The following is a 57671-nucleotide window of genomic DNA, read 5'->3' as shown; positions in this document are numbered from 1 at the left end:
TAAAAGCGATACAGAACATCCCAACAGATTCATTGTCAAAAACGCTTAATTTGAATACTAAGAACAAATTGGCCGGCTTAAGCCGTACCCAACAAAGCAATAAGCTTAAAAACTATGTTTTTATGGTTAAAGTATATAACCAGTAATCATTAGCCCACTCAATAAAAATTAATATATTAAAATGAGAAGAGACGCCGTGAGGGGTCTCTTTTTTTGTGTGTCTGAACTCGAATTTATGAAATTAAATAATGGACAGAATGTAGGAAAAATTCAATAAATTCCTTTAGTTCAATAAATTCGAGTTCAGACAGCTTACCTGTCAACCTCGCCTAAAACAAAGTCGATTGAGCCTACAATGGCTATCATATCAGCAATCAATACACCTTTGGATAATTCGGGCAATACTGAAAGGTTATTAAAGCTTGGTCCGCGGGATTTTACGCGGGTTGGGATCTCTGATTTGCCGTCTGTCATAAAATAAAAGCCCAGTTCACCTTTGGCGCCTTCGCAGCGTACATAATAATCCTGCGCCTTAGGAATGGTTTTGCGCGGCATTTTAGCACGGGGATCAAAATCGGGCGTGCGCTTCAGCTCTTTTTGCAAACGGTCAAGGCATTGCTCAACAATCTTTAATGATTGTTCAATTTCATCAACACGTACTTTATACCTGTCCCAGCAATCGCCAACTTTACCCATCAGGCCCCGGCCAATTGGGATTTCAAAATCAATCTCAGGATAGGCCGAATAGTTATCAATTCGGCGTAAATCCCATTTCAAACCCGAGGCGCGTAACATGGGGCCCGAGCAGCCGTAGTTTATAGCTACGTCAAGTGGTAAAACACCAACATTGGCTGTACGGGATATAAACACCTGGTTATCGGTAAGCAATTGGTTAAGCTCAACCATTTTGGGCTTAAAATATTCTACAAATTCGCGGCAGCGTTCTTCAAAGCCAACCGGCAGATCGTAAAATAAACCTCCTACCCAAATATAGTTATATAACATGCGCGAGCCCGATGCCCACTCCAGCATGCCCATAATATGTTCCCTATCCCTGAAACACCATAGGAAGGGGGTAAAGGCGCCTATATCAATACCATAAGTACCGATGGCTATCAGGTGCGACGCTATACGGTTTAGTTCACAAACCAGCACGCGGATATATTCTACACGTTTAGGGATATCCTTATCAATACCCATCATACGTTCAACCCCCATTACAAAGGCATGGCTGTTATTCATGGAAGCCAGGTAGTCCAGCCTGTCAGTAAAAGGAATGGTTTGCTGATAGGTTAACGACTCGGCATGTTTTTCGAAACAGCGGTGCAGGTAACCAATATGGGGAATAACCTCTTTTACTATTTCACCATCGGTAATGAGTTCAAGACGCAAAACACCATGAGTTGAGGGGTGCTGCGGACCTACATTCAGGATCATATCCTCAACGCTGGCGTCGGCTATCTTTTTATTGTACCTGAGTAGGGCTTCTTCGTATTTAGGGTTTGTAATGACCAATTTTATATGCTGTTAAATTAGTAGCCGTATATAGTATAGTTATACTATAATATAGATATCAAAAATCAGCTTTTTTTTTCAATTATAGGGCTGTTGTAGTAGGGAAATTGCTTTTAAAAAATAGAGGTGAGCGAATAAGAAATTTTTACACTAATTTTCTCAAGTTAATCGAATTACACGAATTTTTAATTTATGCAATTGAAAATTCGTGTAATTCGATTAATTGTGGTAAGTCTGACAAATAATTAGTGCGAGAATTTCTTTTGGCGATTTTTTCAGACGCATCAAATTATTTTAAAGAGCAATCCCCTGTTTGTAGTAGCGGCTAAAGTTGGATAAATTGCTTAAACCTTAAAATAGCAAAATATAGGTTTGTAATAAGCTACTAATCTATCCTGATGCCTTTATAAAACTCTGCGTTCTGATAATCCTTTCTTAAAGGAAAGCCTTCCCAATCGTCGGGCAGCAAAATCCTGCGAAGATCGGGATGACCTTCAAAGTAAATACCCAGCAAGTCGTAGGCTTCACGCTCGTGCCAGTCGGCAGTACGATAAACGGATGTTATGCTTTTAAATTCGGGCAGTTCAGAACTTTCTTTTTCGTGGGGTTTACTTATTTTTAAAGTAAGCTGTGTTTTGTATGGGATAGAAGCCAGGTGATAAACCACACCAAAGCGATTTGATTCGTCGTTATAATGCACTCCGCTCAAGCTCGACAGGAAATCGAAATAAGTTTTTGGATTATTACGTAACTCCATGCATACGGCTGTAATATCATCAGGGTTAATGAGCAGGGCTGGCTGTAAGCCCGATGTTTCTTCGCCGGCAATTACAGTATCACCAAATTTTTCGGTGAGCAGTTGTTTAATATCATCAAAATTCATGGTGCAAGGCGTACTTTTTTCCAGGTTTTTTTATCAGTTTTTTTATACAGGATACGGTCATGCATACGGCTTGGCCTTCCCTGCCAAAACTCAACCAATTGTGGGTTTAAGACATATCCGCCCCAATAGGATGGTTTGGGCACTTCCTTATCGGCATATTCAGCTTCGAGTTCATTCCATTTTTGTTCAAGCAGTTCACGGCTTTCAATTTCCTGGCTTTGTGGCGATACTACCGCACCAACCTGGCTGCCTTTAGGGCGTGAGTGAAAATATTTTTCAGATTCTTCCTTGCTTACTTTTTCGATAGTGCCTTCAATACGCACCTGGCGCTCAAGGCCTCCCCAAAAAAATGTAAGTGCACCCTGCGGGTTTTTGGCTATTTCTTTCCCTTTACGGCTTAAGTAGTTGGTGAAAAATATAAAACCACCTGTATGAAAGCCTTTTAAAAGTACAATACGTGCCGAGGGCTTGCCATTTATGGTAGCTGTTGAAAGCGTCATAGCATTGGGTTCGTGCAATTTTGCTTCCAAAGCTTCGTTAAACCATTGTTCAAACTGTTTAATAGGATCGGCTTTGGTGCTATTTTCCGACAGCGTAGATGCGCTATAGTCCTGCCTTAAATTTTGTATTTCCTGCTGATTCATTTCAATGCAAACTTACAAATTAATTAAACCGTATATAATGATGTAAATCATTATTCATAATTGAACATATTTTTACTATGCTTGTTATGTATTTAAACGCTAAACTTTATGCTTAGTCCTATAGCGGCCGCGGCAGGCCATTTACTTATTTCGGAACCATTTATGATGGATCCGAATTTCAAGAGATCCGTAATAATTTTGACAGAATACTCTGAGGAGGGAGCTATGGGTTTTATCCTGAACCATCAAAGTGAATATTTACTGGGTGATGTGCTACCTGATGTTTCCTATTCGGAGATGCCTGTTTACGAGGGCGGCCCCGTAGCCAAAAATACATTGCATTTTATCCATTGCGCACCTGATAAAATAGAAGGGGGCATTGAAATAGCCGACGGCCTTTACTGGGGCGGCGATTTTGAACAGGTGAAATATTTGGTATCCAATTATCAGTTAAGCACCGAAGAAATTAAGTTTTTTGCCGGATACTCGGGTTGGACACCTCAGCAGCTTGATGAAGAAATAAAAGAAGACAGCTGGATTGTGACCAACAAGTTTGATATAGAAACATTGTTTACCCTCGATGAACAAAATCTATGGCGACAGGTAGTGATCAGCCTTGGTCAGCGCTACGCCCACATTGCCAATTTTCCTGAAAATCCGGCTTTGAATTAGTGTGAGAGATTAGAGGTTGGAGATTAGTGATTAGACTATAATATTTAGAAATGAGAAAAGGCCGTAGTAAACTATGGCCTTTTCTCATTCAATTTGTATAAGCTTGAGCTAACTAATCTCTAACCTCCAATCTCTAATCACTATCCTCCATTTCCCTTGCCGATTCTTCAACTTTCTTTTTAAGGTTCTCTTTAAAGTCGATGAGGTTCTTTACCAGGTATTCATCTCCGGTTGAAAGGATTTGGGCTGCAAGGATCCCTGCGTTTTTGGCTGCATTTAAAGCTACTGTTGCTACAGGGATACCATTTGGCATTTGTAATATGGATAGGATAGAATCCCAGCCATCGATAGAATTGCTTGATTTTACGGGCACACCGATAACCGGCAGGTGTGTTAATGATGCCACCATACCCGGTAGGTGAGCTGCACCGCCGGCACCGGCGATGATTACTTTTATGCCACGATCAGCAGCGGCACGGGCATAGCTGAACATACGATCAGGCGTACGATGGGCCGATACCACGGTTATTTCATATTCAACGCCTAATTCGGCTAAAACATCAGCAGCATCCTGCATTACATTCAGATCCGATTTGCTGCCCATTATAATGGCGACTTTTGTAGTGTTGTTGTTCATAGTTAATAGTTCATAGATCATGGTTCATGGAAGATCGGCTTAGATGGAATTTTTCAATGCCGTGATCATTTTTACCAGTACTTCATAATCAGCATATAAATCTTTAAAGTTTTCTTCAGCGATATAGTTTCTTCTTTTTGCAATAAAAAGACAGCTTACCACTTCAATGGCAGATCTTAGAGAATAACCTAAAAGACCTTAAAAACTGCTTTACTTTGCCCGGTTGATCCTTCTGCTAGAACAACAGAATCAGCTGCGCGTTTTATCTGTGATGTTAAAATATAAATTTCTTCTTTGGGAAATGTTTTTGTTAGCTGATTTATTTGTTCATCCAAATCCATGGCTTTCTGCCAAACTTGAAGATCCTCAAATCTAAATGCCATTATAAAATATAATTATCAGTAAAAGGAGCTACCATGAACCATGATCTATAAACCATGAACTGAACTAACTAATTACTTTCAGTATCTTTTGTACAAAACGAGCCTTTTCTATCGCCTTTTCCCTGTCTGCGTCAACAATAGTAACATGCCCCATTTTTCGGAATGGCTTGGTTAGCGCTTTGCCGTAAAGATGGATATATACTCCCGGTACCTTCAATACTTTTTCAATGCCCTGATAAATTGCGGGACCTTCGTAACCGGCTTCGCCTAATACGTTCACCATAATGGCATTGTTAAGGCAGGCGGTATCGCCCAAAGGCTGGTTAAATATCGCCCTTAAATGCTGCTCAAATTGTGATACCACGTTGCCTTCAATGGTTTGGTGACCGCTGTTATGCGGACGCGGGGCCAATTCATTTACCAGGATGCGGCCATGCTTATCTAAAAACATTTCAACTGCCAGCAAGCCTACAATTTTAAGGCTGTCGGCAATTTTTTTGGCAATCTGTTCTGCTTTTTGCTGTATTGCGAATGGAAGGGTAGAAGGAGCGATCAAAAACTCCACCAAATTGGCTTTAGGGTTAAACTCCATTTCAACCATCGGGAAGGTGCTGATCTCGCCGTTTTCATTGCGGGCTACAATTACCGCGATCTCTTTTTCAAAATCTATCCATTGCTCAATAAGACTTGGCTCTTTAAAAGCGCCGGCAAGGTAACTTTCGTCAATTACTTTATATACGCCTTTGCCATCGTAGCCATCCTTACGCAATTTTTGGATATAAGGGAAAGGGATTAAACTTTGCTGAAGCTGCTGTGGCGACGATATGATCTGGAAGTCGGCAGTTGGGATATCATTTTCCTTGAAAAACTGCTTTTGCAGGCCTTTATCCTGGATCAATCGGATAATACGTGACTGCGGATAAACCGCTACACCTTCTTTTTCCAATTGTTCGAGGGCATCAACATTAACCTTCTCTATTTCGATGGTAAGCAGGTCGACAGTTTTGCCGAAGTTATATACCGTTTCATAATCGCCCAGTGAACCTACCGTAAACTCATCACAAAGTTTGCGGCAAGGTGCTTCACGGTCGGGATCAAGTATTTTAACAGTAACGTTATAGTTTATGGCTTGCTGTATCAGCATGCGGCCCAGTTGCCCGCCGCCTAAAATACCCAGTTTTAAATCTCCGTAAAATGCTTTCATATTTTGCAACTGCAAGTTTAGCCTAAATCTTTCAAAAAGCCTACAAATGCTTTAAACTACAATGGTTCAACGACGTTTTTTGGTCATCAGATAATAAAAAACGCTATGCACTATAACAAATGTAATTGCGGTGATAAAGTAAACCGCTTTGTTTTCGGGGCTTAGCTGCAGCCTGAAAGCGGTAATTGTGAACACAATTGATCCTGCATAGTAAAGCACCAGTCGTATCGAGAGATTATTGTAATAAGCCGGGTTTGCTAAAAACAGCATAGGTAATGTCATCACAAAAATGATGATGTTCAAAAAGGCCACACCTTCAGATATAGAAGGCAATATTGCTTTCAGATCTTCACCTACACCTTTGTGCTGAAGTGCGTAATATATACAGCTTGCTACTATAGATATGATTACCGAAAAAAGAAAAGTTTTAAAAAGTTGCCTGGCGAGTGCCTTCATAGTGATATTTATTGATATGGATTACTGCTAATTGTACAGTATGTTATTATGTGCAAAGTAACGCATCGGCGGGCAAAATGCGTTAATCCCAATGTCACAAATTGATAGTATCCACCGGGCGATGTCCTGAATCTTGCATCTGCTAGTCTTGATTCTGTCTTCAAATTTTGATTCTCTTGCCTATCTTTACACCGCTTATGAAAGTATCCGGTTTTACCTTTATCAGAAACGCTGTACGTAACGATTATCCTATTGTTGAGGCTATTACTTCAATATTACCGCTTTGCGATGAGTTTATTGTAGTAGTGGGTAATTCAGATGATGGTACCCGGCAATTGATTGAGGGCATTAACTCGTCGATCATTAAAATTATTGACTCTGTTTGGGACGAGTCATTACGGGAAGGTGGAAGGGTATTTGCCGTGGAGACTGATAAAGCTTTCGCCGCCATATCGCCCGATGCCGATTGGTGTTTTTATATCCAGGGAGATGAAGCTGTGCATGAAAAGTATCATCCACTCATCAAAAGGGAAATGCAGGAAGCTTTAAATAAACCCAATATTGAAGGTTTACTGTTTAAGTATTTACACTTTTATGGCTCCTATGATTATTACGGGCATTCAAGACGCTGGTACCGCCGCGAGATCCGTTTGCTGAAGAATATCAAAGGGATTCACTCGTATCGCGATGCGCAGGGATTTAGGCTTGACAACCGCAAAATAAATGTAAAGCTTATTGGTGCTTATATATATCATTACGGCTGGGCCAAGCCACCGCAAGGGTTAACCCATAAGGTGCGAAATTTTAATAAATTTTATCACGACGAAACCTGGTTTGCCGAGCATTTGCCCGAAACTTACGAATTTGATTATGGCAACGCGGATCGTTTAATTCGCTTTACCGGTACTCATCCGGCACCTATACAAAAACGCATAGCAGCTACCAACTGGAATATTGATTTCGACTCTAAAAAGCTGAGGGCTGGTATGGATTTCCGCCGCAAGGCACTGCAAAAAATTGAGGACCTTACCGGCTGGCGCGTTGGCGAGTATAGAAATTATAAGATAGTGGAGCGGTAGGTAATTAAACGCTATTCAAAATACAATTATCCTTGCCGCCGCTCGGCTCCTGCCGAGTGGCTAACTATCCCACGGCCTCTGGCCGACGACGTCAGCCTATTGAGGGCATATAGGCCAGAGGCCTGGAAATAACTGACACTCGGCAGGAGCCGAGCGACGGCAAATGGGCAATAACATCAATGAATCAGCGTAATCAAAAAAATCAACGGTCATATGTTTTGCGCAATAACAAAGCCGCTTGCCCAGGCCCATTGAAAATTATAGCCCCCAAGCCATCCGGTAACATCCACGCATTCACCGCCAAAAAATAATCCGGGTACTTTCTTAGCTTCCAGTGTTTTGGATGATAACTCATCGGTAGCCACTCCGCCGCGCATAACTTCGGCCTTGTCATAACCTTTATCGCCTGCAGGTTTTACTTTAAAATCGTGAATGAGTGCGCTGATACTTTCGATTTCAGCTTTAGTCAATGATGCCATGTTTTTCTCGGCCGGGAGTTTATCACTTAAAGCTTCGGCAAACTTGCGGGTATATAAGGATGCTATGTAAGCCAGCAGCATTTTTTTGCCATTGGTTTCTTTTTCCTGTTGAATGAGGTCGGCAATGTTTTGATTGGGGAGAAGATCGATATTAATGGTTTCACCGGGTTTCCAGTAGGAGGAGATCTGTAATATAGCCGGTCCGCTGAGGCCCCAGTGGGTGAAAAGGATGTTTTCTTCAAAACTGGCCTTGTCGTTCCAAACTCTACAGAAAATACTGTTACCTGAAAGTTGCTCATACCAGGGCTGGTCTTTACCGGTAATGGTTAGCGGCACCAGGGCAGGGGCGGTATCGGTAACTTTTAAACCGAAGTTTCGCGCAGTACGCAAACCAAAATCGGTAGCGCCCATTTTGGGGATGGGTAAACCGCCTGCAGCCATTACTACGCCGGTGGCGCTTATATATTCCTGCTTGCCATTTACTTCGGCGCGTACTGTAAACCCATCGTCAGTTTTTTCAACTGCTTTAACCTCGGCATTAACCCAGATTTCCTGTCCAAGATCATCGCAGAGGTTAGTAAAAACTTCAACTACATCCTTTGCTTTATCGCTTACCGGGAAAAGCTGGCCTAATGTTTTTTCCTTGCCGGTAATGCCATAAGTTTCAAAAAAGCTGATGGTGTCATCAACTGTCCACTGCGAAAAGGCTGATTTACAGAAATGTGGGTTTTGAGAAATAAACTGTTGATCGGTAGCATAAAGATTGGTATAGTTACAACGCCCTCCACCGCTGATGAGGATCTTGGCGCCAACGCGGTCGTTTTTTTCAAGCACCAGTACCCGCTTGCCTAAAAAGCCTGCTTGTACGGCACACATGAGGCCGCATGCGCCTCCACCAATTATTATAGCGTCAAAATCTGTTTGTTTTACTAAATTTGTACTCATGACGGATGTTTCGCAAATATCAGAATTTGGAAAGATACTCATCTTTATTATTACGGGGATAATAATGGTGTGCGTGATATTTTTTATCAACAGACTTTTAGCGCCCAATAATCCCAATGCCGAAAAATTAAGTTCGTATGAATGCGGTGAAGAACCTACCGGTAATGCGTGGTTGCCCTTTAATCCGCGTTTTTATGTTATAGCACTGGTTTTCTTGCTGTTTGATGTAGAGATGGTTTTTATTTTTCCATGGGCAACAGTGTTTGGCAGTCATGAAATTGCAGCGCAGGATACGCGCTGGGGTTGGCTTTCGCTTGCCGAAATGTTTGTGTTTTTAGGCATCCTGATAGTAGGTTTAATATACGTTTGGCGCAAAGGCGACCTGGACTGGATAAAACCGAAACCTGTTGTACCACACACCGATGTGCATATCCCGCCATCATTGTATGAGCAGCTAAACCAGGAGCAGAGCAGGTTTACAGTAAAAGATTTTAATATTGATACGGTAATAACAACTACTGCCGCAAGTGCCGCTGCTACTGTCACTCCGTCAACAGAGCCTGCACGTAAGCCTATGTTTAAACCCGCCTTTAAAAAGCCTGCAAATGAATAACGATATAACAAGTGAGAACGGTGGTGTAGTGGTAACCAAAATGAACGACCTGCTTAACTGGGCGCGTTTATCATCATTATGGCCGCTTAGCTTTGGTATAGCCTGCTGCGCCATTGAAATGATGGGCTCTATGGCTTCTACCTATGACCTTGACCGTTTTGGTGTTTTTCCCCGCCCGTCTGCCCGCCAGGCCGATGTGATCATTATTGCAGGTACTGTTACTTTTAAAATGGCCGAACGCATTAAACGCCTGTACGAGCAAATGCCCGAGCCTAAATATGTGATCTCGATGGGGTCATGCTCCAACTGCGGCGGCCCGTACTGGCAGCATGGTTACCACGTTGTAAAAGGCGTTGACCGGGTGATCCCGGTTGACGTATACGTACAGGGCTGCCCGCCACGCCCCGAAGCACTTATTGGTGCTATTTTGGAACTGCAAAAGAAGATTGAAGGGGAGCAGTTGATCAAGGCGTAAATAAGATCAATGATATGTTGGCTGGTTTAAAAACAAAGGTATCAAAGGCCGCATATTAGTGCTGATAGATTTAGCCGGGCAATTGGGCTTAAGTGGAAAAGATTTGGCAATAGCTAAAGACTATCTTGAATATAACGAATTAGGGCTAAGTTTTGATCATGTGATAACCCAGATATATGAATATAATGTTGAGATAAACAAAGCACTCTACTCAATGGTAGTCGATATTGCAAGTGAGTTGAAATTACCCGCTAATGAATACGATTTTTTGATTCTTTTAATAAAACAGGAAGTCTCTTAACCTTAACATCTAACCTTACTTTAATCCTTATGAAAGTCCTGCTCGTTCTCATTATAAGTTTTATCCTTACGGCCGTTATTTCGCGGCTTTTTATTGACGATTGGAATATTATCCTGAGTGGTAACGTTGCCATGATGCTGATGCTTTGGTTTGCATCGTTGGGGCACTTTATGTTTACCAAAGGCATGGTCATGATGATGCCGGGTTTTATTCCATTTAAAGGTGCGTTAGTTCATTTAACCGGTGTAATGGAGATAGTCCTTGGGCCTTTGCTAATTGTTAATGCCACAAGGCACATAGCAGGCATTATTTTACTCATCATGTTTGTAGTGATGCTTCCTGCAAATATCAATGCCACTATCAAGCATGTAAATTTTGAAAAGGCCACTTATGATGGCAGCGGCACCGGCTACCTATGGTTTCGCATTCCTTTGCAATTGTTATTTATAGCCTGGGTATTGTATTTTTCGGTGGGGATTTAATTGCTGATTTTTAAGGATATGCGTTATCTTTAAGCAATTAACCAATTATGAAAAAGATAGCCCAAACCCTGCTGATCGTTCTGATCTGCATTTTATCTGCATTAACGCATGCCCAAACTTCAAGCCCCAAACAACCATTTTTTCCAAAGGGTACTATATTGTACGGAGATATAAACTATGCCGGTGATACTTTAAAAAAGCATCTGCTGGATATTTATCTGCCACCAACGGCAAAAGGTAGCTACCCTGTTATTATCTGGATTCATGGCGGTGCCTGGATGCTGAACGATAAATATGCCGACATGGGCTATATGCAGAAAACCGTTCAGGGCTTTATTGATAATGGGTATGCTGTGGCCTCTATCGATTATCGCTGGAGTACCACTGCGCCATTTCCAGCACAGATCCAGGATTGTAACCAGGCCATTGAGTTTCTGTATCAAAACGCTTCAAAATATAAGCTTAACAGGGATAAGTTTGGGGTGATTGGCTTTTCGGCCGGAGGGCATTTGGCATCGTTACTGACTTTATCCAATAACAATAATGTTAAGGAGTTTTATCCCAACGGAAACAAGCCTCATTTTAAAATCAAGCTCGCGCTTGATTTTTATGGCCCGTCAAATTTCCTGTCGCTAAAAGGCAGCGATGTGAATGATCCTAAAAGCCCGGTTAACCTGCTGCTCGGCGCTTGCCCTATCGACCGGCCCGATCTGGCTAATATAGCAAGTCCGGTCACCTACGTTGATAAAAACGATCCTCCATTTCTCATCGTTCAGGGCGAAAAGGACGAATCGGTCAATTATACGCAATCGGTTTTGCTAAGTTCATACCTTAAACTTGCAGGAGTAAAAAATGAACTTATCATTGTGCCTAATGCGCCTCACTACGGGGTAATGTTTGATGCTGAAGATATCAGAAAAAGGGTGTTTTATTTTATGGATAAATATCTGAAGTGATAATCTGATTGCTGGAAGCCAATTGGTTAAAAATGTATTTCATATATAATTTATAGCATCTTAAAAGCTATTTAAATTTGATTGTTTTTAATGTAGAGACGCATAATTGCGTCTCCCGCATGCAATTTCCGACAGGATTAGGAGCCTTTAAATCGGCTTGTCCTTCGGGAGACGCAATTATGCATCTCTACAAAAAACTTTCTGTTCTTTTTTAAACAGCGTTCTAAAAGCATAAATTTAGCCCCTATAATTTCTACCCATGTTAAAAAAAGTAAACCCGAAGAAGAAAAGTAAACTTGTCAATATTCTGTTCGCCGGGTTTATAACGGGTACGCTCGATGGTCTTGCAGCCATGATCCTGAATTATAAAGTAAATCCTGGCGTTATTTTTAAATTTATTGCCAGCGGCGCCTTCGGTCCGGCGGCTTTTGCGGGAGGTGCCGAAATTATCGTAGCTGGCGTAATATTTCATTACGTTATTGCTTTTTCATTTAGTGCGGTATTTTTCCTGCTTTATCCTTTCTTTTATAACGGGTTGCGCAATAAATACTTCGTAGCGGTTATTTACGGTATTGCGGCGTGGCTTATTATGAATTTAGGTGTAGTGCCTTTAAGCAAAATAACCACGAAGCCGGGATATCATATCCCTGTAAGCACCATCCTATCGGGGATGTTAACACTGGTAATTTGTGTAGGCTTACCCGTTGTATTTATTGCCGACAGGGAAAATAAGAAAATCAAATAGCTATTCATATGTCTGAAATGCCTTTGCTAACTACCGATCGTTTGCACTTGCGCGGATTGCTTGATTCCGACACTCCGCAGATTATGGCAATCCGCTCCAATGCCGAAGTGAATAAATATCTTGGGCGTTCCAACGATATTACTATTGATGGAGCACGCTCATTTATTAAAAAGATAGAAGGCATAATAAGCAGGGGCGAGGGTTTTTACTGGGCTATAACGCTAAAAGACGATAACGATCTCATTGGAACCATTTGCTACTGGAACCTTGAGCTGACCGATAAAAAGGCAGAAATTGGGTATGAGCTTTACCCGGACCAACAAGGAAAGGGTTTAATGCAGGAGGCTTTATCAGCGGTGCTTAAGTATGGTTTTGAAACGGCAGGCTTTGAGGTGATAGCTGCCTGTCCGGTCGGGGGAAATGAAAGCTCAGTTAAGCTACTTATAAAAAATGGTTTTTATCTCGCTGGTCATTTCCCTTCCGATAATGGCGAGCATATTTTTCTTGACTATCAGCTAACCAAAGATTCCTGGGTTGCGCGCAGCCATAAATGAAAAACCCGGCTTCATAGGCCGGGTTTTTCATGGATTTAAAATTTAAACAAAGTGTTTTGTGACTAAGGCATCATAACGCCATTAATACCATGTATTACACCATTGCTTGCTTCTGTATCAAATGCGGTAACCAATACGGCGTTACCCTTCGCATCGGTGATCTGCAGGTTGCTTTTATCATTTACTGACAAATGCAATGTTTGCCCGTCGATAGTTTTCAGGTCGGCTTTACCTTTACCTGCGCCTAAGGCTTTAATGATATCCGTTTTGGTGTATTTACCTGCAACTACGTGATATTTCAATATAGGTGCAAATTTGGCCGGATCTTTCATCAGTGCGTCAAACTGTGGTTTTGGCAATTTGCTAAAAGCTACGTCGTTTGGCGCAAATATGGTGAACGGGCCAGGTGCCTGCAAAGTTGGCTCAAGCTGTGCTGATTTTATTGCAAGTGCCATTGGCGCGTAATTAGTTGAAGTTGCCATCACGCCAACCACATCACCCGATGCGGTAGCTGTTGATGTAGCTGCAGGAGCAGCAGTTGTTTTAGCAGTGTCCTGAGTCTGAGCCATCGCCTGGGTTGAGAAAAATCCGATAGCTAACGAAGCAACGGCTATTAAAACTGACTTTTTCATGTTCATCTTTCTTTCTGTTTTTGTTAGTGAATTAAAATGTAATGAGTAGCCGTTTGTATCGATATTTTTTAATTAAAAGTTATTTATTTGGTTAATTACTATAGTTTAATAACTTTTAATTACGATAAATAGTTTTTGGTTTGTTAATATTTGTGGTTAAACACGTGACGGTCAGGGAAGAAAAAAGAAATTGAGATAGTAGATTTGAGACGTGAGATTTGAGACAAACTGTATCGAGTAAAGTAAATTACACATGTTTATAAACAGAAATGACTACCTGAAAGTATCAGATAGTCATCTATTGGTTTGTCGGTTGATAAAGAGATCTATTGTCTTGCTTTTTGCAGCTCATCAAATTTAGCGATGAGCTTATCAATGCTTTTAAGGTTAAATTTATGCTCGTGGATCTGATCAACCAGGTCCGGTTCATCGCCCATGATGTCACTCATGATATCTTCAAAGTTTTCGTCAGTAAGGCGTTTCATGCCGGCGGTGGTTTCGCCATAATAGTATGTTGTTTTTGAGCTGCCACCCCGGCCGCCACCGCCGCCAAGGTTAATGCCAATGCCGCCGCCAATTCCACCGCCGTAGCCTCCGGTACCGTATCCTGCAGCTATTCCAGGTGTAATGCCGAAGCCGCTGCCACCGCCGCCTTTGCCTCCTTTTGCCATAAATAGTTTCACAGGCTCGTCAATTACTACTTTCACAAAGTCAGTTTCTTCTTTGGTCCATGATTCGTTTGCCGGAGCGTGTGCCACAACAAAACTATCCTGTCCAACAACAAATGATCTTAAATCGCTGGCGCTTAATTTATAGGGATTAGTTTTTTCGTTGTCCTTAAATTCAATAAAACCTTCACCTTTTATCGGCCCTTTTCCTGAAGGATTGGTGCGGATCAGCCCGGTTTCGCGGTTGCCCTTTATATCGGTAAAGCTACCTTGTTGCCATTTTTGCGATTTTGCTGATACAAAACACAGCATGAAAAATAAAATGATTAAAATTGAGCGCATAACATGTTCAGAATACTGATACAAAGAACGCAAATTTTATAAATTTAATATGACGACTGTTGATTTACGAAGCGATACAGTAACCAAGCCAACGCCCGGCATGCTCGAAGCCATGTGGAGCGCCAAAGTAGGGGATGATGTTTTTGGCGAGGACGAAACCATAAACGCCCTTGAAGCTAAAGCCGCCGCCATGTTTGGTATGGAAGCGGCTATATTTTGCCCTTCGGGCACCATGACCAACCAGATAGCTATCAAATGTTTTACACAACCGCTTGATGAACTCATTGCCGATCAAACAGCGCACGTTTATCGGTATGAGGGTGGGGGGATAGCCTTTAACTCCGGGGTTTCAACCCGGCTATTAGAGGGTTACCGCGGGATCCTTACGTCCGAAATGATAGAGCCCGAGATCAATGCCGAAAATATCCATTATCCGCATACCAGCTTGGTAGTTTTGGAAAATACCGTTAACAAAGGTGGTGGTAGTTGTTATACGCTCGAAAATATCAACCCTATAGCCAGTCTGTGCCGGGAGAAAGGTTTAAAACTTCACCTCGATGGTGCACGCATCTTTAATGCGCTCACCCACACCGGTGATGCTGCGGTTGAATATGGAAAGTATTTTAATGGTATCTCGGTCTGCCTGTCAAAAGGATTAGGCGCACCCGTAGGCTCGGTTTTATTAGCTGATAAAGAAACCATCAGATATGCACGCCGCATTCGCAAAGTATTAGGTGGTGGTATGCGCCAGGCCGGCTTTTTGGCTGCCGCGGGGATTTACGCGCTTGATCATCATGTTGAACGACTGAAGATAGACCACGCCCATGCCCGTATTTTAGGTGAGGAGTTGGGCCGTTTGCCATGGGTAGGTAATGTGGTCCCGGTTGAAACTAATATCGTGTTGTTTGATACGGTTGAACCGGCTGCCGCTGTACTTGCTAAACTTGCTGAAAAGGGTATTAAAGCAAGTGATACAGGTAAAAACCGAATCCGCTTTGTAACACATCTTGATGTACACGCCGAGCAGGTGGAGTATACGATAGAGACATTGAAGGGATTATAACGTTGAGCCTGGACCAAAATATTCAGAGATGATTTTGGCCCAGGCTATTTATTTTTCGTGATGCTAAAACGATTATGCTTATATTTGAGTATCGTTAATTAAAACCTTTTATTATGGGTAAGTTTTTTAATGAGATACTTGACCATCACAAGGATTTCATCGCCCATCAAAAAATATTTTTTGTGGCAACAGCTCCGTTGAGTTCCGGTGGGCATGTAAACCTTTCGCCAAAAGATAATGCCAGTTTCAGGATTATTTCCAATAACCGGGTAGCTTATATGGATATTATTGGCAGTGGTAATGAAACTGCCGCCCACCTGCTCGAAAACCAACGCATAACTTTTATGTTTTGCGCTTTTGACGGACCTCCAAACATTCTGCGCTTATATGGTAAAGGTTACAGTATTTTACCCGATAGTAGTAATGATGAGTGGAATGAGTTGTCGTCACATTTTAAGATCCATATGGCAACCCGGCAAATAATAGTGGGAGATATTGACATGGTGCAAACTTCATGTGGTTTCAGCGTACCACTTTATGAGTATTTAGGCGAGCGTGATTATGCTATGAAATGGGCCGAAAAGAAAGGCGAGCAGGGGCTGGCCGATTATAAGCAAGAAAAAAACAGGGTTAGTTTGGATGGTTTGCCAACGCCATTGTATTGATTCTCTTTTATTTAATACATACTTAATAGTTAAATAATTATTGGGAATAGGAGCCCGTTGTATTTTTATTAAAACATTCCGATTTCTTTATAGTTATATGTTGATTTCATCGATATAATTATTAATGCTGCAAATACTGCGATTTTTATAATATTTGCAGCAACCATACATTAGCCTATGTTTGAATTTACTCAATCAAATGAGAAAGAACTGCTTTTGCAAGTAGCTCAGGGTAATGAGTTTGCTTTCCGGCAGTTGTTTTCAGCTTACCATCAGCGTTTAGGCGTTCATATTTTGCGTATAACCCATTCTGTTGAATTGGCCGAGGAGATTGTGCAGGACGTTTTCATGAAGATTTGGATGACCCGCGAAACACTAACCGGGGTTGATAATTTCAAGGCTTACCTGTTTGTAATTTCAAAAAACCACGCTCTAAACTGTTTGCGAAAGGTCGCCCGTGAGCAAATACAGCTAAAAAAGTTAGAAGAAACCCGCATTGTACCTTTTAACGCCGAAGTGCAGGTAACAGACCAGTATTATAATTTGATTGACGAGGCCATCGATCAGCTGCCTCCCCAGCAGCAAAAGGTTTACCTCATGAGCAGGCATAACCGTTTAAAGTATCACGAAATTGCCGACGAGTTGGAGCTATCCCGCGAAACTGTTAAAAAATACCTGCAAATTGCTACTACTTCAATCAAAGACTATGTGCATGAGCATATGGAGGTTATAGCATTGGTAATGGCATTAATTCACTTTTTTTATTTTTTTTAAAAAGTAATACCCCCTTTTTTAATCTATCAGGTGTCATGTATATGAGATCTGCCCCAACTCACTGTAGCCAATTATACAGTTATACCGAAAAACATTTACTATGAGCGAACTTTACGCCCGGCTTGATTATTTGTTTAATACTTATTATAACGGCACCGCAACGCAGGCCGAGCGTGATGAACTATTTGAAATCATCAACTCATCGGCAACTGATGCGGAGCTTGCTTCGGTTATACAACAAGCCTGGGATAAACTTGATGATCAGGGGCCTCTTTTTGACAGGGCGAAAAGTGAGGATATGCTCAACCAGATCTTACGGGAGAATATCGAACAAGCCGATCCTCTGCCTGTGAAGAAGAATAATTTGCACTGGAGAAGGTTGGGTGTTGCCGCTTCGCTTTTATTTATTGTTGGCTTTGGCGCCTACATGTACAGCAATCAAAAAAAACAGGTTGTCACAAAAAAGACCATTGCCAAAACTCATCTTAAAAATGATGCTTTACCGGGTAGCAACAAAGCTGTTTTAACGTTGGCCAATGGTAAAAGCATTACGCTTGATAGTGCCCAGAATGGTTTGCTGGCACAACAGGGGGCTACAAGGATCAATAAAACCCGCAACGGCCAGTTGGTTTATGAGGCTGGTACTAATGCTGATGCCCCGGTTATAAATACTATTTCAACTCCGCGTGGTGGCCAGTATCAGCTGGTTTTGCCTGATGGGAGCAAGGTTTGTCTGAATTCGGCCTCATCATTAAGTTTTCCAACCAGGTTTACGGGCAAAACGCGTGAGGTCACCATCACCGGCGAGGCTTACTTTGAAGTTACTAAAAACGCGCAGATGCCTTTCAGGGTTAAATCTGATAACACAACAGTGGAGGTTTTAGGTACGCACTTCAATATAATGGCTTATAATGACGAAGCCGAAATGAAAACTACCTTATTAGAAGGTTCGGTGAAAATAACTAACGGTACTGCAAGCGGCATTTTAAAGCCGGGACAGCAGGCTTTACTCAATAAAGCGGGCAGACTGAAAGTACTTAACGATGTTGATGTAGATGATGAAATAGCCTGGAAAGACGGAATATTTCAATTCAGGGATGCGGGGATAGATGCCATTATGAGGCAGGCTGCCCGTTGGTATGATGTTGAGGTGGCCTATGAAGGCAAAATACCGCAGCGCGAATTTACAGGAAGGATCTCCCGAAATGTAAAAGCATCCGAATTAATGAACATGCTTGGTTATGCCGGGGTGAAATTTAAAATTGAAGATAAGCGCATTACCATACAACAATAGCATAATTATTATACCTACTATATTAAGCAACCAATTGTTAACAATTTAAACAACCCTATGATGGAAGAAATACCTAAGATCATTTAGCCCGACCCCCCTTGGGCCCAAGATGGTAAAACGGTTTATCATGTGTTTGAACATGTGTATTGAACCCCAAAATCAGCATATAAAAAAAACCGGGAAGTATTCGCAGTACTTTCCCGGCCTAAATATCTGGGTCCCAAAAATCTACAATCGACGAATTGAAAGTTAATGTTTAACCCAAACTCTACAAACTTATGAATTTTAATTCTAAGGCCACGCCTTTGGCATGGCCTCAATTACGCAAATTTATATTGGCCATGAAGCTAACTGCCTTTATTATAATTGCGGCCCTTACCAATGTGAGTGCCAAAAGTTATAGCCAGATAGTTACTTTGCACCAAAAAAACACTACCGTTGAAAAAGTACTCCGTTCAATTGAAAAGCAAACAGGCTATCATTTCATGTATGATAAACAGGATGTATCAAAAGCCGGAGCTATCAACATTGAAGTTGCAAATGTATCTATAGAAAATGCACTTGATCAGTGCTTTAAAGATCAGCCTCTTACCTACAAAATCTTTGACCAAACCATTGTTGTAAAAAAGAAGGATGAGCCTGTTGTATCGCAGGTAGCTGTTGCCCCAATTAAAGTAACAGGTACGGTAAGCGACGCCAAAGGTCCGCTTCCGGGTGTTACTGTTAGGGTAAAGGGTTCCAATGTTGGTTTGCAAACCGATATTAACGGTAAATACACCATTAATGCACCCGATGGTAACGGTACACTGATTTTTACATTTATTGGTTATACAACCAAAGAAGTACCTATCGGCAGCAGAAGCCAGATCGACGTTGTTTTGACAGAAGAGCCAAAAGCGCTGAGCGAAGTGGTTGTAGTTGGTTACGGTACCGCTAAAAAGGTTGACCTTACCGGTTCGGTGGGCAGCGTAGGTGCAAAGCAACTGCAGGAGCGCCCGCAAACCAATCTGGAGCAGGAATTGTCAGGTAAAATTGCCGGTGTAAACGTATCAAGCAACTCTGGTGCACCGGGTGGCGCAACCAAAATCAGGATCCGTGGTTACAGCTCTATCAATACCAATACCGATCCATTGTATGTTGTGGATGGTGTAGTTTGGACTGAAGGCGGTAACGCTATTAATCCTAATGACATCGAAACTATCGACGTACTGAAAGATGCATCATCAACCGCTATTTATGGTACACGCGGTGCAAACGGTGTAATTTTGGTTACTACTAAAAGAGGTAAAAAAGGCGGTACTATTTCGTATGATGCCTATATGGCAGTAAACCATATGTTTAAGGAAATACCTGTGCTTAACTCAAAAGAGTTTATGCAGATTGAGGATGTTTCTTACGCTAATATCAAAAAATACGACCCTACCGGCTGGGCTGCAGGCGACTATACCGACCGCAATCCTGTAACACAAAGAACAGCCCTCATCGGTAAACTGTTCGACCAAAATCTGAACCCGTTGTATGATGTTGACTGGCAAAAAGCTACAACCCGTACTTCAGTAAGCCAAAACCATAACGTTTCGTTTACCGGTGGTGCCGAAAATGTCAACTATGGTTTATTCCTGAACTACGCCGATGATGAAGGTATTATCCTTAACAGCTACCTGAAACGTTACAATGTGCGTTTAACAGTTGATAACCAGATTAAGCCATGGGTTAAAGTTGGCGCTACGTTAAACTATAACTACCAGGATGGCCGCAACCAGGATCAGGGTACAGGCGGTAACAATATCCCGCGTATGTTGATTGAGATGGTGCCTTTTATTCCTGTAAGATATCCTGACGGAACCTATGGCAAACGTACCGATTATCCAAACCTTGAAGGCGGTGATAACCCGGTAGCCCAGGCCAATGAAATTCAGTCGCTTACCCGTAACCGTATATTCAGTGGTAATGGTTATTTGAACTTAAACCTGTTGCCAGGTCTTGAATTCCGCAGCGTTTTAGGTGTAACTACGTCTGCCAATTATAATCCTGCTTCCCAAAGCGGGCTTGTTGGTGGCCCTGTTGCCGGTCAAAGCTACAGCTCGGCTTCAATAGAAGAATTTAACAGAACGTTTTGGCAATGGCAAAACTACTTTACCTATAACAAAACCTTTAATAAGGTACATAATGTAAACTTTGTTGTAGGTGCCGAGCGTCAAAACTATCAGCAGCTGCGGTTAAAAGGATCAACCGGTACATTATCTGACAATTTTTATCAGTATTACAACTTATCTGCCGGTATTGTACCTAACAAGCCGGAGTCTGACTACGATGCATGGCAAATGCAGTCATTTTTCGGCAGGTTGAATTATAACTATAACGAAAAATACCTGTTAACGTTAACCGGTCGTGAAGACGGTTCATCACGTTTTGGTACTAATAAAAAATATGGTTTCTTCCCATCTGCGGCGTTTGCATGGCGAGCATCGCAGGAGGATTTCTTAAAAGATAATAAAACTATATCGGATCTGAAATTCAGGTTGAGCTATGGTTTAACCGGTAACTCCGAAATTGGCGAATACCGTTCACTGGCAAACATCAATACTGTTGGCTATGCTTTCGGCGGTAACAGCGCAGTAGGTACTACCCAAACTTCTATCGGTAACGAGGATTTGCAATGGGAAAAAACTGCTGAGTATGATTTAGGCTTTTCATTAGGCTTGTTCAACAACCGCTTAAACATTGAAGCTGATGCTTACCTGAAAAAAACCAAAGCGTTATTATTAAATGCACCGCTACCGGAAACAAGTGGTTTTCAAACGGTATATAAGAATATAGGCCGTTTACAAAACAAAGGTCTGGAGTTTACGATCAATGCTACTCCGATAAAAACTCAGGACTTTACCTGGAACTCAACATTTAATATTTCTTTCTTAAAAAACAAGATCCTTCAGTTAGGTGCATCTAATGATGATATTTTCCTTGCCCCAACCTTCCTGTCGCAATTTAACCTGATGCGTGTTGGCTTGCCGGCCGGTAGCTTCTATGGTTACAAAGTGCTTGGAACCTGGGGTACCGCTGAAGCCGCTGAAGCTGCTAAATATGGCTTGTTACCAGGCGACCTGAAAATACAGGATACTAATGGCGACGGCAAAGTTAGCGCTGCCGATAAAGTGGTTTTGGGTAAATCAATACCTGATGGCTACGGTACTTTCAGCAACAACTTCCGTTACAAAAACATCGACTTAGGTGTTGACCTGCAGTTTAACTACGGTAACCAGATCATGAACCTTACCCGTCACTCTGGTCAGGACCGTACAGGTCAGGCTAACAGCTACGCAACTGTACTTAACGCCTGGACACCAACTAACCAAAACACCAGCATCGCCGAAAGCAGACCTGCGTACGTGCGTTATCAAACCGAGATCTATTCAACCAAAGTTGAGAGCGGTAATTTTATCCGTGGCAGGGCAGTAACACTTGGCTATACCTTTAATGACAATATTCTTAAAAAGTTAAAGTTGAGCCGCTTAAGGGTTTATGCACAGGCGCAAAACTTGTTCCTGATAACCAAATACACCGGTTACGATCCAGAGGTATCAACCTACAACGGCTCAAGCAACTTTACACAGGGTATCCAGTTTTACGATTATCCAAAACCACGTACTTTCCTGTTAGGTGTTAATGTTAGTCTTTAATTTAAAAAATGTTAAAATATCATATTATGAAATTTAACTTAAAAAAATACCGGGTAGGTGGTCTTTTACTTATCCTTGCTGCTACTACCGGCAGTGGCTGCAAAAAATATCTTGATGAAAAAGATAAGAGTAACTTTGTTAAGAGTAATTATTTTGCCAGCTCAAATCAGGCTCAAACCTTTGTAAATGGTTTATATAACGTAATGTATTTTTTCCAGAACGGAGATGCTTATGGTGAAAGCCCTTTTATTACGTTGGAGCTATTTGCCGGCCACGCTACTTCGTTAGGACAAAGCGTGAACAACGGTAACGTGATCCACCAGCGTACAGACGCGGTTAACCCAGGTTTTGAAACTGTATGGTACAACTGCTATAAAGGCATTGCCAACTCTAATCTTGCTATTGAAAATATCCCCGGCATATCACCTATGGATGACGGGTTAAAAAAGAAGCTGATAGGTGAGGCTTACTTTTTTAGGGCATTTTATTACTATCACCTGGTTAGGCTGTATGGCGATGTTCCTTTGATAACTAAAAGCCAAAGTGTAAGCAGCCCTGATTTGTATCCTTCACGCACACCTGTAGCCGATGTTTATAAACAAATCATTGCCGATTTGCAGGCAGCTGAAGCATCCGGTATGCCAAATACCGATGCAACCGGCCGTGTTTCATTGGGTGCGGTGAAAACTTTACTGGCCAGCGTTTACTTAACAACTGCAGGTTTCCCGCTTAAGCAAACTGAAAACTATGCTAAAGCAGCATCTGAAATTCAACCTGTTTTGGGTTGGTATTCATTGTTTACCGATTATGCTTACCTGCATGATAATGCTCATAAAAATCAACAGGAATTAATATTCCAGATCAATTACCTGGTAGGTACTCAAACCAATGCTATACCTCAGTTAACTATTCCTTTCAACCTGTTGGTTGGTGCATATGGTGACCACCTGGGTGCTATGATCCCAACCAACCAATTTGTAGCAAGCTATGAATCGGGTGATCTTCGTACACAGGAGCGTCAGTTTTATTTCTCAAGCTATCCGCAGTACGGTAACCCGAGCAACATCATCCAATTTGGTGAGCATGCACTTTACAAATATTTCCATGTTGAAAGTGCTGCACAAAGCGGTAACAGTGATGAGAACTGGACTTTATTGCGTTTACCGGAAGCTCAGTTAATTTATGCTGAAGCTTCAAATGAAGTAAATGGTCCAACTGCCGATGCTTATGCGGCGGTTAACGCTATCCGTGCACGTGCCAAACTGGCCCCGTTAAGCAATTTAACTAAAGATACCTTTCGCGAGGCCATCTGGAGGGAGCGTTATCATGAGCTTGCTTATGAAAACAAAGCGTACTTTGATATGCAGCGTACCCACATGGCTTACCTGCCTCAGTCAAATACCTTTGCCGATCCTACAGCTTCACAAACTGAACAGGGGGTAACCTTTAAAACACAATACTACCTGTGGCCTATACCGCAGCGTGAAATCAGCACTAACAGTAAATTGACCCAAAATCCGGGTTGGTAATTGTATATTGCAAATAATACACATAAAAGACTGGCCATATCAAGCCAGTCTTTTATATTTACGGCTGGTAAAACGTTTCACCAAAAAACAAAACATTAGACAATGAAAAAAGCCCTGGTACTTATCACATCCGTGTTGCTGGCCTCGGGTACTTTTGCTCAGCAGGTTAATAAAGTTACCGACCCTGTTGAATACATCAATCCGTTGATGGGTACCGATTCACACTACGACCTTTCAAATGGTAACACTTATCCCGCCATCGCCCTGCCATGGGGCATGAACTTCTGGACACCGCAAACAGGTGTTATGGGAGATGGATGGGCATACACCTACGATGCGCACAAGATCCGCGGATTTAAACAAACCCACCAGCCATCACCATGGATGAACGACTATGGGCAGTTTGCCATTATGCCGGTTACCAAACACGCTGTGGTAGGCCAAAATAAAAGGGGCAGCTGGTTCTCGCACAAGGCCGAAACCGCTAAACCTTACTATTACAGCGTTTACCTGGCCGATCACGACGTAACTACCGAAATTACGCCTACCGAGCGTTCGGCTCAATTCAGGTTTACTTATCCTCAAACTGATAGCTCGTTTATTGTGATCGATGCGCTGAATAAAGGCTCATATGTAAAAATCATGCCCGATCAAAAGAAGATCGTAGGCTACTCTACTAAATACGCGCGTGGACCGCTTAAAAACTTTAAAAACTACTTTGTTATTTATGTAGATAAACCGATCACTTATGCACATACTTTCAGCGATACCACACAGGCTGATGGCCTTGAGCTGAAAGCTGAGCATGCGAGCGCTTTAGTTGGTTTTAAAACTACGCAAGGCGAAAAAGTTCATCTGCGTGTGGCATCGTCATTCATCAGCATTGAACAGGCTGAGCTTAACCTGGAGCGCGAGCAGGGTAAGGATAGTTTTGATGTAACCTGCCAAAAAGCAAAAGCCGTTTGGAACAAAACCCTGAACCATTTGCAGGTTGAAGGAGGCTCGGTTGATCAGATGCGTACTTTTTACTCATGCTTTTACCGCATGGTGTTCTTCCCGAACAAATTGTACGAAATAGACAAAGACAATAAGATTGTACATTACAGCGCATCTACTGGTAAAGTGTTCCCGGGTTATAAATTTGCCGGCACCGGTTTCTGGGATACCTTCAGGGCTTTATATCCTTTCCTGAACCTCGTTTATCCGTCTATCAATAAAGAAATGCAGGAAGGGCTCATCAATGACTATAAAGAGGGTGGCTGGTTGCCTGAATGGTCAAGCCCGGGTTATTCGGCGGTGATGATCGGTAATAACTCAGCTTCTGTTGTTTCTGAAGCTTATTTAAAAGGTTTGCGTGGATACGATATCAATACTTTATGGGACGCACTGGTACATGGTGCCAACAATGCTGGTCCGCAGGCTACAGGCAGGCAGGGTGTAGAGTACTATAACAAATTAGGGTATGTGCCTTATGATGTTAAGATCAACGAGAATGCGGCCCGTACATTGGAGTATGCTTACGACGATTTTGCTATCTATAAATTAGGTAAAGCGCTTGGCAAGCCAGAGTCAGAGATAGGCATTTACAAAACAAGGGCCATGAACTATAAAAACCTGTTTGACCCGGAAACCAAATTGATGCGTGGTAAAAACCAGGATGGTACGTTTGAAAAACCATTCAGTCCGTTTAAATGGGGTGATGCCTTTACCGAAGGTAATAGCTGGCATTACAGCTGGAGCGTATTTCAGGATATGCAGGGTTTGATCGATTTGATGGGCGGTCGTCAGAAGTTTATTACCAAACTTGATTCGGTGTTCAGCATGCCGCCAGTATTTGATGATAGCTACTACGGCGAAACCATTCACGAGATCCGCGAAATGCAGATCATGAACATGGGGCAGTATGCGCATGGCAACCAGCCTATCCAGCATATGATATATTTGTACAACTATGCAGGCGAGCCATGGAAAACCCAATTCCACGTGCGTGATGCTATGGAAAAACTTTACAAAGCTACCCCTGATGGTTACTGCGGAGATGAGGATAATGGCCAGACATCTGCCTGGTACGTGTTCTCGGCTATGGGCTTTTACCCGGTAACTCCGGCCAGCGACCAATACGTGTTAGGTACACCGCTGTTTAAGAAAATTACGCTAAATCTCGAGAATGGTAAAAAAGTTGTGATCAACGCAGTCAATAACAGCCTTGGTAATAAATATATCAACACATTAAATGTTAACGGCAAACCATATGATTTAACCTGGTTAAGCCACTCAGAGCTAAAAAAGGGCGCTGTGCTTAACTTTAATATGGCACCTCAGCCCAATAAAGCAAGAGGTGTTAAGGTTAGCGATGTTCCGTATTCGTTGAGTACGGAGTAACCCCCTAACCCCCTGAAGGGGGAACAATGGTGGATATTTTTACAGCAAGGCGAGGTGAAAACCTCGCCTTGCTGTTTTATACACAACTGCCGCGGGCTTTCAGCCCGTGGTGAACCAACGTGTCAGCTTTCAGCTGACGTAAAGCAAAATCCGAAATCGAAAATCCCAATTCCGAAATCAAGAATCAATGCCATTCTTCCCGGTACACAAACTTGGGCATTTGCCAGTTGTATTTGATCGACAGCAAACGCAGCGTTAGACCAATAACGCAGGCTATTACTATAGATATCCCAGCGGGCGCACCTAAATGTTCAATCCCTAAATAAAATGCCCCGGTAACAATGGATGCACTTGCATAAACTTCTTTACGAAACAACAACGGTACCTCATTACATAATACATCGCGCAGTACGCCGCCGGCACAGCCGGTTATCATGCCGCTTAGCAAAATAATAAGTGCGGGAAGATCAATCTGTTCCGCTATTTGGCAGCCAATAATGGTAAATACCACTAAACCGAGGGCATCCAGGTAAAGGAACAACGTTTTCATTTTGGTCATGATGCGGGCGATGACAGCGGCTAATATGGCTGCCCCGGCTGTAATCACCAAATACTCGGGATGTTCAACCCAGCTCATGGGGTAGTGATTAAATAATATGTTGCGAACAGTGCCGCCACCTAATGCTGTTACCCAGGCTATAATACAAACGCCAACCCAATCCATATCTCTTCGTCCTGCAGAAAGGGCAGCCGTCATGGCTTCGGCAATGATAGCTATAATATAAAGGATGTGAAGCATATCGGTAATATTAAGTGAATAATCTATCAGGATTCCCCCTTTAGGGGGCAGGGGGTAACCAGTCTCTTCCTTCCGTAAACCGGGCTACTAACATTGCTGCAACAGTATCTCCGGTGGCGTTTAATAAGGTTGCCATTGGGTCAACCAGGGTGCCAATGATAATAGCCGGAGGAAGCGCTTCAGGCGGGAAACCATAGGCGGAAATAAAAAGTAACTCGCCTATGTAACCGCCGTTGGGTATGCCGCCTTCAACAAGGCTCACCAAAACGGTCATGGCAAGTGCTATGATTATAGTTTCGGCATTATTAAAACTTTTACCGAATAGCGCGAACACCACCGCCATTTTTACTATAGATGAGATGCTTGAACCATCTTTATGCAAAGTCCCCCCAAGCGGAATAGTGATATTGGCAATAGCATCGGAAATCCCCATTTTTTTAGCGGCATCTAAATTTGCCGGTATAGTGGCTATACTGCTGCAGGTGCCCACAGCCGTTGCTGATGGTACGATATTATTTTTCCAATAGCGCTTAACTGCGCTAACTCCGCCTGCAATAAATGCATAAAGACTAAACAAAGCCAGGTAATAAAAAGCGCCGACACCATAATACAAAGCCATAGAGCGCGCATAACCTCCAAATAATTGCGGGCCAAACACGCCAACCTGGTATGCAAAATAAGCGCCCAATCCAATTGGCCCTATTTTCATGATGAGGCTAAAAATATTCTTGAAAACCTCGTTACCGCTATGCAAAAAGCCGGCAAAAGCTTTGCCTTTTTCACCTGCATGCAGTGTGGCAAAACCGGTAATCACTGCAAAAATGATCATGGCGAGCATGCTTTTACGGGATAATAGCTGGTAAAACTCGCCGGTGGTGAACAAAGCTGTGAGTTGATCGCCGAAGGGCTTTTTGGTGATAGCCTCGGTGATAGGACTGGCTACCAGGTGCTGATGAATTGGGAAGATCCAGATGGCTATAATGGTAACTACAGCAGCAATCACAACAGTTGACACAAATACCAGCGAGGTAACGCCAAGTAATTTCCCCAGTTTTTGCGAGCCATCCAGCGCGGCAATGGCCGAAGCTATGGCAAAGAAAACCAGCGGCACAACAGCCGTGAACAGCAGGTTTAGGAAAATATCACCGATGGGCTTAATTATTTCCACCTTACTACCTAAAACAGCTCCGGCAATGCTGCCAATGATGATACCTGTTATTAATAGGATGATGCCTTTGTAGTTTTTAAACCAGCTGTTCATTGTGCTAAGATAATTGTTTAGGTTTTGTTTTTAATGTAGAGGTACATGATTGTGCCAGTTGAATCCATATCTATTTTGAATTTGACATGTTTGTGGAAATGTAATCTCTTTGTTCTTGATAAAAAAAGGGCAATCATCATTATCGATATAGGAGACTCCGATGGAGTCGTAAAATAGACAGAATCTAAATGGCTCCATAGGAGCCTCCTATCTTAAATAAGATTTTTCCCGATCATCGCATCCCTCCTAAATTTATATATTAGCGCCTATTATAAATACTGAATGCAAGTAGAACAAGCCGGGGACTTTATCCTCGACAAAATAAAAAACGAACTCCCCGAACATTTTCATTACCATAATGCCGATCATGCCCTTGATGTTTATACCGCGGCAAAACAAATTGCGGCGGGTGAGGAGGTAAGCGGGCACGAATTACAGCTATTGCTCACTGCAGCTTATTATCATGATTCGGGTTTTTTATTTGGGCAAGCCAATCATGAGGAAAGCTCATGCAAAAACGCACGAGAATATCTACCTCAATTTGGTTATACTACTGATGAAATTGAGCAGGTTTGCGATATTATTATGGCAACCAAAATGCCGCAAAGCCCTCATAATCATTTAGGGCAGATAATTTGTGATGCCGATTTAGATTATTTGGGCCGAAATGATTTTTTTATCCTCAGTAAAAGGTTATTTTCGGAACTTGTAATTACAGATCACCTTGAATCGGAATTGGAGTGGGACAGGCAGCAGGTGAAATTCCTGCAGAGCCATCACTACTTCACCCAAACTGCGCTCAGGCTCAGGGCTGAATGTAAGAACGAACACTTAACAGCTATCACACAACGACTATAAAATACTGCTATTAATGACACAGCCGGGTTTAAAAATTGAAGAAGTTATCAAAGATGTAGTAACAGTTATCATTGGTATTTTATTCTGCGGTTTCGCTTTAAAAGGTTTTTTGGTACCCAATAGTTTCTTTGACGGCGGGGTAACCGGCATCTCATTGTTAATTCATGAGCTTTATCATTTCAATATAGCCTATGTAATTATCATAGCCAATATCCCTTTTATTATCATGGGCATGTTCCAGGTTAATAAATCATTTGCATTAAAAACGTTTGCATGTGTAATTGGACTTGGCCTGTGTTTGCAATTTATAGAATACCCGGTTATAACCCAGGATAAACTATTGGTGTCTATTTTTGGTGGCGTGTTTATGGGCCTGGGTGTAGGGCTGTCCATTCGTGGCGGTTGCGCACTGGATGGTATAGAGATATTGGCTTTATATACGCTGAAACGCAGCAGTTTCACCATTAGCGAGATCATTTTAGGTATCAACATTATCATCTTCCTGATAGCAGCTGTTGAATTGGGTTTGCCTACAGCATTGTACTCCATTTTAACCTATTACACAGCATCGCGCACCATCACTTTTGTTATTGACGGTTTGGAAGAATACACGGCGGTAAATATCATCTCTGGTCAAAGTGAGATCATTAAAGAACGACTTGTGATGGAACTTGGTCGTGGGATCACGATTTACAAAGGTGAGCGTGGCTTTATGAAGGAGAGTTTTGATGTTCACCAACCGGTAGATATCATCTTCACTGTGGTAACCCGTTTAGAAGTACGCAGGTTAAAAAACCTGGTTCATAGCATCGATCCTAAAGCTTTCGTATTTACTAATAGTATTAAAGAAGCTGCCGGCGGGGTGTTGAAGAAAAAGGTAAGGGATCATTAATTGAAAGTTCTAAGTCTTTAGTTTTAAGTCATAAGTCGTTTACAGCGAAAAACAGTAATGCCATCCCAAAAGGATGGCATTACTGTTAAATAACAAGACTACTTCGGGTTTAGCGGAGCGTAACCCGGAGTGGGCATTGCTTAAGCTTCCAGCTTCAATGAAAAAATTATAACCGTAGCCATTGTTGGTGTTGCCACCACAGGTGTTCGGAAGAAATAAAAAAAGCTGGGGATTGTGCGATTCCCTCCCCTGGGAGGGTGTAGGGAGGGGTTTCACCGATAGGATTACCCGTTTGAAATGGCGCATAAACCCCTCCCTGCCACTACACAACTCTGCCGCACCCCTCCCCAAGGAGGGAATTAAAAATCTTCCGAACACCTGTGGTGGCAACACCAACAACGGCAGAAGTGCTTAATAAAGGCTTGCGTTTATAACGCCCATGCGATGAAATCGCCAACCCATTTTAAGCGCCCGTTGAAGACGAGTGCAATTGTTGAAGCTTTGATTCTTGACGACTTTGTACTCCTTACTCCCGACTTAAGACTTAATCCACCACCTCGTAAATCTCCACAGGATTAGCCTTATTTTTCAAACTTACCTCTCCAATTTTATTAAGTGCAAACGAACCTTTTGCCTGTTCATAAACATCGGCACTTACAATGATTTGGTTGGCTTGTGCCACGGTTTGCAGGCGCTGGGCCAGGTTAACGGCATCGCCTATTACAGTATAATCCAGCCGTTTTAATGTGGCCGAACCGATATTGCCAGAGATCATTTCGCCCGAATTGATGCCTATAGAAACAGAGGGTTTAAAAGTTTTGTCGCCCGCCTGGATCTCATCGGCCTCATGCATTTTATCCCGCACAGCCAAAGCTGCATCAATGGCACGGTCAAGGTGGTAATCGCCACGGAAAACGGCCATCACGGCATCGCCCATAAACTTATCTATATGGCCATTTTGTGCTATGATTTCCTGTACCATTACATCAAAGTACTTATTGATCATGCCAACAACGGTATTTGCAGCAACGTGCTCGGTAATGGCGGTAAAACCGCATATATCGATAAAGAGCACTGTCGCTTCAATGGTTTCATTACTTAGCAGGCTGTTCTCAAACTCCTTGTGGGTCATGAAGTTGAGCACGTTCTCATCCACATACATACGCAGGATATTGTTTTCCTTAATGGCCTGCATGGTTTTTTTGAGCTCGATAACGTGTTGCAGCGTTTTTTCGATGGTGATATCAAGATCTTCAAAATTTACCGGCTTGCAAACAAAATCAAACGCGCCCCGGTTCATGGCCGTGCGAATATTATCCATATCGCTATAGGCAGAAACCATTACCGCTTTTAATATAGGATTGGCATCGGGCAATTTGGTAAGCAGGGTTAGCCCATCCATTTCGGGCATATTGATATCGCTTAAAACCACGTCAATATCGGGGTGGGAGGCCAGTTGAGTTAACGCTTCAAAACCGTTTTGGGCAAATACAAATTCATACACGCCTTCCCGTATCTTTTTCCTGAATTTTTGCCTGATCAGTAATTCCAGGTCCTGCTCGTCATCTACTACCAGTATCTTGGCCATTATTGTTCTAAGTGTTTAAGTTTGTCTTTTAAGTTGTTAAAATCAAGCGGCTTGGTTAAAAAGTCGTTGGCGCCAAGCTCCATTGATTGTTTATAGTTTTCGTCATCGCCATAGGCGGTGATCATCATTACTACCGGTGGTGGTTGTTCATAGTTATGCCTTATATTACGTAATAGCTCCAAACCACTCATCCCCGGCATATTAATGTCAGATAAGATCAGGACCACCTGCGAATGATGTTCTTCCAAAAAATGGAGCGCTTCCTCTCCGGATAGCGCAAAATTGAACTCTACTTCGCCGCTTTTGATCTCTTTTCTGAAACGTTGTAAAAACAAGGGTTGAACATCGGCCTCGTCATCAACAACAAGTATTTTCATAGTACTTCAAAGTTAAATTTTTGTGTGGTTTTATTGGGCTTAAACGTAAAAATTACCGGCGTTTAACTCTGGGCAACGTTGCCAACGGGTATGCAAATTATAAAACGTGCAAATTCGCCCTCGGCAGTTTCAACCTTCAATTCGCCGCCATGCCCTTTTGTAATAATATCATAGCTCATAGAAAGCCCGAGACCCGTGCCCTGCCCGGTAGGTTTGGTAGTAAAAAAGGGCTGGTAAATTTTATCCAGCACCTTTTGCGGGATGCCTGTACCATTATCCTCCACCGTAATTTGCACCATATTGACCCCTGCCGGCGATTTTACCCTTTTAGTATTAACCGTTACTGTCGGTTCATACCCCTCGCCAAGACCTCGTTTTTTTTCGGAAACCGAGTAAAATGAATTGTTAAAGAGATTAAGCAACACACGGCCTAAATCCTGCGGGATAGCTTCTATTTTACCCAGATCGGGGTCAAAGCTGGTTTTCATGCCGGCGTTAAATGATTTATCCTTAGCGCGTAAGCCATGATAGCTTAGGCGGAGGTATTCATCAGCAAGTGCATTGATATCGGTTGGCTCTTTTTTGCCGGTTGTAGCGCGCGAGTGTTGCAGCATGCCCTTGACAATGGCGTCGGCGCGTTTGCCGTGCTGATTTATTTTACTCAGGTTTTGGGTAATGTCGTTAATGATATCGCCCGCATCTTCTTTCACATCATCGGGTAATTTGTCAAGTACCTCTTCTTTTAGTTCCTCGAGCAGTTCGATGCTCACTTCGCTAAAGTTGTTCACAAAGTTCAGTGGGTTCTGAATTTCATGGGCAATACCGGCTGTAAGCTCACCTAAGGAGGCCATTTTTTCCGATTGGATCAACTGTGCCTGGGTGCTTTTAAGTTCAGAAAGGGCTTGTTGTAATTCTTCTGTTTGCTTTGTCAACTCGGCTGTGCGTTCTCGTACTTCGCTTTCAAGGTTTACTTTCATAGCGGCCATCATACGGTTTTGCTCCTGCTCGGCAAAGCGTTGTTTTCTTTCATTTTCCAGCGCTTTGGTTTGCTTACGGCTGATAAGCCAAAGTGAAAACGCCCAGATGAGTGCGAATCCAATGAAGCTTTGAAAAGTGCCTTCATGGTTGTCATAAAAGTTGGGAAACCACTTTTCAAATACATCTTTTATCAATCCTAAAATTGCATAGGGGATCAACGCAAAGGCCAGTTGTTTGCCTGATTTCAGGTCGTCGATATAGTAAGGACATATTACTACGCCTAAAAAAAACAGGTGCGAAATTATCGTTGTAAGCTTTTCCCCGTGGTCAAAGCTTACACCGAATATAAAAATTGCTATAGCTATATAATAGCCTATGTTAAGGTATTTGTTCCACTTGGTAAGCAGTCCATCAATTTTTAAGTGTCTCCTGTATTGGGTAATCACAAATACGGCAAGGAAAGGTTCTAAACTCATGAAGGTTGTTTTACTTCTTTATATAAATGCGAAGCCGAAATTTAACAATTTTACAACGATTATTAAACTATGCTTGTAATTTATCGGAGTGGCAGATTGGAATAGTACATTTTTAATTGTATCCTGGGGCGCCTTACGCCAAATGTGCAAAGCAACCCTAAAGCTGTGTAAAACGTAATCAATAATAAAGCCAGCGATGAACCTGGTTTTATTGTTATCGCCCACTTGAAGCAAATTTTAAAAAGTATTCTGCTCATCCTTAATCAATCTGAAAAGCGAAGGCTTATCGGGTTAATTATTGCGGATATTGCTATAGCCTTGCTGGATGTTGCCTTTTTAGCAATGCTGCTGCTAATGGTGAATTTTTATACGCAGCAAGGCATCAATAATAATTATAATTTTTTACCGGCCAGTCTTGTCAATGATAAATCATTGTGGTTTATCGGGGTGTTTTTGGTGCTTTTCGCGATAAAAAATTGTATCGGTTTCCTTGCCCAGAACGCGCAGCATCATTTTTTTTATCAGGTAGCGTCGAGACTGTCCGAGCGTAATATCCGAAATTATCTTGATTCAGGTTTTGATCAGTTTATCCATATTGATTCATCGATACATACCCGGCGAATCAGCCAGCAACCTATCGAATTCAGCCATTATATCCTCACCAATTTTCAGCAAATAATATCTCAAACGGTATTGATATTTTTTACCATTGGGGCTATTATGCTATATCATCCGGCTTTGTTTGTGTTGCTGTTTGTGTTACTGCTGCCGCCCGTTGCAGCTTTGGGTTGGTTTATCAAGAGCAAGCTAAAATCCATCCGGGGGCAGATCAAAACGGTAAGTGAAAAAACGCTTCAGCATTTAAACGAGTCATTGTCGGGCTATGTGGAGAGTAATATCTATCAAAAAAACGATTTCTTCAGCCGCCGTTTTTTTAGCTATCAGCGGCAGCTTAATCATAATATAGCATCGCAGCAAACCTGGCAAAACCTGCCATCGCGTTTGATGGAAGTATTTGCTGTGCTGGGCTTTTTTATTCTCATCGCCGTAAATAAATTAATCGGCGGTACCCCCATAGTTAGCATCCTTACCATCGGCATTTTTGTGGCGGCGGCGTATAAGATCATCCCCGGTATTGTAAAAATCCTGAATAGCAGCGGGCAAATGAAAACTTATGAGTTTATTCTGGCCGATTTGATAATCTGGCAAAACGAAAAGCCACAGCTAAATGAAATCATTGATGAACACATCATATCGCTGAGATTTGAAGGCGTAAGTTTTAATTATCCCGATAAACCTGTTTTAGATAAACTTTTTTTTGAAATAATCCCCGGCGATATTACAGGCATTTCGGGTAATTCGGGCCGGGGGAAAACAACTATCATTAATCTTTTGACGGGCTTTTTAGAACCAACTGAAGGAGGGATTTATATTAATAATAAAAACGCTACTGCGGCAGTGCGCCGGCTTTATCGTAAAAATATCTCGCTGGTAAAGCAGCAACCGTTTTTTTTATACGATACCATTCTTAAAAATATAATACTTGATGATGTGGCGCCCGATGAACAGAAGGTGGAAGAGGTATTAGCGTTCTGTGGATTAAATAAACTGATTGCCGGATATCATGAAGGCATGGGCAAGGTCATTACTGAAAATGGTAAAAATATTAGCGGTGGACAGCGTCAAAGGATTATGCTGGCACGGGCACTATATCATGATCATGATCTGCTGATATTGGATGAACCTTTCAGTGAGATGGATGCAGATGCCGAAAATGAGTTGTTAATGAAATTGCAGCAACTGGCCCGGATGGGTAAAATGATCATTCTGATCACGCATAACAAAAACAGTTTGGCTATTTGTAATAAAGTAATATCCCCCAATGTATAATCGCAAAAAAACATTAGTTATCCTGAGTCCCGGTTTTCCCGAAAATGAAGCTGATACTACCTGCTTGCCCCCTCAACAGGTTTTTGTACGGGCATTGAAGGCCGAAAATCCGGAGCTGAATATCATTGTATTAAGTTTTCAATATCCGTTTTTTGCAGCCAGATATAACTGGCATGGTGTAAAAGTCATGAGTTTTGGAGGGATGGGGCGCGGTAAACTGTTCAGGCTGAACACATGGGTGAAGGTATGGAGAACTTTATCTGCTCTGAATAAAAAGTATGAAATAGTGGGCTTGTTAAGTTTTTGGTTTGACGAATGTGTTTTTGTTGGGCACTATTTTGCCCGGACAAACAATATTAAACATCGCTGCTGGATGCTGGGGCAGGATGCCAAAGCCGGAAACAGGTACGCTAAGCGGATAAAACCAAAAGGGGAGGAATTGATAGCGTTGTCAGATTTTATTGTTCGGGAGTTTACTAAAAACTATCAGGTAAAGCCTGCAAATATCATTCCGGTAGGGATTGACACTTCATTGTTTGACCAGTTAATCACCGAAAAAGACATTGATATTTTAGGTGCAGGTTCATTAATCCCATTAAAGCGGTTTCACCTGTTTGTTGAAGCTGTTGCTATCCTGAAGCAGCGTTACCCCGGTATCAAAACTGTAATTTGTGGTGACGGTCCGGAAAAGGAGAATTTATTAGCCCTGATTAAATCAAAACACCTTGAAAATAATATCACTCTGGCAGGCGAACTTCAGCATGACGATGTACTTAAAATGATGCAGCGCTCAAGGGTTTTATTTCACCCGTCGGAATATGAAGGTTTTGGCTCTGTGTGTCTTGAAGCCCTTTACGCCGGTGCCAAAGTGGTAAGTTTTGTTAAGCCTATGGATGCCGATATAGCCAATTGGCATATTGTGAATGATATGGCTGGGGTTGAGCAGGCTATTCACAGCGTGCTCGACAGTACTGATACTGAAAATGACCCGGTATTGGTTTACGATATCAGGGATAATGTTAGGAAAATGAAAGAAGTGTTTAGTATCTAAAGCATTATTTTCCCGTCTTTACCACCTTGAGGTTGTGTCATAAATTAAATTGACGCCCCTTGGTGTTGTGTCACCTATGAATTGAAATTTAGCCGATAATATTATACAAAAAGGGGGTTAACACTTTTTGGGTCTAAAAAACACTTAACTATCTTATTATGAATATTTTAATTGAAAATTAGCGCTAAATTGTGTTAACCCTGTTAACCCCCTTTTTGTCAGTAGAGTCAACCGAAAACAATATGTCGGTTAAGTATCCGAATAAGTCAAAAAAAAGCCGTATCACGATTTATGATACAGCCTCTTAACATGGGTTAGCGATTGCATCGCTCGTTAAAACGAACGCAAGACAAAATTCTACGCTCTTAGTTTATAAGTTTAATTTAAAGGCTCGCTGCTATCTCTTCAATCCTCTCTGCAATGGCTTCAAATGATAAGTTTTGTTTATAATATTCAATGGATAGGCGACGCTTTTCTGCCACATTCATTTGACTGGTTTGCATGAGTACCTCAAGTAAGGCGGTTTCATTCCCCGGTTCATATAGCGTACCGCACTCACCATTATTGGTGATCATCCTGAACGATAAAATATCAGTAACAATCGGCACACACCCGCATGACATGGCCTCGCAAATTGCAGTTCCGCTGCCTTCATAATGGGACCCGGAGATAATAAAATCCGCGCTGTTATACCAGTAGAGCAAGTCGGCATGAGGTACTTTACCAACCAGTTCAATAGCTTCTTTATTTGGCGAGGCATTTATTAACTCGTTTACCCTGGGCAATAGCTCTTCCGTGTGATAGATCATGTATAGCTTTACGCCTGGCGCGTTTTCTGCAAATTTTAAAAAGGCCCTGACCACGTTAAGCGGGTCTTTGTTGTCATTTAGCCGACCCACCCATAAAAATACCGGCTTACCTTTTGCGTTTGTTTTAGCCATAGCTTCTGTACGGTCAATCGGAAAAAATACAGAGGAAACTTCCATCACCTCGTGTATTTTATCCGGTGATTTGAGGTTGCCGGCAGTTACCCATTCCAGCCCCATATCATGCGAAGCAAACAAGTAGGCATCAGCATAGTTATCTGCCAGTTTTTGCAGGTTCTTTTTTATACCGCCGGGGAAAGGTTTCTCGGCATGGTTTTGAACTATTATTCGGGTGCGCTTACCTAACATTAATCCAAGCTGAATCAATTGAACCGGCTGATGAAGTCCGTGGAATATCACAATATCAGGGTTTAAACTCTTGACATACAGGTTAAGCCTGAAATTAAAATAAAGCTTTTTTTTGCTGAAGTTTACAAAGTGATAGGCTATATTATTATGATGAACAATGCCTTCATAGCTGATCTGTTTCACGTTAATTACCTCATGCCGTTTACTTAGCTGGTCCATAAGGCCGGTATAGCCTAACGTGCGAACAAACCATGCTTTAGGATCATCAAACTCGGGTGTATAGTTATAGCTTACAAAAACGTATCTCATTAAAATAGCCCCTCGATACTGGTATAGTTACTGTTTTGAAATTGTAGAAAACCTACATGGTATAATGATTCGGGATTGGTCTTTATAACCTTGTTGTTGATCACCTTACCGATCATGAGCATATGGTAGCCCATTTTTTTATGCTCAAATACTTCTATTTCTTTATAGCCACCCGAACATGCCGGTACGGGAAACCCAAATACTTCACTTTGAATCGTATCAAAAGGCAGCTCTTTAACAGGGGTAGGAGCGGTACTGGAATGTTTGCCTAAATTATAAACCGAGTTGATATCAACTGTATCCGTATCACAAACCACTACCTTACCGGCATTCAGGATCTTATCTAAGGTGATATTGGTTGTACGCAGGCCCAGCAGGTAAATGCCCTCTTCCTCAATAAAGCCATGAATATCCATCGGGAAAACATTGCAATACGCCTCATCTGCATAAGAAACGATGATAATACTGCGGGGATAGGAGTATAGGGCGCTTACAATCCTGCGGCTATCATACGTATTCTTCTTTGATCGTAAAAAATACCTGAAAAGCATTTCACGCTTCAACGCATTAAGCTGATGGTTTTTTACCTGGTCTATTCTGAATAAAAGCAGGCTGCCTTTTGTTGTATCCATTTTTTCAATAAGCGATACACTGATAGAAGCGCTCAGCATGCCATTCGTTTTAAATTCGATAATCGCATTTGCCGGGTTTAGGTTGGCCGCTTCATTAGCAGGCAACCAGGCCGCCATACAAAACGGATCAAGGCAGATCATGCTGTTGTTGCGGGTGATATCCAAACTTTTGCCTGCAACGTTTAAAAAAACCTTCTCCCTGATCTGGCTTTGTTGCAGGCGAGTTATATAGAAGGTTTTGACGGGATTCCCGTTAAACAGCAGCTTTTTAATCGGTTGAGTTATCATATCTAAAAAATGTCTATGTCAGCAAATGCAAATGCCAATTTATCAAGCGGTGTTCGTGAGCTAAGGTCTTTAACAATTACAGGGAACGAGGGGATAGGCTCTGCATGGAGTTTTAAAAACGCATTTAATTCAGATCGTTTGTCGGCCTGGAACTGAAGTTTTTGTAACCCTAATCGCCCGGCTATTTTTTTGAGCCGGGGTATAATATCGCTAAGGTCATCAGTTACAAAGTCAATGTCGCCTATCACCATACCTCCGGCAATCCTGAACCAAACCGAAGAGTTGCCGGTTTTTATAGTGAAACTTTCGGTATATGTTTTATGGCTAAGGTAGCTGCTGTCTCTGTGCAGGCTGTAGAAACCTTCGTTAATTAATGAGCTTGTTATTCCTTTTTGAGGAGATTCGTACCTTTTAATTAGGTTTTTAGCATAAAACCTATATAATCCGTTTAAAACCGGGAATTTGTTTGCCAATCTTTCAAGCGGGAGCGCTTTAACCGGGATGATGAAACATTCCATTTGTGCCGATACTTGCCAGTTGAGCTTGTTTACAAAGCCCGGCAGGGAGTTTTGATTCGGAAAACCAAACAGGATTTGGATTCCCTCTTTATGACAAAGCTCATAGGTGCGTTGGGCGAGTGTAATAAACAATCCTTTACCCTGGTGATCGGGATGGGTCATGGTATCTGCCGATTGCGCCGCCAAAACGGGATGACCATCGCATTCAATAAAACAGGGGATCACACCGTAAAAGGCCGCGGGTACATTGCCCGCATAGGCCAGGTAGCCGGTGTACATTACGCTGGTAAATGCGGTGTTATACTTCCTTGAAAAAAAGTCTAATGGCAATGTTTTGCCATAAACAGCCTTGTGCAGGCTTGTCATATCGGCAAGTCGCTCCCCTGTCAATCGTTCTATCCTATACTCGTCGTTATGCATATCTCCCCCTTATTATCGCGTTTAACTGGTTAGGAATGGATATGAACGGATTAATGGTTAAGCGTTCACGCATGGTGTTATCCTGCCCGTCATCGGGTTTAATAAAATCTGTGGCAAGCAGTTGGGTATAACCGGCTGCTTTAGCATCTTTTAAAACCTGCTCATTGTATGAGCCATAAGGGAAAGCAAAACTGTTGATTGGCTTTCCTGTAATGTTTTCAAGATATTGTTTGCACATGGTCATCTCACAGGCTGTGCTTGCCGGGCCAATACGTGCCAAATCATTATGGTAGTAACTATGCGCGCCAATAGCAGCAAATGCCGAGGCAGACATGGTTTTGATCTGTGCAGGAGTCATCTGCAACCAGTAATCGTCATTCAGCCGGTTTGCCCTTAAGCCCGTAAGCTGCTCCAGAAAACTCATTAACGCAGCTTTTTCGTTAAATCCTGTCGATCTCAGCTTGTCGGCGTAAAGTGTGCCGTTTTCATCAACGTATTTGTTGTTCCTGTTTTTACGATAAGTTTCATTTTTATAAGTGAACCTGGCGGGCCCATAATACCCGGCAATGCTTAGCATATCGTTCCATAAAATATCAAAACCGGCATCGCGGATGGCTGTAACAAAAAATGTAGCCGGAATGCGGTATTTAGTGAGCAAAGGCAATACATAATGGTAGTTGTTAGCCAGTCCGTCATCAAAAGTAAGGGCTATATTAAATTTTTGACCGCTGAAATTGCCCTTATAATAATCATCAAGCGAAACCACATTGAAGTACTTCTTATAGTATTGCAGATGTTCTTCAAACCTTTCGGCGGTTAAAAACAGTGTGTTAAATTTATGCGGATCACTTTTGCAGACGTTGTGATAAAGCACAATCCGGCTTCCGCGGGCATTTTGATACAGAGTCTTGTCCAGGCCTAAAACATGACGGGCATCGCCGCTTAAATAAGCTGATTTGCGCTTTGATCCCGACCATATTTTTTTAATGATGCTCATGCTGCCGGCTGTATGGGAAAAGGTACTGGAAAATTGGCGTTGGGTTTATAGCGTTTTATTTCGGCCATTAACCCGTAGATATCACCCTGTACATATTTGAAATGCCTGCCGGTAAATAGCTTACTGTAGCTTTGGTTTATGATGCCGGTAAGCTGGTGGTAAAGTGATTCATCAAATAAAAGAATCTGCCCTTTATGCATTACCAGTAAAATATCATCAGGGGTTACATTATAAAACGCCTGCAAACTTGTTTTACCGTTTGATCTGGTTATAACTACGTCGGCATCAAGTCCGGCGGCAATGTTACCTGTATTCAGGTTCCAGGTTAGCGCTGGCAACGATGTCAATGAATGATACAGTTCATGGTCGGTAAGCATTTTCGTCTTTCGCGCAAACCGGATGTGGTACCAGATGTCCCAATACCCGGTAAGCGTACTATCGGTACCGAATAAAATACGGGTTTTTGTTTTAAGCTGATCAACAGCCGCCGTTTTATTCAGCAGGAAATAATTGGATTCGGGGCACCAGATCAATGCTTTAAAATGTTTAGCTTGCCGGGCATCCATAGCTACGCCGTGTACACCTATCAGTTTGCGCTTAAACAAATTCCATTTAATGAGATCATCAATTTCGGCGTGGGCTGCAGCGTTTGTGCCTTCACCGGTATGGATCACCGCAGGTTGGTTTATTTTAAGGGGATTATTGAGCCGTTTTCTCCAATTTTTTTCAAATTGAACCGAGTGGATGCTTTGGCAATTATCAAAAATGGTAATTAGCGGGTCATTTATGGTAGCTTTTTCGCCGTGGTTTACTACTGTGGTTACACCGCAGAGCAGGTTTTTATAAATGCCCCAGCGTTCGCGCAGGGCAACGGGAATTTTTAATATCGACGAAATTTCTTCGGCATATGTACGGTGGATATGTTTTCCCCAATCGGTATAGCTTTTATAAGTTTGATTGCCGAGTTGCGGAAAAAGATTAAAATCAAGATGATCGTGCGAGTTGATCAATCCCGGGAAAGTTATGGCGTCAACAAAGGTCAGCTGTTCGCGGTCGTAAGCAACGGAGGGGCCAACCTGTGTAATTTTGCCCTCGTTTATACTTATGCTCACCGCGGCATCGTTTCCCGGTATCGTCACATTATTCAGTACCATCTGTTCTTCTCAAATGCAATCCGTAAATAATAGGGAATCCATTATATCTGTCATAAACATGAAGCGCGTTTTTATCGGCATAATAATGCTTCATGCTTTCATCTATCTTAATTTCTTCTTCGGCAACCAGTCTGAAACCCCTGGTCAACAGCAGGTTCTTAATGGTATTTACCGGGTGCACATAGTTTTCAACCGCTATAAAACTATCGCCATGTTTAAATGTGCGCTTACCGCCATTGGCCAGCGTATGCGGATGGAAATCTGTAATGATGATATCGCCCTTAGGTTTCAGGATGTGCATCCAGGCCTGCAGGGCGGCCTCAATATTTTTAATATGGGCAACAGTAAGCGTTGAAACTATGGTGTCAAAACTTCCCGGGGATATATCGCCAAACAGATCATCAGTAATGCGGTAAATATTAGCCGAAGGAAATTTTTGCTGTAAGCGCGCCAGCATGCCGCCCGAGGTATCAAACCCGGTTAGTTTTTTGGGGTTCAGCGCAAATAACTTTTCCCAGTGCCTCCCTGTACCACAGCCGATATCGGCTATATTTTTACCGGTGATGATTGTCCCGGTAACCAAACGGGGGAATAACATCTCATCAAGGTCAAGCATGAGGTTGCCGGGCTGCGCATCATAATTCTCAGCCCAGATATCATAGGCATCCACCGAACTTTTCTCGAGGATATTGGGCGGAAAAAAGCGTTGCTTAATATAGTTTTTTACGGTTTGGATCACTGTTTCGGGGTGTTTAATTAATAACCTTATATCAGCAATTACGGCTGGTAAATAATAATGGTTGCCAGCTATTTTATTTATAAACTCAGGCAACCAGAGCGAAAAGCGGGGCGTATTTATTAATGTAGAAGCAATTGTGCAGAGGCTCAGAGATAATTGTTGTATGGGCAATCCCCCGCATTTGTGATTGAGTTAGGCAATGGGTTTTATTTGAAATGTTGGCTTTGTACTGGCAGGGGTGCTTTACTGGCCGCTTAAATTAAAAAATAAACCCATTGCCGGGGGATTGAAAGTGAAAGCAAAGTATTGATACTAACAGATGAACAAAATATTATTGTTTAACCCGCGTAGCGCTAATAACAAGTATCGCATACCTAATTCGATACTCAATATCGCGGCCTCGGTTGATGGAAAATATGATTGGGTAATTGTTGACGGCAATTGTGAGCACGACCCGATGGTTAAGATAGATAGCTATTTGAGCACGGGCGAATTTAAGTACTTTGGTTTTACGGTGATGCCCGGGCCGCAGTTAAGACAGGCCATTATCGCGGCAAAAATTATCAAACAAAAATATCCTGATACTAAAATGATCTGGGGCGGATATTTTCCGTCAAATCAACCTAACGCGGTTTTATATTCGGGCTACGTTGATTTTATTATCAATGGGCCTGGCGATCATGCCTTCCCGGCTTTAATTGATGCTTTGGAAAAGAATGAGCCTTATGAGTTTATCCGTAACCTCATTTATAAAGCAACGGATGGCAAGATCATCAAAACGGCTAAAGAAGACCTTTTAGATCAGGACAGCCTGCCGGCGTTGCCCTACGACAAGCTGAATACTTTTTACCCCATCACCAAGTTTCTGGGTAAAACCTATCTGGGCGAAAAAACGATGGCTTATCATTCCAGTATCGGTTGCCCGTTTACCTGCTCTTTCTGTGCGGTGGTGCCAATTTATGAAGCGAGGTGGAAGGCAAAATCAGCTCAGAATGTTTATAATGATGTAAAATATATCAAAGACAAATGGGGCGCCGATGCTATTGAGTTTCATGATAATAACTTTTTTGTATCAGAAAAACGGGCGGTTGAATTTGCCCGGTTGATAAAACCCGAAAACATGACCTGGTGGGGCATGGCCCGCATTGATACCATGTCGAAGTTCAAGGATTCGTCGCTGGCAGCTATTCGCGAATCGGGGTGTAAGATAATCTTCTTTGGGGCAGAGAGCGGCAACAATGCTATTTTGGAGCAAATGGACAAAGGTGGCACCCAAACCGGTGATCAGATCATTGAATTTGCTGAGCGCCTGAAGAAATTTGACATCATTCCCGAATATTCATTTGTGCTCGGCACGCCGGCTCCGACGCAGGAACAGGTACAATCGCAAATTGATTTTGAGATAGATTTTATCAAAAAGGTAAAAGCTGTTAACCCCAAAACAGAGATCGTGATCTATACCTATAGCCCCGTGCCAACCGAAGGCTCGGAACTGTTTAAACAGGTAATGAAAAGCGGTTTTCGCTTTCCGGAAACGCTGGAAGACTGGATCAGCCCGGCATGGGAAGCCTTTGATCTTCGTAAAAACCCGCTTACACCCTGGCTTACGCCTGAGATGATAGATAAGATCAGGAATTTTGAAACGGTACTGAACGGGGTGTATCCAACAGTAACCGATATCAGGCTGAATATGATAAAACGTATGGCTATTAAACTGGTAGCTACTATGCGCTATAAGGCCAGTATGTACCAGTATCCTTACGAGATAAAACTGTTACAAAAGGTTTGGCGCTACAGACAGCCAGAAATTCAGGGATTTTAATTGATGCAGATGACAGGTCAATCATTATATCATACTTTTCAGCGTTTCCGCACACTGCAAACGCACCGCATTGCTGCACTTCCTATCGTAATCCTGATGCCGCATAGCGCCTGTAACTGCCGATGTGTAATGTGTGATATCTGGAAGGATAACAAAAATCTGAAACAGCTTACCGAAGCCGATGTAACGGATCTGTTAGGCGCTTTACGAAAATTTGGTACCAAACAGGTGCTGATGTCGGGTGGAGAGGCCTTGTTGAATACTAATTTTTTCAAGCTATGCGAAATTTTGCGTGCCGAAAAGATCAAGGTCACATTGCTGTCGACCGGTCTGTCTATCAGGAAAAACGCTTTTGATATTTTAAGATGGGTTGATGATTTGATTGTTTCCTTAGATGGTGATGAGCCGTTGCATGATGCTATTCGAAATGTGCCGGGGGCATTCAGGAAACTAAAGGAAGGAGTGGAGTATATCAAATCTCTCGAACCCCAATATCGCATTACTGCCCGTACAGTGATTCACAGGTTAAATTACAGGAATTGGCCGGCCATTATTGAAGCAGCAAGGCAGATGGGTATAGACCAGGTAAGCTTTTTACCTGCTGATGTTAGCAGCCATGCCTTTAACCGCCAAACCGCCTGGGCCGAACCCCGGCAACATGAGATATTGCCAACCGAAAATGAACTTGCCGAGTTTCAGGAGATAGTAAACCAGGTGCTTGCCAATAAAAGTGATTTTACCGCCAGGTTCGTAGCCGAATCACCTGCTAAGATCCAGGATATTTATGGTTACTATGCTGCTTTTTATGGCCATAATGCGTTTCCCTTTAAAAAGTGCAATGCGCCGTGGGTGTCGGCAGTGATTGAGGCTGATGGTGTGGTTCGTCCGTGTTTTTTTCATGAGGCGATAGGTAACATTCGGGATAATAGGTTGGAGGATATTTTGAATAGCAAAGAAGCGATCAAATTTCGTAAAACACTGGATATGGCTAATGACCCTACTTGTATGAAGTGTGTATGCTCACTTAATTTATCGCCTTTGGCGAGGTTGGATTGATAAGGAAAATAACTATAAAAAAAGCGCAGGGCGGTGCGATTCCCCTCTCTTGAGAGGGGTGGAGAGGTGTGTTATTTATAAGATATAACCAGCGCAGAAACACACCCCAGCAGCCACACCGCCCTACGCGCCCCCTCTCAAGAGGGGAGTTAAAACAAAGGGTTTAAAAAACGTATGAACAATATACTGTTTACACATTCTTACTTTTTACGGTTCGATCCCAAGCAATGGGGCATAGGCCAGCCTTATGCACCGCTCGGAACTATATATGCTGCTGCTTTAATGCGCCAACATGGCTATAACGTAAGCCTGTTTGATACCATGTTTGTAAGTAACCCCGATGAGGTAATACAGGTCATTGAGCAGAATAAACCCAATTTTTTTGTGATTTATGATGATGGGTTCAACTACCTCACCAAAATGTGCCTCACCAACATGCGCGAAGCCGCTTTTAAAATGGCTAAACTGGCGAAGGAAAGAGGCTGCACGGTAATTGTTTCAAGCTCGGATTCGACTGACAGATATGCGGCCTATCTGGCCGCGGGTGCCGATTTTGTTATCCTTGGCGAAGCTGAACAAACGCTTGTTGAACTTACCGGACATATCCAAAACGGTAACACCGATCATTTTGCGATAAAAGGCTTAGCATACATGAACGGTAGTGAGATCATTAAAACACCGGCCCGCGCCGTGATGAAGGAGCTGGATAGCTTGCCAATGCCAGCGTGGGACCTGGTAAATATGGACAGCTACCGGGAAATGTGGATGAAGAACGCGGGCTATTTTTCAATTAACGTGGTTACTACCCGTGGTTGTCCTTTTAAATGTAACTGGTGCGCCAAACCAATTTATGGCAACCGGTACAACTCGCACAGCCCGCAATATATCGTGAGTGAGATCAAAATGCTGAAAGAAAGATATGGGATGGACCATATCTGGTTTTGTGATGATATCTTCGGGCTGAAACCGGGTTGGGTGCAGGAATTTGCCAACCTATTGGGGCAGGAAGGTATCAGGATCCGTTTCAAGATCCAGTCGCGGGCCGATTTGCTGGCAGAGGAGGAAGCCGTAGAAGCTCTGGCTATCGCCGGTTGTGAAAACGTTTGGATAGGCGCCGAAAGCGGATCGCAAAAAGTACTTGATGCCATGGATAAAGGCATTACTATCAACCAGATCCACACTGCCACGCACCTCATGAAGGCGCATGGAATTAAACCATCGTTTTTTATCCAATTTGGTTACCCGGAAGAAACCCGTGATGATATCACGCTTACCATTGATATGATCAATCAGTTACTTCCCTATGAGATAGGTATATCAGTGTCATACCCGCTGCCCGGTACTGGTTTTTATGAGCGTGTTAAAACCGAGTTGAAGAAGAAAACCAACTGGACAGATTCCGACGAAATGGCCCTGATGTTCAAGAATACCTATCCGGCTTATTACTATAAGCAATTGCATAAATATGTACACCGTAACTATCACAAGCACCTGGCTAAAAACAGTTTGCAAAAGTTGCTTAAAGATCCGTTCGGAAGTTCGGCAAACAGTATAAAAAAGGCATTATCTGTGTTTTATTATGCGCCGCTTACCTATTTTGAAAAACTAAAGCTGGAAAAATTTGAAAAGGCGATATGACCGGAGCTGCACCACATATAAATGAGCAATTTGCCGAAGCCGCGTTCAGCAACCAATCGGTAATTTTTGATGACTTGTATTCGGGCGATACCATTATCGGTTACAAACGCAAACGGGTGCGCGATCATATTTTGAAATATCTTAAATCCGGCGGCAGTATCCTGGAACTGAACAGTGGCACCGGTGAGGATGCGCTGTTTTTTGCAAAGGAAGGTTTCAAAACCCATGCCACGGATATTTCAAAAGGGATGCAGCAGCAATTACGTGAAAAGGTAGCAAAACATGGAGTACAGCATTTGGTAAGCAATGAGCTTTGTTCCTACACAGAGCTTGAGAAGTTAAACAATAAAGGTCCTTACGATTTGATCTTTTCCAATTTCGCGGGCCTCAATTGTACCGGCGAACTGGATAAAGTATTAAGTTCATTTGCCGGATTGTTAAATCCGGGAGGCATGGTGACTTTAGTGGTGTTACCAAAGTTTTGCCTTTGGGAAACTTTATTGGTATTTAAAGGTAAATTCAAAACGGCTTTCCGCAGGTTCTTTAGCAGTAAAGGCCGCAAAGCCCATGTTGAAGGAGTTTATTTTGATTGCTTTTATTACAATCCGTCGTACATAAAAAAACGTCTAAAGCAAGAATTTGATATACTGGGCGTTGAGGGATTATGTACCATAGTACCACCATCATATATTGAAGGTTTTGCCGAAAAACATCCGCGGGCTTATAAAATATTGACTGGTTGGGAAGATAGCTTAAAAGCTTCCTGGCCGTTCAAATATATTGGCGATTACTATATTATCTCGCTCAGAAAAAGGTAAGCTAAACCATTTATGCGGTTGCTTTAGTTTCAGAGGTTTGTGCAGTTGGAATTTTTAATGATTTTCCCTGCGCCAGCAGTTCGGAAGTAATGGCGCGCGTGTAAGTTTTAATCTCATTCTGAAAATCAGTGACAGATGCACCTGAACGAATCTCTTCCAAACGTTTTTCCCATGTTCCTGTAAGTTCGGCCTGGGCTATCTGTTGGTTTTTTACTACCTCATAAACGGCAATACCAGTGGGAGTAGGCACCAGGTTTTTCTTTTCCCTGATGATATAATTGCGTTTTAGCAGGGTTTCAATGATGGCTGCCCTTGTTGCCGGCGTACCCAAACCGCTGTCTTTCATGGCATAGCGAAGTTCTTCATCGTCAATTTCTTTGCCTGCTGTTTCCAGCGCCTTCAGTAAGGTAGCCTCGTTATACAACGGTCGGGGTTTGGTTTGCTTTTCGAGGAGGGCTTTGGCTGTTATGGGCAGGTTTTCACCCTGGGTTACTTTTGGTAGCGTGGCGTTTTCTTCGTCTTTTTTATCGTCTTCTTTATCGTTGAACACAGAACGCCAACCTGCAGTATGGATCACCGTACCACTGGCGTTGAACTTTGCGCCAGATTGTACCACAATTTTGGTTACCTCTTTAATACAATCCTGATGAAATGCTTCCAGCATTCTGCCTGCTACCATATCATAAACAGCCTGCTGATCGGGTGAAAGCTGGTGCGGGTTTTCGCCGGTAGTGAGTACGGCGTGGTGATCGGTTACTTTTTTAGCATTTACACTTCGTTTATTCAATGTGGCACTGCCCAGTGCAATGGCCTGTTTGCCAAAAAGCGGGTGCTGTTCCAGTTTTGCAATTAGTGCCGGCACACCTGCAAAAACGTCATCGCCTATATAGCGGCTGCCGGTACGCGGATAGGTAACCAACTTATTTTCGTACAGGTTTTGGAGGATGGTAAGGGTTTGGTCGGCAGTAAAGCCTTTACGTTTGTTGGCCTCCTGTTGAAGACTGCTCAAATCATGCAATAGCGGAGGTGGTTCTTTACGCGGTTTTGCTTCCACCTGTAAAATGTGGCCGCCTTGCGGAAAGCCGCCCTCAACATCCTGTACCTGGTCAAGCACAGCTTGCGCTTCTTCCTTTGTTTTATAATTTTCGGAAGATATGGCTTTAAATACCTGCCCGTCTTTATCGGGATGAATACTTACCTGGTAAAATGTTTCGGGTACAAAGTTTTTATTTTCAAGATACCGCGAACAGATCATGGCAAGGGTAGGGGTTTGCACCCTGCCCAGGGACAGTACGGCACCACGAATCCCCGATGAAAGGCTTAGTGCCTGCGTGGCGTTCATCCCCACTAACCAATCTGACTGCGACCGGCAGTGAGCCGAATTGAAGAGTGTGTCATAATCACTGCCTGGTTTCAGGTTGCGAAAACCTTCTTTTATAGCCTCATCAGTTTGGGATGAGATCCAAAGTCTTTTAAAAGGCTTTTTGCACTTTAAATAATAGTAAATGTAACGAAAGATGAGTTCTCCCTCGCGCCCGGCATCCGTTGCAACAATGATCTCAGTGGCTTCGTCAAATAGTTTTTGAATAGTATCCAGTTGTTTTTTTACCGAAGGATCATCTATCAGTCCATCTTTGGTTTTTACCTTACGGATAGAAAGTTTAAACTTTGGAGGCAGCATAGGCAGGTGCTGAACGCTCCAGCCATAATAACCATATTCCTGCGGTGCAGCAAGCTGTAACAGGTGACCGAAAGCCCAGGTAAAGGTGAAACCTTTGCCTTCAATATAGCCATCCTTTTTGGTGGTTGCTCCAAAAACTTTTGCAATTTCCCTGGCTACAGATGGTTTTTCGGCTATAATTACTTTCATAAATCCTGCTCTCTCAACGTTGATTCATACCAACGCGCGCTGATACGGGCGTCGAAAGTATGAATTTAGTGATGGCGGTGCAAGGTTTGTTGGTAACATTATGCCACCCGGCTCGCCGGATAGTATTTTAAATATCGTTAGTGACAGCCAGTAATTCTTTATCAACGCCTGCAATTATTTCTTTGAATGCGGGTTCGGCATAGATATAACCCTCAAGCAGTTTAAACTGGTTTTTAGCGCGAATTAAATTATGGCCTTCGTATTGTGCCCCGTAGTAAACATCATTATTTAAAAAATCGGTTAAAAAGCGGAGCCCTTGCATATAGATCATCAGTTTACCCGAAAAAATGAAGTATTGCTTTTCGGTTTCGGTAAGAATACTCCCCATTTCGCTCATGTACCCTTTATATATAGCCTTAAAGAAATCGGTTCTGATTACAATCTTATCCAAATCTTTTTCTTCCTCGTTAGCCGGTGATAAATAGGTGCGCATCATATCGCCAACGTCACTTAAGTAATAACCAGGCATTACTGTATCCAAGTCAACAAGGCAAAGCGCATTTTGATCTTGATCGAACAATACATTGTTTATTTTGGTATCGTGATGGATTACGCGTAGCTTAATTTCCTCGTTTGCAGTAAACTGGTTATAGGTATGCAGTATTTCTACATAGCCGCGGGCTTTTTTTATTTCGTTGGATGCTTGTTTTAGTTTTTCATCGGATGCTGTTTGAAGTGCTTGTTCAAACTGCTCAGAGCGTAATTTCAGGTTATGAAAATCGGTAAGCGTGTATTCAAGTTTGCTGATATCAAAATGGTTTAACAGCCTGGTAAAACGGCCAAATTGTACGGCGGCACTATAAGCTTCTTTAGTGTCCTGCAAAAAATTTACCGTATGCGAACCTTCAATAAAGGGAAACAACCTGTAATACTTGCCATCAGCAGCTTGAATGATGGACTTCCCTGTTTGGCTTTTTAACGGTGCTACAAAAAGGTATTGAGGATTGGTTTCATCAAGGTATTGTTTTATCAGTACCAGGTTATTGTCGATATGATTGGGGTGTTTGAAAACAGAATCGTTGATTTGCTGAAGGATGTAAGCCTGGTTAATACTACTTATTTTATAAGTATGGTTTATCAAACCCGAGCCAAAAGGCTGGATATCATGTTCAGAAACGTTTAATCCAAAATTTATAAGGATATCATTAAACATATTATAGGTATTAACTCATCAAACATAGCTAATTGAAAAGCGATAGCCATGCGCAAACGTTTGAGTGTTTTTTGTTTGGATTTATTTTTTGTTTTCAACCAGTTGCGATTCAATGATAACCTTATAAAAGGCGCTTGGTTCATTGCTTCCGGTATCCTGGTGATGCAGGAGGTCCATCAGTATATCGGTTGCTTTTTGCCCCTGTAAATAAGGAAATTGTTCAACCGAGGCAGCAGGAATATTCTCCATATAATGGATAAGCGGTAAATTGGCATAACTTACAAACTCAAGATCTTTATTGATCCTGATGTTTAATTTAGTTGCATGTTTAATAGCAAAAAGCGCCACATAATCATTAAACGTTACTATTGCGGTTGGTTTGCGTTTGCTGGCTAATAATTCATCCAATGCTTTTTTTGTTCCTTCTTCGGTCAAATCGCACGAAACTATAAGCGAAGGGTCATACTTAAGCCTGTTTTTGGTCATGGCTTTGATGTAACCTTCTTTACGTTCGCCGGTGGCAACCATGGTTTGCGGCCCGTTGATCATACCAATTGCGCGGTGACCCTTTTTTAAAAGATAGCTAACTGCTTCGATAGTGCCGATTTCCATGTTGCAAGCCACATAATGGATATTAGGGATAGACGGGATCCTGTCGAAGTAAACTACAGGGATATTATATTTCTTTAAGTTTTCAAAGTGTTGATAGGATGAGGTGTTTTTCCCCACCGATACAAGCAGCCCATCAACCCGGTGATTTTTCATTTTTTCAACCAGTTGCTTTTCTTTTTGCTCATCGTCATGTGATTGTGCCAGCAGTACCGTATAATTTTTTTTGTAGGCAGTGTCTTCAATAGCACTTATCGCCGATGAGAAAAAGGCTTCCGAGAGCTCGGGTAAAATAACACCGATGGTAAGTGTTTTGCCTTTTTGCAAAAAAATGGCAGTTTGATTAGGCTCATAATTTAATTCGCCGGCCAGTTTCTTAACTTTTGCCCTCGTGGTTAGCCCTATGCTTGGATGGTCATGCAGGGCCCTTGACACAGTGGACACTGAGATGCCTAATATTTGCGCTATCTCTTTTATAGTAGTTGGCTTTGTTTGCATTAATGATGAGCTAATGTTGTTTTTATAGTTAAAGTTAAGCGATTATTATCAAATTATGGCCGTTTTGGGCTCAATTGCAAACGTTTGCGTTGCGTTTTGCGTTTATGATAACTAATTTATAAACCTTACTCAGCTGTTATTGGTGAGATTTGAATATCGGCCTTTCCGCATTTGAAATCATCTGTTTTAATCACAGATGCACCTGGCTGTGATGAAGATTCTGAACAAATAAAGGCTACTGAAGTGATGCTTGCCTCCATTTTTTGAAAAGGAAGTTATATGTAGTAAATGCCTGCTAATCAATTAATGCCAATAAAAGGATAATTATGGCCATTTTTCAAACGTTTGCGTTGAAAATTGCACGGTTTATTTTTTATTAAAGCCATTAATGCGATTACATTTATGAAACCGTACCAGCTTGATAAGCCAATGATTAAGAAAACGACCATATTTTATCTCTCGCTATTATTTATTACGATCAGTAGCAAATTTGCTATCGCGCAAAACACACGTATCGACGTAAGCAAATTGCGTCATATAATTCCGCTTGGCGGCAACGCCTGGGTAAGTGCGCCAGATACAATTACTGATGAAGGCTTAATTGGTCTGAAAAGCCCAAAATCAACTGCTGATATTTATTTCAGACTTAGCGTTCCGCAGGATATTCAGCTTGCGCTGGTGGTACGGGTTCCGCAAGGTAGTAGTGCGTTACAACTATCAACAGGGAAAAATACGTTCACTAAAAAACTAAGCAACACTACATTTGATACCATAAGCATCGGAAAGGTACATATTACCAACCCCGGCTATATAAAGGTAAGTTTAAAAGGGATCAACAAAACCGGTGCTGTTTATGCAGATGTATCTGACCTGGTAGTTACCCTGCAAAAAACGGATAGCGATATTGCTTATGTTACAAAAGGCAGCTCGTTTCATTTTGGCAGGAGGGGCCCGTCGGTGCATTTACGTTATCCTGTGGCTGCAGATAAGGAGAATAAAGTAAAATGGTTTTATAATGAGATCATAGTACCCAAAGGACAGGACGTAATAGGTTCATACTTTATGGCCGATGGTTTTGGCGAGGGATATTTCGGTATGCAGGTAAATTCGGCAACCGAACGCCGTGTATTATTTTCGGTATGGAGCCCCTTTAATACCGAAGATCCTAAAAGCATACCCGATAGCATGCGTATTAAACTTGTTAAACACGGCAGTAATGTACACATCGGCGAGTTTGGCAATGAAGGATCTGGCGGCCAAAGCTATATGCGCTTTCCCTGGAAAGCCGGGCAAGCCTACGCCTTTTTGCTTGGTGCCGAGCCGGATAATGCAAAACATACAACTACTTATACTGCATACTTTAAAGATGTAGCTGCAGATAAATGGTTTCTGGTAGCGAGCTTTACCCGCCCGCAAAAGGCCACTTACTTAACACATTTGTATTCGTTTGTGGAAAATTTTGAACCCGAAAACGGTGATAAGATCCGCAAGGCTTTTTTTACCAACCAGTGGATAGGAGACAGCGAAAATAACTGGCTGGAGCTTACGCATGCTATTTATACCGGCGATGCTACGGCTAATGCCAACTATCGTAAGGATTATGCAGGAGGAAAAGAAGGCGATAAGTTCTTCCTTCAGAATGGCGGTTTCTTTAATAATTATGTCCCGCTTAAAACTCCCTACGATCGCAGCGCAACAAAGCAAAAACCTTTAATTGAATTTGAAAAACTCCCTAATAAATAAGCCCCAAAAACCTCAAAATTATATATGGAAAGAAGACAATTTTTGAAAACCAGCGCAATAGCGGCAGCCGGTTTTAGCATTTTACCTTCGGGAAGCCTGTTTGCTTCGGCTCCTGCAAAAGTCCGTTTAGGTTACATTGGCGTAGGTGCCCGTGGTATGAGCCATATTGCCGAAGGCTTGCTTCGTGATGATGTGGAGATCGTAGCCATTTGCGATACGCAGGAAAGTTCACTGAAAATTTGCCGCGAATACATCGCCAAAAAAGGCCATGCGCCCGTAAAGGAATACACCGGCGGACTGGATGCCTACAAAAAACTGCTTGATCATAAAGATATCGATGCGGTAATTATTGCTACGCCGTGGCAGTTTCACCATTCGCAGGCCATTGATGCCATGAAAGCCGGTAAATACGTAGGTTGCGAGGTGATTGCAGGTCTTACGGTAGAAGATCATTGGGATATTGTGCGTACATCTGAAAAAACAGGGATGCCGTACATGACGCTCGAGAACGTTTGCTATCGTCGTGATGTGATGGCTGCTTTGAACATGGCACGCCAGGATCTGTTTGGCGAAATCCTGCATTTGGAAGGCGGATATCAGCACAATTTAAGAGGTGTATTATTCAATGACGGCAAGCATTATTACGGAGGCGGCGTTGAGTTTGGCCCTAAAGCTTTGAGCGAAGCGCAATGGCGAACGCAATTCAATATTGATGTGGATGGCGATATCTACCCAACACATGGCGCTGGTCCGTGTATGCACTATGCCAATATCAATGCCGGTAACCGTTTTACCAACCTGGTGTCATTCAGTTCAAAAGCCCGCGGTTTGGCGGCCTATGTAGAGGAACTATCTCCGGGCCACCCGAATGCTAAGATCAATTATAAAAACGGTGATGTTACTACCACCATGATCAACTGCGCCAATGGCGAGACCGTAATGCTGAGCCATGACACTCACCTGCCTCGCCCGTATTCATTAGGCTTCAGGGTGCAGGGTACTAAAGGTTTGTGGATGGATGTAAACCAAAGCGTGTACATCGACCATAAATCAAAGGAAGACGATTCATGGGACCCTGCAAAAGAATGGTTTGATAAATATGACCACCCGCTTTGGAAAAAATACGAAAAGTTTGCCGAAGGCGCCGGTCACGGAGGTATGGACTGGTTTGTGTTTAACGCTTTCGTAGAGTCGGTTAAGCAAAAACGTCAAACACCTATTGATGTTTATGACTCTGTTACCATGAGTGTAATTACACCTTTATCAACCAGATCATTAAAAGAAGGTAACGCCAGTGTGGAGTTCCCTGATTTTACCAAAGGCAAATGGAAGGAGCGTAAAAATACCTTCGCGCTTGATGATAGCGGCTTTTAATTATCGTTTATATTTTTTGCATGTTCTATGTTTAGCCTGGCCAAAATCCGGGCTTTACTTTTTTAACGTAATAGCCAAAATACATGTCATTGAGTAACCACCAGGGAATCCCTGAGAAAAACCATGGTGACGCGTAAAATATATTTTAAGGATGTTGCGCGGGGGCCGCGAGGGATTGCAGTGAAAAGCCCGCAGCGAGCGCTGGGTTTGTGCGCGGGCAAGGCGAGGACTTGTAACGGAAAGCCCGGGCCGAAGGCAACGCCCATGTTATAAAAATCGATCAAAAAACATGCTTAATAATCAATAACTTACGATTGCGTCATTATAAGCCAACGTGGCAATCGCACGGAAGCAGGCCGCTCTGTATAGCATGCGATTGCCACGCTGCGCTCGCAATGACATAATTTTTTTTCAACCTGCTCATAATCAAATTCTTTGATCGTTAGCCCTAAATACGCCGATTGCGTAAAATTAATTCCTGATTCCTCATAATAAAGGCTTGTTTAACACTTCTAATAACCTCAATTATTGCCAATTATCACCGCAAATTACTTTGAGTCAAACGTTTGCGTAGGCTTGTTTTAGGTCAAAGCAAACGTTTGCGCTGTGTTTGGAGGGGCGATTTTTTGCTTTCAAAATCCGGTATCTCTAATTTCCAATATTCAAAAACAGGGCTAAATCGCAACAGAAAACTAACAATTAATTAATACTAACACCACCACGTATGATTAAAATTTACTCAAACCCCGATCAGGGCTTCAGCAAACACATTTATTTAAGGAGGCAGATCAACGGCCTTTTTAAATTGATGTGCTGTTGCCTGCTACTATTATTGCCGGTACTTGCCAATGCGCAAACAGTAATCAACGGTAGCGTAAAAGATAAAGACGGTCCGGTAATTGGCGCTACCGTTACCCAAAAAGGTGCTAAAAATACCACTACAACTGATGTTAATGGTAAGTTTAAAATTACATTAAAAGGTAATTCAACAATATTGGTTGTTTCTTATGTAGGGTATAAACCACAGGAAGTATCAATTAGCGGTTCCTCTGACGTAACTATTACTTTGCAGGAAGACCTCAACAAACTGAATGAAGTAGTAGTAGTAGGTTACGGTACCGTTAAAAAAGGCGACCTTACCGGGTCCATCAGTTCAATCAAAAGTGATAACCTCACGCTTGGCGGTACTACATCTAACATCGGCCAGGCTATTCAGGGTAAAGCAGCCGGTGTACAGGTACAACAGGCCAGCTTTGCGCCAGGCTCTGGAATCAATATCACCGTAAGGGGTGGTAACTCCATCAATACTTCTACAGCGCCGCTGTATGTGGTTGACGGTTTCATTAGTGAAGCCGGTAGCCAGGTAAACCCTAACGATATTGAAGACATCCAGGTGCTGAAAGATGCATCTGCAACTGCCATCTATGGTTCAAGAGGTGGTAATGGTGTTGTTTTGATCACTACCAAAAAAGGAAAAAATGGTAAAGTATCTTTAGATGCTGATATATCTGGCGGTACGCAATATTTAACATATAAGCCCAACCTGTTAACCGGTCAGCAGTATACTGATATCCAAAATGCTACCGCTCTTGAAGATGGCAAGCCTCAACCTTATCCATCAAGTTTCCAGGTGGCCAATACCAACTGGTTAAAACTGGCAACCCGCAATGCTACAGTTCAAAATCAAAGCCTCAGCTTAAGCGCAGGCGACCAGAACTCAAAATTATATATCGCCGGTAACCACATTAAACAGGTAGGTGTACTGCAACATACCGGTTTTGAAAGGTATACCGCAAGAATAGGCGCCGAAAAAACGGTGAATGAAAACATTAAAATCAGCGGTAACTTCTATGGTGCAAATTCAACCTCAACTTTACAATCATACTCAGGCGATATCACCGCACCTTTGTTTAGCTTATTGACTGCACCACCAAACGTGGCACCTTATAATGCTGATGGCACATACAATTATTACGTTACCCAGGGTACCAAAACCAACGCATTAGCAGGTTTGCTGGAGCCAACAAATAACAGTGGCAATAAATTGATCAATGCCAATGTTGGTTTGGATTATAAGATCATCAATGGGTTAACTTACCATCTTACAGCTGGTACGGAGTTTAATCAAACCACTACAGGCCAATACCTGCCATCAACAACAATTGCAGGCGCAAAACAGGGTGGTGTGGCAGCAGAGCAGATCTATTCAAACTTCAGGTGGATTGCTGAAAACTATTTGACTTATAAGTTCAATATTAAAAAAGACCACGATTTTACTGTATTGTTAGGTACGTCAAACCAAAAAGATGTTGCCGAATCATTACTTTCCGGCGCAAAAGGTTTTTCAACTGATGCGTTCCTTTATTATAATTTAAATGCAGGATCATTAAGTAATGGTTACGGAAGCAGCAAAGCGGAGGCTTTTCTTACCTCGTACTTCACAAGGTTAAATTATGCCTATAAGGATAAGATCCTTGCGTCATTCTCTTATCGTGATGACCGCTCATCGCAGTTTGGTTCAAACAAGCGTTCTGGCTTTTTCCCGGCTGGTGCTGTGGCTTATAAATTAACTGATG

At 42.4% G+C, this 57671-nt stretch carries 53 protein-coding genes (2 of these 53 cut by a window edge); 28 read left to right on the top strand and 25 right to left on the bottom strand.

The features are described from left to right. Positions 1 to 146, top strand: the end of a protein-coding gene (locus AC59JO_RS26030; protein WP_413668532.1) for a S1C family serine protease. The gene continues 955 nt to the left of window position 1, outside the view; the window shows 146 of its 1101 coding nt (coding positions 956-1101); its start codon lies beyond the left edge, outside the window; it ends in the stop codon at positions 144 to 146. A gap of 166 nt (positions 147 to 312) precedes the next feature. Here AC59JO_RS26030 and AC59JO_RS26025 read toward each other — a convergent pair whose 3' ends face one another. The 3 genes from AC59JO_RS26025 to pdxH all read right to left on the bottom strand — a co-directional run bounded on the left by AC59JO_RS26025 (position 313) and on the right by pdxH (position 3042). Beyond that, on the bottom strand, positions 313 to 1509 hold the full coding sequence (locus AC59JO_RS26025) for an NADH-quinone oxidoreductase subunit D (RefSeq protein WP_497309208.1): 1197 nt from the start codon (positions 1507 to 1509) through the stop codon (positions 313 to 315). A 391-nt stretch (positions 1510 to 1900) separates the two neighbouring features. Then, on the bottom strand, positions 1901 to 2398 hold the full coding sequence (locus AC59JO_RS26020) for an NADH-quinone oxidoreductase subunit C (RefSeq protein WP_413668531.1): 498 nt from the start codon (positions 2396 to 2398) through the stop codon (positions 1901 to 1903). Further along, a complete protein-coding gene (pdxH, locus tag AC59JO_RS26015; RefSeq protein WP_497309145.1) occupies positions 2395 to 3042 on the bottom strand; it encodes a pyridoxamine 5'-phosphate oxidase in 648 nt (215 codons plus the stop codon). The genes AC59JO_RS26020 and pdxH overlap by 4 nt, the downstream gene beginning before the upstream one ends. A gap of 108 nt (positions 3043 to 3150) precedes the next feature. On the opposite strand from pdxH, the gene AC59JO_RS26010 reads away from it, so the two are divergent. Beyond that, positions 3151 to 3714: a YqgE/AlgH family protein gene (locus AC59JO_RS26010; RefSeq protein WP_497309143.1), complete on the top strand. Its 564-nt coding sequence runs from the start codon at positions 3151 to 3153 to the stop codon at positions 3712 to 3714. Positions 3715 to 3847: 133 nt separating this feature from the next. Here AC59JO_RS26010 and purE read toward each other — a convergent pair whose 3' ends face one another. From purE to AC59JO_RS25985, 5 genes are all read right to left on the bottom strand, one after another. Beyond that, positions 3848 to 4351 (bottom strand): 5-(carboxyamino)imidazole ribonucleotide mutase, encoded by a 504-nt coding sequence (gene purE / locus AC59JO_RS26005; protein ID WP_497309141.1) that lies wholly within the window; start codon positions 4349 to 4351, stop codon positions 3848 to 3850. A 39-nt stretch (positions 4352 to 4390) separates the two neighbouring features. Further along, on the bottom strand, positions 4391 to 4513 hold the full coding sequence (locus AC59JO_RS26000) for a four helix bundle protein (RefSeq protein WP_497309139.1): 123 nt from the start codon (positions 4511 to 4513) through the stop codon (positions 4391 to 4393). Positions 4514 to 4539: 26 nt separating this feature from the next. After that, complete coding sequence (locus tag AC59JO_RS25995) at positions 4540 to 4734, bottom strand: four helix bundle protein (protein WP_497309137.1); 195 nt, start codon at positions 4732 to 4734, stop codon at positions 4540 to 4542. A gap of 64 nt (positions 4735 to 4798) precedes the next feature. Beyond that, positions 4799 to 5938 (bottom strand): 5-(carboxyamino)imidazole ribonucleotide synthase, encoded by a 1140-nt coding sequence (locus AC59JO_RS25990; RefSeq protein ID WP_497309135.1) that lies wholly within the window; start codon positions 5936 to 5938, stop codon positions 4799 to 4801. A 66-nt stretch (positions 5939 to 6004) separates the two neighbouring features. Then, positions 6005 to 6394, bottom strand: coding sequence for a hypothetical protein (locus AC59JO_RS25985; RefSeq protein ID WP_413668525.1), 390 nt, complete (start codon positions 6392 to 6394; stop codon positions 6005 to 6007). Between the two features lie 197 nt (positions 6395 to 6591). Between AC59JO_RS25985 and AC59JO_RS25980 the strand changes: the two genes are divergently transcribed. Continuing rightward, complete coding sequence (locus tag AC59JO_RS25980; RefSeq protein ID WP_497309132.1) at positions 6592 to 7473, top strand: glycosyltransferase family protein; 882 nt, start codon at positions 6592 to 6594, stop codon at positions 7471 to 7473. Between the two features lie 209 nt (positions 7474 to 7682). Here the strand turns inward: AC59JO_RS25980 and AC59JO_RS25975 are convergent, their stop codons facing one another. Continuing rightward, the gene (locus AC59JO_RS25975; protein ID WP_413668523.1) at positions 7683 to 8897 is read right to left on the bottom strand and encodes a BaiN/RdsA family NAD(P)/FAD-dependent oxidoreductase; all 1215 of its coding nucleotides are present in this window, start codon (positions 8895 to 8897) and stop codon (positions 7683 to 7685) included. Between AC59JO_RS25975 and AC59JO_RS25970 the strand changes: the two genes are divergently transcribed. From AC59JO_RS25970 to AC59JO_RS25940, 7 genes are all read left to right on the top strand, one after another. Next, positions 8896 to 9510 (top strand): NADH-quinone oxidoreductase subunit A, encoded by a 615-nt coding sequence (locus AC59JO_RS25970; RefSeq protein ID WP_497309130.1) that lies wholly within the window; start codon positions 8896 to 8898, stop codon positions 9508 to 9510. The genes AC59JO_RS25975 and AC59JO_RS25970 overlap by 2 nt on opposite strands. Further along, positions 9503 to 9985 carry an NADH-quinone oxidoreductase subunit B gene (locus AC59JO_RS25965; protein WP_112655155.1) on the top strand — a complete coding sequence of 161 codons (483 nt, stop codon included), beginning with the start codon at positions 9503 to 9505 and terminating at the stop codon, positions 9983 to 9985. The genes AC59JO_RS25970 and AC59JO_RS25965 overlap by 8 nt, the downstream gene beginning before the upstream one ends. Positions 9986 to 10043: 58 nt before the next feature. Beyond that, positions 10044 to 10286, top strand: a complete 243-nt coding sequence (locus AC59JO_RS25960) for a MafI family immunity protein (protein WP_413668521.1) — start codon at positions 10044 to 10046, stop codon at positions 10284 to 10286. A 29-nt stretch (positions 10287 to 10315) separates the two neighbouring features. Further along, complete coding sequence (locus tag AC59JO_RS25955) at positions 10316 to 10768, top strand: DoxX family protein (protein WP_413668520.1); 453 nt, start codon at positions 10316 to 10318, stop codon at positions 10766 to 10768. A 47-nt stretch (positions 10769 to 10815) separates the two neighbouring features. After that, the gene (locus AC59JO_RS25950) at positions 10816 to 11724 is read left to right on the top strand and encodes an alpha/beta hydrolase fold domain-containing protein (RefSeq protein WP_413668519.1); all 909 of its coding nucleotides are present in this window, start codon (positions 10816 to 10818) and stop codon (positions 11722 to 11724) included. A gap of 259 nt (positions 11725 to 11983) precedes the next feature. Further along, the gene (locus AC59JO_RS25945) at positions 11984 to 12469 is read left to right on the top strand and encodes a hypothetical protein (protein WP_413668518.1); all 486 of its coding nucleotides are present in this window, start codon (positions 11984 to 11986) and stop codon (positions 12467 to 12469) included. Positions 12470 to 12477: 8 nt separating this feature from the next. Continuing rightward, positions 12478 to 13023 (top strand): GNAT family N-acetyltransferase, encoded by a 546-nt coding sequence (locus AC59JO_RS25940; protein ID WP_413668517.1) that lies wholly within the window; start codon positions 12478 to 12480, stop codon positions 13021 to 13023. Positions 13024 to 13085: 62 nt separating this feature from the next. On the opposite strand, the gene AC59JO_RS25935 is transcribed toward AC59JO_RS25940, so the two are convergent. After that, entirely contained in the window at positions 13086 to 13655 is a 570-nt protein-coding gene (locus tag AC59JO_RS25935) for a fasciclin domain-containing protein (protein WP_413668516.1), read from the bottom strand. 326 nt (positions 13656 to 13981) lie between these two features. Next, positions 13982 to 14635: a hypothetical protein gene (locus AC59JO_RS25930; protein WP_497309126.1), complete on the bottom strand. Its 654-nt coding sequence runs from the start codon at positions 14633 to 14635 to the stop codon at positions 13982 to 13984. Between the two features lie 79 nt (positions 14636 to 14714). On the opposite strand from AC59JO_RS25930, the gene AC59JO_RS25925 reads away from it, so the two are divergent. The 7 genes from AC59JO_RS25925 to AC59JO_RS25895 all read left to right on the top strand — a co-directional run bounded on the left by AC59JO_RS25925 (position 14715) and on the right by AC59JO_RS25895 (position 26052). Then, positions 14715 to 15728 carry a threonine aldolase family protein gene (locus tag AC59JO_RS25925; RefSeq protein ID WP_497309124.1) on the top strand — a complete coding sequence of 338 codons (1014 nt, stop codon included), beginning with the start codon at positions 14715 to 14717 and terminating at the stop codon, positions 15726 to 15728. Between the two features lie 113 nt (positions 15729 to 15841). Continuing rightward, positions 15842 to 16393, top strand: a complete 552-nt coding sequence (locus tag AC59JO_RS25920; RefSeq protein WP_413668513.1) for a pyridoxamine 5'-phosphate oxidase family protein — start codon at positions 15842 to 15844, stop codon at positions 16391 to 16393. A gap of 177 nt (positions 16394 to 16570) precedes the next feature. Further along, the gene (locus tag AC59JO_RS25915) at positions 16571 to 17167 is read left to right on the top strand and encodes an RNA polymerase sigma factor (RefSeq protein WP_413668512.1); all 597 of its coding nucleotides are present in this window, start codon (positions 16571 to 16573) and stop codon (positions 17165 to 17167) included. Between the two features lie 100 nt (positions 17168 to 17267). Beyond that, positions 17268 to 18461 carry a FecR family protein gene (locus tag AC59JO_RS25910; protein ID WP_497309121.1) on the top strand — a complete coding sequence of 398 codons (1194 nt, stop codon included), beginning with the start codon at positions 17268 to 17270 and terminating at the stop codon, positions 18459 to 18461. A gap of 278 nt (positions 18462 to 18739) precedes the next feature. Beyond that, the gene (locus tag AC59JO_RS25905; protein WP_497309119.1) at positions 18740 to 22141 is read left to right on the top strand and encodes a TonB-dependent receptor; all 3402 of its coding nucleotides are present in this window, start codon (positions 18740 to 18742) and stop codon (positions 22139 to 22141) included. Positions 22142 to 22167: 26 nt separating this feature from the next. After that, complete coding sequence (locus AC59JO_RS25900; RefSeq protein ID WP_413668509.1) at positions 22168 to 23670, top strand: RagB/SusD family nutrient uptake outer membrane protein; 1503 nt, start codon at positions 22168 to 22170, stop codon at positions 23668 to 23670. A gap of 102 nt (positions 23671 to 23772) precedes the next feature. Then, on the top strand, positions 23773 to 26052 hold the full coding sequence (locus AC59JO_RS25895; RefSeq protein ID WP_497309117.1) for a GH92 family glycosyl hydrolase: 2280 nt from the start codon (positions 23773 to 23775) through the stop codon (positions 26050 to 26052). 184 nt (positions 26053 to 26236) lie between these two features. Here AC59JO_RS25895 and AC59JO_RS25890 read toward each other — a convergent pair whose 3' ends face one another. Next, positions 26237 to 26851 carry a trimeric intracellular cation channel family protein gene (locus AC59JO_RS25890; RefSeq protein ID WP_413668507.1) on the bottom strand — a complete coding sequence of 205 codons (615 nt, stop codon included), beginning with the start codon at positions 26849 to 26851 and terminating at the stop codon, positions 26237 to 26239. 40 nt (positions 26852 to 26891) lie between these two features. Continuing rightward, positions 26892 to 28112 carry a dicarboxylate/amino acid:cation symporter gene (locus tag AC59JO_RS25885; RefSeq protein WP_413668506.1) on the bottom strand — a complete coding sequence of 407 codons (1221 nt, stop codon included), beginning with the start codon at positions 28110 to 28112 and terminating at the stop codon, positions 26892 to 26894. A gap of 282 nt (positions 28113 to 28394) precedes the next feature. On the opposite strand from AC59JO_RS25885, the gene AC59JO_RS25880 reads away from it, so the two are divergent. Then, positions 28395 to 28970 carry an HD domain-containing protein gene (locus AC59JO_RS25880; protein WP_413668505.1) on the top strand — a complete coding sequence of 192 codons (576 nt, stop codon included), beginning with the start codon at positions 28395 to 28397 and terminating at the stop codon, positions 28968 to 28970. A 13-nt stretch (positions 28971 to 28983) separates the two neighbouring features. Then, a complete protein-coding gene (locus AC59JO_RS25875; RefSeq protein ID WP_121810611.1) occupies positions 28984 to 29862 on the top strand; it encodes a YitT family protein in 879 nt (292 codons plus the stop codon). Positions 29863 to 30406: 544 nt separating this feature from the next. Here the strand turns inward: AC59JO_RS25875 and AC59JO_RS25870 are convergent. The 3 genes from AC59JO_RS25870 to AC59JO_RS25860 form a co-directional block, all read right to left on the bottom strand. Beyond that, positions 30407 to 31450, bottom strand: coding sequence for an adenylate/guanylate cyclase domain-containing protein (locus AC59JO_RS25870; protein WP_497309113.1), 1044 nt, complete (start codon positions 31448 to 31450; stop codon positions 30407 to 30409). Further along, positions 31450 to 31827, bottom strand: coding sequence for a response regulator (locus AC59JO_RS25865; RefSeq protein ID WP_413668502.1), 378 nt, complete (start codon positions 31825 to 31827; stop codon positions 31450 to 31452). Before AC59JO_RS25865 ends, AC59JO_RS25870 begins: the two co-directional genes overlap by 1 nt. A 62-nt stretch (positions 31828 to 31889) precedes the next feature. Next, positions 31890 to 33281, bottom strand: a complete 1392-nt coding sequence (locus AC59JO_RS25860) for an ATP-binding protein (protein WP_413668501.1) — start codon at positions 33279 to 33281, stop codon at positions 31890 to 31892. 225 nt (positions 33282 to 33506) lie between these two features. On the opposite strand from AC59JO_RS25860, the gene AC59JO_RS25855 reads away from it, so the two are divergent. Together AC59JO_RS25855 and AC59JO_RS25850 are read left to right on the top strand one after the other, a co-directional pair. Continuing rightward, positions 33507 to 35171 (top strand): ATP-binding cassette domain-containing protein, encoded by a 1665-nt coding sequence (locus tag AC59JO_RS25855; RefSeq protein WP_413668500.1) that lies wholly within the window; start codon positions 33507 to 33509, stop codon positions 35169 to 35171. Next, entirely contained in the window at positions 35164 to 36222 is a 1059-nt protein-coding gene (locus AC59JO_RS25850; RefSeq protein ID WP_497309111.1) for a glycosyltransferase, read from the top strand. The genes AC59JO_RS25855 and AC59JO_RS25850 overlap by 8 nt, the downstream gene beginning before the upstream one ends. A gap of 383 nt (positions 36223 to 36605) precedes the next feature. On the opposite strand, the gene AC59JO_RS25845 is transcribed toward AC59JO_RS25850, so the two are convergent. Genes AC59JO_RS25845 through AC59JO_RS25820 form a run of 6 tightly spaced genes read right to left on the bottom strand, consistent with a single transcriptional unit; the run spans position 36606 to position 42454 of the window. Further along, on the bottom strand, positions 36606 to 37706 hold the full coding sequence (locus AC59JO_RS25845; protein ID WP_413668498.1) for a glycosyltransferase family 4 protein: 1101 nt from the start codon (positions 37704 to 37706) through the stop codon (positions 36606 to 36608). Beyond that, a complete protein-coding gene (locus tag AC59JO_RS25840) occupies positions 37706 to 38626 on the bottom strand; it encodes a hypothetical protein (protein ID WP_413668497.1) in 921 nt (306 codons plus the stop codon). Before AC59JO_RS25840 ends, AC59JO_RS25845 begins: the two co-directional genes overlap by 1 nt. A 2-nt stretch (positions 38627 to 38628) precedes the next feature. After that, complete coding sequence (locus AC59JO_RS25835) at positions 38629 to 39564, bottom strand: GNAT family N-acetyltransferase (RefSeq protein ID WP_497309108.1); 936 nt, start codon at positions 39562 to 39564, stop codon at positions 38629 to 38631. After that, a complete protein-coding gene (locus AC59JO_RS25830; protein WP_497309106.1) occupies positions 39557 to 40561 on the bottom strand; it encodes a polysaccharide deacetylase family protein in 1005 nt (334 codons plus the stop codon). The genes AC59JO_RS25835 and AC59JO_RS25830 overlap by 8 nt, the downstream gene beginning before the upstream one ends. Beyond that, positions 40558 to 41715 carry an amidohydrolase family protein gene (locus tag AC59JO_RS25825; protein ID WP_497309104.1) on the bottom strand — a complete coding sequence of 386 codons (1158 nt, stop codon included), beginning with the start codon at positions 41713 to 41715 and terminating at the stop codon, positions 40558 to 40560. The genes AC59JO_RS25830 and AC59JO_RS25825 overlap by 4 nt, the downstream gene beginning before the upstream one ends. Continuing rightward, positions 41702 to 42454, bottom strand: a complete 753-nt coding sequence (locus tag AC59JO_RS25820; RefSeq protein WP_497309102.1) for a class I SAM-dependent methyltransferase — start codon at positions 42452 to 42454, stop codon at positions 41702 to 41704. Before AC59JO_RS25820 ends, AC59JO_RS25825 begins: the two co-directional genes overlap by 14 nt. Positions 42455 to 42773: 319 nt before the next feature. Here AC59JO_RS25820 and AC59JO_RS25815 point away from each other — a divergent pair, with 319 nt between their 5' ends. From AC59JO_RS25815 to AC59JO_RS25800, 4 genes are all read left to right on the top strand, one after another. Next, positions 42774 to 44276, top strand: coding sequence for a B12-binding domain-containing radical SAM protein (locus AC59JO_RS25815; RefSeq protein ID WP_497309100.1), 1503 nt, complete (start codon positions 42774 to 42776; stop codon positions 44274 to 44276). A 9-nt stretch (positions 44277 to 44285) separates the two neighbouring features. Continuing rightward, on the top strand, positions 44286 to 45332 hold the full coding sequence (locus tag AC59JO_RS25810) for a radical SAM protein (protein WP_413668491.1): 1047 nt from the start codon (positions 44286 to 44288) through the stop codon (positions 45330 to 45332). A 174-nt stretch (positions 45333 to 45506) separates the two neighbouring features. Next, positions 45507 to 46970 carry a B12-binding domain-containing radical SAM protein gene (locus tag AC59JO_RS25805; RefSeq protein WP_497309098.1) on the top strand — a complete coding sequence of 488 codons (1464 nt, stop codon included), beginning with the start codon at positions 45507 to 45509 and terminating at the stop codon, positions 46968 to 46970. Then, positions 46967 to 47788, top strand: a complete 822-nt coding sequence (locus AC59JO_RS25800) for a class I SAM-dependent methyltransferase (protein ID WP_497309096.1) — start codon at positions 46967 to 46969, stop codon at positions 47786 to 47788. The genes AC59JO_RS25805 and AC59JO_RS25800 overlap by 4 nt, the downstream gene beginning before the upstream one ends. 10 nt (positions 47789 to 47798) lie before the next feature. Here the strand turns inward: AC59JO_RS25800 and AC59JO_RS25795 are convergent, their stop codons facing one another. The 3 genes from AC59JO_RS25795 to AC59JO_RS25785 all read right to left on the bottom strand — a co-directional run bounded on the left by AC59JO_RS25795 (position 47799) and on the right by AC59JO_RS25785 (position 51978). Further along, a complete protein-coding gene (locus tag AC59JO_RS25795; protein WP_413668488.1) occupies positions 47799 to 49658 on the bottom strand; it encodes a DNA topoisomerase 3 in 1860 nt (619 codons plus the stop codon). 127 nt (positions 49659 to 49785) lie between these two features. Further along, entirely contained in the window at positions 49786 to 50871 is a 1086-nt protein-coding gene (locus tag AC59JO_RS25790) for a phosphotransferase enzyme family protein (protein ID WP_413668487.1), read from the bottom strand. Positions 50872 to 50952: 81 nt separating this feature from the next. After that, positions 50953 to 51978 carry a LacI family DNA-binding transcriptional regulator gene (locus AC59JO_RS25785; protein WP_413668486.1) on the bottom strand — a complete coding sequence of 342 codons (1026 nt, stop codon included), beginning with the start codon at positions 51976 to 51978 and terminating at the stop codon, positions 50953 to 50955. Between the two features lie 402 nt (positions 51979 to 52380). On the opposite strand from AC59JO_RS25785, the gene AC59JO_RS25780 reads away from it, so the two are divergent. The 3 genes from AC59JO_RS25780 to AC59JO_RS25770 all read left to right on the top strand — a co-directional run. Then, the gene (locus AC59JO_RS25780) at positions 52381 to 53721 is read left to right on the top strand and encodes a DUF3472 domain-containing protein (RefSeq protein WP_413668485.1); all 1341 of its coding nucleotides are present in this window, start codon (positions 52381 to 52383) and stop codon (positions 53719 to 53721) included. 24 nt (positions 53722 to 53745) lie between these two features. Further along, positions 53746 to 55095, top strand: a complete 1350-nt coding sequence (locus AC59JO_RS25775; protein WP_413668484.1) for a Gfo/Idh/MocA family protein — start codon at positions 53746 to 53748, stop codon at positions 55093 to 55095. A 724-nt stretch (positions 55096 to 55819) separates the two neighbouring features. After that, on the top strand, positions 55820 to 57671 hold the 5' portion of the coding sequence (locus tag AC59JO_RS25770; RefSeq protein ID WP_497309092.1) for a SusC/RagA family TonB-linked outer membrane protein. 1259 nt of this gene lie beyond the right edge of the window; 1852 of the gene's 3111 nt are visible here — the first part of the coding sequence; its start codon is at positions 55820 to 55822; the stop codon falls past the right edge of the window.

It is taken from the genome of Mucilaginibacter sp. A5337, from assembly GCF_059690695.1.
The sequence above is the reverse complement of the archived record's forward strand: the minus strand, read 5'-3'. Positions and strand labels throughout refer to the sequence as shown.

What these genes read in the sequence shown, in the direction of transcription:
- AC59JO_RS25810 (WP_413668491.1), top strand. Translation starts at nt 44,286, where the DNA reads ATGACAGGTCAATCATTATATCATACTTTTCAGCGTTTCCGCACACTG.
- AC59JO_RS25920 (WP_413668513.1), top strand. Translation starts at nt 15,842, where the DNA reads ATGGGTAAGTTTTTTAATGAGATACTTGACCATCACAAGGATTTCATC.
- AC59JO_RS25825 (WP_497309104.1), bottom strand. Translation starts at nt 41,715, where the DNA reads ATGGTACTGAATAATGTGACGATACCGGGAAACGATGCCGCGGTGAGC.
- AC59JO_RS25970 (WP_497309130.1), top strand. Translation starts at nt 8,896, where the DNA reads ATGACGGATGTTTCGCAAATATCAGAATTTGGAAAGATACTCATCTTT.
- AC59JO_RS25935 (WP_413668516.1), bottom strand. Translation starts at nt 13,655, where the DNA reads ATGAAAAAGTCAGTTTTAATAGCCGTTGCTTCGTTAGCTATCGGATTT.
- AC59JO_RS25955 (WP_413668520.1), top strand. Translation starts at nt 10,316, where the DNA reads ATGAAAGTCCTGCTCGTTCTCATTATAAGTTTTATCCTTACGGCCGTT.
- AC59JO_RS25875 (WP_121810611.1), top strand. Translation starts at nt 28,984, where the DNA reads ATGACACAGCCGGGTTTAAAAATTGAAGAAGTTATCAAAGATGTAGTA.
- AC59JO_RS25800 (WP_497309096.1), top strand. Translation starts at nt 46,967, where the DNA reads ATGACCGGAGCTGCACCACATATAAATGAGCAATTTGCCGAAGCCGCG.
- AC59JO_RS25930 (WP_497309126.1), bottom strand. Translation starts at nt 14,635, where the DNA reads ATGCTGTGTTTTGTATCAGCAAAATCGCAAAAATGGCAACAAGGTAGC.
- AC59JO_RS25915 (WP_413668512.1), top strand. Translation starts at nt 16,571, where the DNA reads ATGTTTGAATTTACTCAATCAAATGAGAAAGAACTGCTTTTGCAAGTA.
- AC59JO_RS25925 (WP_497309124.1), top strand. Translation starts at nt 14,715, where the DNA reads ATGACGACTGTTGATTTACGAAGCGATACAGTAACCAAGCCAACGCCC.
- pdxH (WP_497309145.1), bottom strand. Translation starts at nt 3,042, where the DNA reads ATGAATCAGCAGGAAATACAAAATTTAAGGCAGGACTATAGCGCATCT.
- AC59JO_RS25845 (WP_413668498.1), bottom strand. Translation starts at nt 37,706, where the DNA reads ATGAGATACGTTTTTGTAAGCTATAACTATACACCCGAGTTTGATGAT.
- AC59JO_RS25940 (WP_413668517.1), top strand. Translation starts at nt 12,478, where the DNA reads ATGTCTGAAATGCCTTTGCTAACTACCGATCGTTTGCACTTGCGCGGA.
- AC59JO_RS25795 (WP_413668488.1), bottom strand. Translation starts at nt 49,658, where the DNA reads ATGAAAGTAATTATAGCCGAAAAACCATCTGTAGCCAGGGAAATTGCA.
- AC59JO_RS25805 (WP_497309098.1), top strand. Translation starts at nt 45,507, where the DNA reads ATGAACAATATACTGTTTACACATTCTTACTTTTTACGGTTCGATCCC.
- AC59JO_RS25850 (WP_497309111.1), top strand. Translation starts at nt 35,164, where the DNA reads ATGTATAATCGCAAAAAAACATTAGTTATCCTGAGTCCCGGTTTTCCC.
- AC59JO_RS25890 (WP_413668507.1), bottom strand. Translation starts at nt 26,851, where the DNA reads ATGCTTCACATCCTTTATATTATAGCTATCATTGCCGAAGCCATGACG.
- AC59JO_RS25980 (WP_497309132.1), top strand. Translation starts at nt 6,592, where the DNA reads ATGAAAGTATCCGGTTTTACCTTTATCAGAAACGCTGTACGTAACGAT.
- AC59JO_RS25815 (WP_497309100.1), top strand. Translation starts at nt 42,774, where the DNA reads ATGAACAAAATATTATTGTTTAACCCGCGTAGCGCTAATAACAAGTAT.
- AC59JO_RS25945 (WP_413668518.1), top strand. Translation starts at nt 11,984, where the DNA reads ATGTTAAAAAAAGTAAACCCGAAGAAGAAAAGTAAACTTGTCAATATT.
- AC59JO_RS25785 (WP_413668486.1), bottom strand. Translation starts at nt 51,978, where the DNA reads ATGCAAACAAAGCCAACTACTATAAAAGAGATAGCGCAAATATTAGGC.
- AC59JO_RS25995 (WP_497309137.1), bottom strand. Translation starts at nt 4,734, where the DNA reads ATGGCATTTAGATTTGAGGATCTTCAAGTTTGGCAGAAAGCCATGGAT.
- AC59JO_RS25790 (WP_413668487.1), bottom strand. Translation starts at nt 50,871, where the DNA reads ATGTTTAATGATATCCTTATAAATTTTGGATTAAACGTTTCTGAACAT.
- AC59JO_RS25990 (WP_497309135.1), bottom strand. Translation starts at nt 5,938, where the DNA reads ATGAAAGCATTTTACGGAGATTTAAAACTGGGTATTTTAGGCGGCGGG.
- AC59JO_RS26010 (WP_497309143.1), top strand. Translation starts at nt 3,151, where the DNA reads ATGCTTAGTCCTATAGCGGCCGCGGCAGGCCATTTACTTATTTCGGAA.
- AC59JO_RS25965 (WP_112655155.1), top strand. Translation starts at nt 9,503, where the DNA reads ATGAATAACGATATAACAAGTGAGAACGGTGGTGTAGTGGTAACCAAA.
- AC59JO_RS25780 (WP_413668485.1), top strand. Translation starts at nt 52,381, where the DNA reads ATGAAACCGTACCAGCTTGATAAGCCAATGATTAAGAAAACGACCATA.
- AC59JO_RS25885 (WP_413668506.1), bottom strand. Translation starts at nt 28,112, where the DNA reads ATGAACAGCTGGTTTAAAAACTACAAAGGCATCATCCTATTAATAACA.
- AC59JO_RS25865 (WP_413668502.1), bottom strand. Translation starts at nt 31,827, where the DNA reads ATGAAAATACTTGTTGTTGATGACGAGGCCGATGTTCAACCCTTGTTT.
- AC59JO_RS25910 (WP_497309121.1), top strand. Translation starts at nt 17,268, where the DNA reads ATGAGCGAACTTTACGCCCGGCTTGATTATTTGTTTAATACTTATTAT.
- AC59JO_RS25975 (WP_413668523.1), bottom strand. Translation starts at nt 8,897, where the DNA reads ATGAGTACAAATTTAGTAAAACAAACAGATTTTGACGCTATAATAATT.
- AC59JO_RS25835 (WP_497309108.1), bottom strand. Translation starts at nt 39,564, where the DNA reads ATGCATAACGACGAGTATAGGATAGAACGATTGACAGGGGAGCGACTT.
- AC59JO_RS25985 (WP_413668525.1), bottom strand. Translation starts at nt 6,394, where the DNA reads ATGAAGGCACTCGCCAGGCAACTTTTTAAAACTTTTCTTTTTTCGGTA.
- AC59JO_RS25840 (WP_413668497.1), bottom strand. Translation starts at nt 38,626, where the DNA reads ATGATAACTCAACCGATTAAAAAGCTGCTGTTTAACGGGAATCCCGTC.
- AC59JO_RS25870 (WP_497309113.1), bottom strand. Translation starts at nt 31,450, where the DNA reads ATGGCCAAGATACTGGTAGTAGATGACGAGCAGGACCTGGAATTACTG.
- AC59JO_RS25950 (WP_413668519.1), top strand. Translation starts at nt 10,816, where the DNA reads ATGAAAAAGATAGCCCAAACCCTGCTGATCGTTCTGATCTGCATTTTA.
- AC59JO_RS25860 (WP_413668501.1), bottom strand. Translation starts at nt 33,281, where the DNA reads ATGAGTTTAGAACCTTTCCTTGCCGTATTTGTGATTACCCAATACAGG.
- AC59JO_RS25905 (WP_497309119.1), top strand. Translation starts at nt 18,740, where the DNA reads ATGAATTTTAATTCTAAGGCCACGCCTTTGGCATGGCCTCAATTACGC.
- AC59JO_RS25775 (WP_413668484.1), top strand. Translation starts at nt 53,746, where the DNA reads ATGGAAAGAAGACAATTTTTGAAAACCAGCGCAATAGCGGCAGCCGGT.
- AC59JO_RS25830 (WP_497309106.1), bottom strand. Translation starts at nt 40,561, where the DNA reads ATGAGCATCATTAAAAAAATATGGTCGGGATCAAAGCGCAAATCAGCT.
- AC59JO_RS25900 (WP_413668509.1), top strand. Translation starts at nt 22,168, where the DNA reads ATGAAATTTAACTTAAAAAAATACCGGGTAGGTGGTCTTTTACTTATC.
- AC59JO_RS25880 (WP_413668505.1), top strand. Translation starts at nt 28,395, where the DNA reads ATGCAAGTAGAACAAGCCGGGGACTTTATCCTCGACAAAATAAAAAAC.
- AC59JO_RS26020 (WP_413668531.1), bottom strand. Translation starts at nt 2,398, where the DNA reads ATGAATTTTGATGATATTAAACAACTGCTCACCGAAAAATTTGGTGAT.
- AC59JO_RS25895 (WP_497309117.1), top strand. Translation starts at nt 23,773, where the DNA reads ATGAAAAAAGCCCTGGTACTTATCACATCCGTGTTGCTGGCCTCGGGT.
- purE (WP_497309141.1), bottom strand. Translation starts at nt 4,351, where the DNA reads ATGAACAACAACACTACAAAAGTCGCCATTATAATGGGCAGCAAATCG.